Here is a 57671-nt window from a genome sequence, read left to right on the forward strand (position 1 = left end):
GCGGTCCTTCGAACAGGCGTAGACGACGCTGTCCGCGACGACCGGCGACCCGGTGATCTCACCGCCGGTCTCCAGCCGCCAGCGCAGCTGACCGTCCTGGGCGTCGACGGTGTAGAGGCAGTGGTCCTCGGAGCCGAAGTGGACCCGGCCGTCGGCGATCGCGGGCGAGCCGACGATCCCGCCCTGGGCGGCGAACCGCCAGCGCGGCTGCCCGCTGGCCGCGTCCAGGGTGTACAGGGCGCTGCCCGCGCCCAGGTGGACGCCGCCACCCGCCACCGCCACCGGTTCGACGGACTGCCTGGGCTCGGTGGCCACCCGCCACCGTTCGCGCCCGTCGGCGGCGTCGAGGGCGTAGACGGTGCCGAGGTGGTCGACGACGTAGAGGCCGCCGCCCGCGGCCGGCGGGCCGGGCGCGTGGGAGGGCGGCGCGAACATCACGGCGGGCGCTTCGAAGCCCCACCGCGCTGCGCCGGTGCGGACGTCCAGGGCGAGCACCCGGGTGCCGGCGGTCAGGTAGGCGGTACCGGCGGCGAGGAGCGGCCGGGTCACCACCGAACCCGCGGAGCCGGGCTCGCCCACCGGGTAGGTCCACAGGTCGCGACCGGCGGTGTCGACCGCGTGCAGCAGGCCGCCGCCCTGGTAGAAGACCACGCCGTCGGCCAGGTAGGGCCCGGACTGCGGCGACTCGAACTCCGTCTGGGCGCCGCCGCGCTCCCACAGCAGCCTGCCGCCGGCCGCGTCCCACAGCTGGACGCCGCCGCCGCGGGTGCCGGTGACGACGCGGCCGCCCTCGGCCTGCACCGCGTAGACCCACCCGTCGACGGCGGCGCGCCAGCGCTCGGTACCGCCGGCGGCGTCGAGCGCGAACAGGTTGGGGCCGTCGGAGGCGTGGATGCGGCCGTCGACCACCGCCATCGTCCAGGCCACGTCGCGGGACTTGAACTGGCGGCGGCCGCTGGCGACGTCGAGCGCGTGTACCTCGAAGGAGGTGACGTACAGCGACCCGTCCTTGACGACGGGGGGACCCCAGACGTCGTTGGACATCCGGAAGCGCCAGGGCCGCCACTCCCCCGGCGGCACCGGCGCCCGGGAAGACGTCTGAGGGGATGCGGGGGATGTCTGGGGGGACGTCTGGGGTGACATCTGGGCTGACATCTGGGGCTGGACGGGAACGGGGTGCGGCGTGGCCTGGGGGGCGCGGTGCGCACCGCCGCGCTGTCGCACCCATCCGGTGCCGGACGGCGGTACGGCGGCGTTGCGGCGCCCGGCGACCTCGCGGACCCGTACGCCGGGGCCGATGGGCGCGGACCCGGCGAGGCTGACCGGAGCGGCGGACTCGGCCGGCGTTCCGGCCGCGGACGGCTGGGGCACAGCGGCCGGCTGGACAACCGCGGCCTGCTGAACGCCTTCGGCCCGCTCGGCGACCTCGGCCCGCTGCGGCGACGGCGGTGGCGGGGTGCTCGGCGGGGCCGGCACCTGGGGCCCGGTGGCCCGGGCCGTACCGCGGGCGCGGGCCGCCGGCGCCGCGGTGCGGCCGCGGTGCCGCTCCTCGATCAGGGCGACGGCGCTGGGCGGCAGCCAGGCGGAGGCGGTGCCGGTGTCGTCCCCACCGGTGGAGAACAGGTGCGGGGCGAGCTGGGTCTGGAGCTCGGCCGGGGTGGGCCGCTGAAGGGGGTCCATGCGCATGCACCCCTCGATGAGCGGGCGCAGTTCCTCGGGCAGTCCGGCCAGGTCGGGACCCTCGCGCAGCAGCATGAACACCGTGTCGACGGGGCTCGCTCCGTGGTAGGGCGCGTGTCCGGTCGCCGCGAAGACCAGGGTGGAGCCGAGGGAGAAGACGTCGCTGGCACCGCGGACGCTGCGCGAGTCCCGGGCCTGCTCGGGCGACATGTAGGCGGGGGTGCCGACGGCTACGTTGGTCATCGTGAGCCGGGTGTTGGACACCCCGGAGGCGATGCCGAAGTCGATCACCCGGGGACCGTCCTCGACGACGAGCACGTTGGACGGCTTCATGTCGCGGTGGACCAGGCCGGCGGCGTGGATCGACTGCAGGGCCTCGGCGATACCGGCGGCCAGCCACCGCACGGCCTGCGCGGGCAGCGGCCCGCACTCGTTGACGATCTCCTCCAGGGAGGGTGCGGGGACGTAGGCGGTGGCGAGCCAGGGCACGGCGGCGCGCGGGTCGGCGTCCACGACGGCGGCGGTGTAGAAGCCGGACACGGCCCGCGCCGCCTCGACCTCGCGGGTGAAGCGGACCCGGAAGAGCTGGTCCTCGGCGAGTTCGGCCCGGACGGTCTTGATGGCCACTCTTCGGCCGGAGGCCGAACGGGCCAGGTAGACGAGGCCCATGCCGCCTGCCCCGAGACGTCCCAGCACCTCGAACGGACCGATCCGCCTCGGATCGCGCTGCGTCAGCGGCTCCACCACTGCCCTGCCACCTCCCCGTGCCCGCGCTGTCCGCGGCCGTTCCCCGTGCGCTGCGGCCCCCTGCGGCCCTTCGCTGGCTCCGGTGCCAGGGTACGGGCCGATTCTTCCTGGGAAGAGGGCCGGTTGCGAACCCGGGGGCGCGGCGACACGCCCGTGGAGCGAACTCGTTATCATCCCCTTCTTCCGCGCCGTGACGGCGGCGGCGCGCCGTTACGCGGCCCGTGGGAACAGACGCGCGACCCGTCGGCACCGCGAAGCGGGCGCCTGGGCCGTCGCCGACCCGGCATGCGGCGCGCGAAGCACCTCGTTCCGCCGGTCGGACATCACCGTATGCGAAGGGCCGCATCACACCACGGAGTGACATTCGAACAGATGGTCAATTCCTGTGGCGTCACGGATCGGGTGGCAAATGTAGACAAACACGGCCCCCGAGGGAGGGCGCGGCTGGGGCCAGTGGGGCAGAAGAAACCCCCGTTGAACAGGTCGTTCGTCAAACGGAACGAGGGGTTCCCCGTTTGCACGCCGCCAAATCGCGCGCTGATCACCCAAAGGTAAACTGACGGCATGACAGGACAAGTTCGTACCGTCGACGGCCGTGTGGCAGGCCGCCGCGGGCAGGCGACGCGGCAGAAGCTGCTCGACTGCCTCGGCGAGATGCTCAGCACGTCGCCGTACCGGGACGTCAAGGTTATTGACGTCGCCCGGATGGCGGGCACCTCCCCCGCAACGTTCTACCAGTACTTCCCCGACGTCGAGGGCGCCGTCCTGGAGCTCGCCGACGAGATCGCCAAGGAGGGGGCGAGCCTGAACGAGTTGGTCGCGGGCCGCTCCTGGGTCGGCAAGTCCGGCGTGCAGGCCGCGGACGAACTCGTCGACGGCTTCTTCTCGTTCTGGCGCCGGAACGACGCCATCCTGCGGGTCATCGACCTCGGGGCGGCCGAAGGGGACAAACGCTTCAACCGAATCCGCACCCGGGTGCTGAGTTCGGTCTCCGGCTCCCTGGCCGAGTCCATCAAGGACCTCCAGAGCAAGGGCAAGGTCGACAAGCAGGTCAGCGCGCCGGCGGTGGCCGGGTCGCTGGTGGCGATGCTCGCCGCCGTCGCCGCCCACCAGAAAGGTTTCACCGGCACGGGCGTCAAGCAGTCCGAGCTGAAGCCGAACCTGGCCCTGCTGGTCCACCTCGGCGTGACGGGCCGCAAGCCGCCCAAGTAGTCCGCGTGGTCCGCCCGCCGCCCCGTGCGCGGTCGGCCGTTCCACGCACGGCGGCGCGCCCTGCGACGGACCGCGAGCAGCCGTGCTCCGGGGCCGCCCCGCGCGCCCGCTTCACCTCAGCGTGTCCTGCCAGAACAGCAGCACTTCGCCCCGCTGCGGGCGCCCACGGTCTCGGGGGAGGCCGCGGGCGTCCGCGCCACCACGCCCGGGCCCCTCGACGGCCCGCTTCGGCGCCCACCGGACGCCCCGCCTCCGCGCGCCCGCCCGGTGCTCCTCACGCCGCGCGCCCGCCCGGTGCTCCCCATGCCGCGCGCCCGCCCGGTGCTCCCCATGCCGCGCGCCCGCCCCTGGTCCCTCCTCCCGCCTGCCGGGCTTCCTCCCAGGCGGACCTTCCGTCCGCCCGCGCGCCCCAATCGTGCGACCGCGCGCCCGCCCGAAGGCTGTCCGCGAACGTCCACGCCCCCGCGTGCACCAGCGCGTACCGGCTGCCGCACCCGCCGCCCGTGGACACCATGGCGACGGGCACTACGCTCGCAGGCGCAAAGGGTTACCGCCCGACACCACACGGCACGCCGCACCTTCGCGCCTGCCGTTCCGCCGCACCGCCTCCGCCTCCGCTTCAGCTCCGGCTCGGCCCAGTCGCGGTTCCGCGCCGCCGTCTCGATCCCTCTGACCGCCCGCGCGGCCGCCCAGAGCCGCCTCCAGCCGCCTCTCCACACCGCGCCCGAACCCGGCACCGACCGGCTCAGGTCCCAGGAGTCCCCCGCATGGCAAACCCCACCAACGTCGCCCCGAGAGGGGCGATATCCGCCGCCGCACCCGACGCGCTCGTCATCGGAGCCGGACCCGGCGGGCTGGCCGCGGCGGCGGCGCTGCGCCACTACGGACTGCGTCCGCTGGTGCTGGAACGCGCCCAGCGGCTCGGGGCGTCCTGGCACGGCCACTACGACCGGCTGCACCTCCACACCACACGCCGGCTTTCGGCCCTGCCCGGGCTGCCGATCCCCCGCCGGTTCGGGCGCTGGGTGTCCCGCGACGACGTGGTCCGCTACCTGGAGCTCTACGCAGACCACCACGCTCTCGACATCGCCACAGGCATCGAGGTCGAACGTGTGGAGCGGGCCGCGGGCACGGACTCGGACTCGGCGGCGGGTGCCGGCTGGTCTCTGCCGGCGACGGGCGGCAGGGTCCTCACCGCCCCGGTGGTCGTGGTGGCGACCGGCCACAACCACACTCCGCACATACCCGCGTGGAACGGCGTGGACACGTTCACCGGGGATCTTCTCCACGCTTCCGCCTACCGCAACGCGACCCCCTACCGCGGGAAGGACGTGCTGATCGCGGGGGCGGGAAACACCGGCGCGGAGATCGCGGTGGATCTGGCGGAGGGCGGCGCGGCGCGGGTACGGCTGGCGGTGCGCACCCCGCCGCACATCCTGCGCCGTTCCACGGCGGGCTGGCCGGCCCAGGCCAGTGGCATCCTGTGCCGGCGGCTGCCGGTGGGGGTGGTGGACCGCGTCGCGACCCGCGTCGAACGGCTCTCCGTCCCCGACCTGGCCGCCTACGGCCTGCCGCGGCCGGCCGACGGGCTGTACTCGCGGGTCAGGCAGGGCGCGATCCCCGTCCAGGACGTGGGGCTGATCGCCGCGGTGCGAGCCCGGAAGGTCGAGCCGGTCGCCGCGGTCGCGGAGTTCGAAGGCGGCACGGTACGGCTGGCCGACGGCGCCGAGACGGCGCCGGAGGTGGTGGTGGCGGCCACCGGTTACCGGCGCGGCCTCGAACCGCTGGTGGGGCACCTGGGGGTGCTGGACGAGCGCGGCCGGCCGGTCGTCCACGGGCGCCGCACACCACCCGGAGCACCCGGGCTCTACTTCACCGGCTTCACCAACCCCATTAGCGGGATGTTCCGTGAGATGGCGATCGACGCGCGGCGCATCGCACGGGCCGTGGCCCGAGGCCGCTGACCTGCGCCCGCCGTGACCGATTGCCCGCGGCTCAGTGCGCGAGCGCCGGCCTGGAAGCTCGGGGAGCCGGCCGCCGCCGCACCACCAGGGACATCAGCGCGGCAACGGCGCACAGCGCGCCTGAGCTGTACCAGACGACGTCGTACGAGCCGAGCGCGTCCCGGGCCACCCCGCTCAGGTAGGCGACCAGGGCCGCGCCGATCTGGTGGGCGGCGAGCACCCAGCCGAAGACGATCGCGCTGCCCTCGCCGTAGTGCTCTCGGCACAGGGCGATGGTCGGTGGCACCGTCGCCACCCAGTCGAGGCCGTAGAAGACGATGAACAGGACCATCGACGGGTGGATGGAGCCGGAGAAGAGCATCGGGAGGAACATCAGCGACAGGCCGCGCAGCCCGTAGTAGACGGCCAGGAGGCGCCGCGGGGAGATCCTGTCGGTGAACCAGCCGGAGGCCACCGTGCCGGCGATGTCGAAGACGCCGATCACGGCGAGCAGGGACGCGGCTGTGGTCACGGGCAGTCCGTGGTCGTGGGCGGCCGGCACGAAGTCCGTCTTGACCAGGCCGTTGGTGGAGGCGCCGCAGATCGCGAAGCTGCAGGCCAGCAGCCAGAAGGTGCCACCGCGAGCGGCCTGGCCCAGAGCCCGCACCGCCCGCACCGCGGCTCCGGTCACCGGAGCGGGCTTGGGGGTCGGCTCCGTCGCGCCGTAGGCGGCGAGGCCGAGGTCCGCGGGATGGTCGCGCAGCAGCAGCCACACCAGCGGCACGACGGCGAGCGCCGTGGCCGCCACCGTCACGGCGGCGGGCCGCCAGCCGTGGTGCTCGGTGATCCACGACAGCAGCGGCAGGAACACCAGTTGGCCCGCGGCACCGCCGGCCGTCAGCATGCCGATGACCAGGCCGCGGTGGGTGACGAACCAGCGGTTGGCGACGGTGGCGGCGAACGCCAGCGCCATGGACCCGCTGCCCAGGCCGACCAGCACGCCCCAGCACAGCACCAGTTGCCAACTGCGGGTCATGAACACGGTCAACCCGGCGCCGAGCGAGATGGTCGACAGGGCCACCGCCACGACGACGCGTATGCCGAAGCGGTCCATCAGCGCGGCGGCGAACGGTGCCGTGAGGCCGTACAGCGCCAGGTTGATCGAGACGGCGAAGCCGATCATCCCGCGCGACCATCCGAACTCGCTGTGCAGCGGGTCGATCAGCAGCCCGGGCAGCGAGGCGAAGGCGGCCGCACCGACGATCGTCACGAACGTGACGGCCGCGACGGCCCAGGCGCGGTGCGGGCGGTGGAGCCGCCGCGGTCCTTTCGGCCCGGCGGCCGGGGCGGCGAGCTGGACGGGGACGGGGGCTCCGCCACCGGAGGTTGTCTGCGTCACGCCGACGAGTCTGCGGGCACCGGGGTCACACGGACGAGTGACCCGAGAGCCATGCTGTGCAAGGATCGGGCCATGGCGGCTGCGGGCGACGAAGGTGCTGGAAACGAGCCGGAGCGGGGCGCGAGCGCCGGCGCCTTCGGTGGCAGTCGGCACAAGGTGGCGGTGCTGGCCCTGGACGGGGTGATTCCGTTCGAACTCGGCATCCCGGCCCGGATCCTCGGCACCGCGCGGCACCCGGTGGACGGTTCGGCTCTGTACGAGGTGGTGACGTGCGGCCTGCACGCCGGCCCGGTGCGGACGAACGCCGACTTCCCCATCCTGGCCGGGCACGGAATCGAGGTGCTGTCCCAGGCGGACACCGTGGTGGTGCCCGCCTCATACGAACTCGGGCCGGTCTACGCCGAGGGCCGGATCACTCCCGAACTGGCGGCGGCCTTCTCGGGGATCAGGCCGGGCACCCGGATGGTGTCCATCTGCACGGGCTCCTTCATCCTCGCGGCGGCCGGGCTGCTCGACGGGCGGCCGGCGACCACCCACTGGAGCAGCGCCGACCATTTCCAGCGGCTCTTCCCCCGGGTCCGAGTCGATCCTGACGTGCTGTACGTGGACGACGGGGACGTGCTCACCTCGGCCGGCGTGGCGGCCGGGATCGACCTGTGCCTGCACATCGTGCGCCGCGACTTCGGCGCGGCGGTGGCGAACGCCGTGGCCCGGCGCACGGTGGTTCCGCCCCATCGGGACGGCGGCCAGGCGCAGTTCGTACAGCGGCCGCTGCCCGAACCGGGGTCGGCCGGCACCAGCGCGGCCCGGATGTGGGCGCTGGAGCGGCTGGAGCAACCACTGACGCTGCGGCAACTCGCGGCTCAGGAGGCGGTGAGCGTGCGGACCTTCACCCGGAGGTTCCGCGAGGAGGTCGGCCTCAGCCCCGGGCAATGGCTCACCCGGCAGCGGGTGGAGCGGGCGCGCCAGTTGCTGGAGTCCACCGACCTCGGCATCGACCGGATCGCTCGCGACTGCGGTTTCGGCTCCGGCACGTCACTGCGGCAGCATCTGCACGCGGCTCTCGGAGTGTCCCCCTCGGCCTACCGCAGAACCTTCCAGAGCGCCCCCGGCCGTTGAGCAGCAGGCCCTCGGCGCACGGGATCAGGTCAGCGCCGCCGCGCGGTCGACTTCGCACCAGATCCGCTTGCCGTGCCCCTCGGGCTGCCAGCCCCAGCGGTCGGCCAGGCCGTCCACCAGCTCCAGCCCGCGGCCGCCCGTCTCCTCCCGGCCGGCATGGCGCGGCAGCGGCGGCGTGACGCTGTTGTCCGCGACCTCCACTCGGACAGGGGCGGCCGGAGCGCTCGGGAAGAGCATCCGCAGCACCGCCGGACAGCCGGTGTGCACCACGGCGTTGGTGACCAGCTCGGAGATGAGCAGCAGCAGGGTCTCGGCCACCGACTCGTCGACCCCTATGCCGGAACCGATCAGCCGGGAGCGGGCCCACCTGCGGGCGCGGCCGACTTCAGCCGGATCTGCCCCGACCTCCATCTGCATCTGAAGTACCTGCACTGCTCACACCATCCGAACCGGCGGACTCGGCGCCTTACCCGCACACGCGGTCACCCTGCGTGAGTTCGCATTCCCATAGCATTCCCGAACGGCGGCATCCGCACCCGAGCCTCCGGGCACGCTCCGAAGCAGCGGGGTCCGTGCGCCATACCCCGCGACACCTGCCGGCTGACGAGCCAAGCCCCCTGGTAGAGCGCCACTTCGGGGTGACCGGGCAGCGCCCCGAAGGGGCCAGGAACGTACACGCACCCGATGGAGACTACCCGAGGTCAAGGCCAACTCGACGGCACGCCAGATCACACCTCGGACACGACGTAAAGCGGACGCTCCGCAATCAACCAGCCACCCATTTTCCGCCTTTCATCTGACTTTTATTCGATGCCGACAAAAGTCTCGTACGCGACGTCATCGAAGAGCACGAAACGGACCTCGTCGACAGCGGTTTCCACCTCTCTGACCGTCCGGACGGCGATCCGGGCGCCGTCGTCCAATGGCCATCCATAGACCCCGGTGGAGATGGCGGGGAAAGCGACGGTGGCAGCCCCGAGGCCGTCAGCAACCCGGAGGGACTCGCGGTAGCAGGAAGCCAGCAGTGCGGAACGGTCCTCATCGGGCTGCCATACAGGGCCGACTGTGTGGATGACCCAGCGCGCGGGAAGCCGCCCGGCGGTGGTCGCGACCGCCTGGCCCGTGGGCAGTCCGCGACCGTAGCGGGAGGCGCGAAGCTCCCGGCACCCGGCGAGGATCTCCGGACCGCCTTTGCGGTGGATCGCGCCATCGACACCGCCGCCGCCCAGTAGAGACGAGTTGGCGGCGTTGACCACCGCGTCGACCCGCTCTTCGGTGATGTCGCCCCGTACAAAGGTGATGAGAGCCATGGCGTCATGATGGATCGCCCTTCGCCCCCTGGATAGGCGCTGATCGAGGGCAGACGCGCCACCGATGAGCGATCAGGGCGCCACGGAGGCCATCGTCGACCGCGCGCCGAACGCATCAGCCCGGACAGTCCGGACAGTCCGGACGGCAGGGGCACCAGAGGCGGCGGAGGCGACTCAAACGCCCTGGGCGGCCCGAGCGCCCCGGACGTCCCGGCTCGACCCTGCGGACCGAACGGCAAGTGCACCGCTCCGCGCCCGATACTCGCGCGGGTCGCAGCCGCACTCGTGACGGCATCCCCGGCATTGCGCGCCCGCGCAGCGGAAGCAAGGACGGCGGCACCCTCGGCCGGTTCGAAGCCCAGGCAGGCACGGATGCCCCTCAGTCGCGAGGCCATGGCAGTTCTCCTCACCATTCTCGACACCAGAGCGTTTCTGGCACTGACATAACTTTAGGTCGAGCCAATCAACGCGGCAAGGATTTCCTTAGGTCCGTCACACTAAAGTGGGACTCATGGCCCAACTGCGCGAGGCGAAGAAACAGCGGACCCGGCGGGCGATCACGGATGTGGCGGCGACCCTGTTCCTCGAACGGGGCTTCGACGAGACGACGATCGCCGATGTCGCCGAGGCCGCCGGCGTCGCCAAGATGACCGTGACGAACTACTTCCCGAGGAAGGAGGACCTGTTCTTCGACATGCACGACGAGGTGATCCTCGGCCCTGCGCGGGCGTTCGCCGACCGGCCGGACGGCGTCTCCGTGCTCGACGCCGTGCGCGCCTACTACCTGCGGGCTGCGGCCGACCGCGACCGGATGCTCGGCCTCACCGACGCCGCCACAAGCCGGCTGATCGACCGCAGCCCGGTGCTGCGGGCGCGGCTTCGGGAGATCTTCGACCACCAGGAGCAGGCCCTTGCGGTGGTTCTCGCCGAGGCGGTGGGAGAGTCGCCCGACGCCTTCACACCGCGCCTGGTGGCGGCGCAGCTGACCTCGGTGCTTCGGCTGCTGTGGGGTGAGGCGCAGCGGCAGGTGCGGGCGGGCACGGCGGAGGCGGAGCTGCCAGCGACACTGGAGCGCACCGCGCGCGCGGCCTTCGCGCGACTGGAGCCGTCACTGGACGGATACGGCGTGCGGCACACCTGACGGCGCGTGCCGAGGCAGCGGTCCCGTCCCGCCCAGCGCCTCCGGCGCGGGTGAACAGCCTGCTGCCGGCCTCCTGCCGGGGCATCGCCGCAGACCGGTTCGGTCAGGCCGAGAGCGGCCTCGCGTCGTCGTCGGTGGCCGCGTCGAGATCGGCGTACACGTCGAAGAGCCGGCGTACGCCGAGCGCGGCGAGCACCCGGTTGACGTGCGAGCCGCCGTTGTAGGGCCCGTCGTCCCGGGTGGAGCGCCCTCCGTGCGCCAGGCCGGCGTCACGGTACGGGGCGCCCGGGGAGGGCTCGTGGCCGCCTGAGCGCGTGCGGGCGGTGCTCGTCGAGGCCGCCGCGCCCTGCTCGGGCAGGACGATGCGCAGCCGCCCCGCGCACGAGCGCATCAGCCGGCGCGCCCCGATCAGCACACCGACCCCGCTGGAGTCGCAGAACCGCACGTCGGCGAGGTCGAGGACGAGGCTGCGCCGTCCGTCGGCGACCACCTCGTGCACTTTCTGCCGGACCGCGGAAGAGGAGAGCAGGTCCAGCTCCCCTGTGACCGTGACCACGGCCCAGCCGCTCTGCTCGGCCTGGGTCACCTGCACCGGTCCCACCTCGCTCGGCGTCGACTGCGAATGACGTGCCCCGAGCCTATGCCCACTCTCGGTCAGATCGACGCCACATAGTGGTCACGCACGGATAACAGAGAGACAAAAGTGATCACATGTGGTGTCAGGTTGGTGCAAAGGCCCGTGCCGTCAACCCTTTGCCGGGTACCGTCGGGGAAAGCACGGACAGGCTGTACCGCACCGGCGGGCGGCTTGCCCGCGCGGCGTACACGGCGCGCCGCGTACGGGAGGCGGCGGTTGACCGGCGCACTGCCCGGAACACGGAGCGCCGATGGGCGCCGGCACGCCGAGGCCGCAGGCAGTCGACGCACATGGACACCGAAGAGCGCAAAGACGAGCAGCACAGGGCACGGACCGCACCAGGACCGCACCAGGACGGCACGAGGCAGCAAAGGGGCCGGGCATGGCAACACCCGCACCACCGCGCTGGGACCGCAAGATGCAGCAGCGGCTGGCGCGTGGCGAGGAAGCCGCTCTCGGCGAACTGTACGACCGCTACGCGTCGCTGGTGCGCAGCCTGGCGTACCGCGTCATGGACGACGACGAGGCAGCCGACGAGGTCACCCGCGAGGTGTTCGGCTACGTCTGGGAGAACCCGGACGCCTATGAGCCCAGGTATGGTTCGCTGCGCTCCTGGATCGCCGACCTGACCCAGCACCAGGCCGTACACCGCCTAAAGCAGTACGAGGACGAGGACCGCACCGACCCGCAGGTAGTGGAGGCACGGGTGCGCGAGGCCAACACGGCGGCGAGGGCCGACTTCATCGTGACCTCGATGCCCGCCCCGTTGCGGGCTGCCCTGGAACTGGCCTATCACGAACGCCTCGACTACCGGGCGGCAGCCGCCGACCTGGGTGTCAGCGAGGACGAGGCCCGTCGGCGGCTCCGACTCGGCCTGCAGCTGCTGTCCACGGCCGTCGAGCCGTCCGAGGACCCACCCGGGCCGCACGACCAGCACGCACAGCCCGACCAGCCCGTGCATCCGGACGGGCACGACCTGTCCGAGCCGCACGGCCGGCACGAAAGCCGCGAGGGCGCCCGGTGAGCGGCACCGCGTTCCCGGGCGGCGGCCCGACCGACGGCGGAAGCGGCCGCCCGCGCATCCCCGCCCAGCGTGAGCAGTACGGCGCACCTGACGACCTGCCCTTCGACCTGCCTCCTCAGACACCCGCACCGTCCGGCGGCGCCGGCCCGGAGGCCGGAACGCGGGAGCGGAACGACACGACGGCCGAGACCGACGGACCGTCCGAACGTCCCGGACCGCCGGACCGGACTCCGCCGGCCGCGCCGCAAGGACGTGTGGGCGGCGTCGATCGGGTCGCGCGGACGGGGCTCGCGGGTCTGTCCGGCCGTCCTCATCAGTACGAGCACGCCACCCTCAAGTCGCTGCTGGGCGCGTGGGCCCTGGCAGCCTGCGCGTCGGAGGAGACACAGGCCGTCGAGGCCCACCTGGCGGACTGCCAGAGCTGCGCGGAAGAGGCGCGCCGACTGCGCCACGCCGTCACACTGCTGCACCAGGAGGACTCCCTCGACCTGGACCCCATGCTGCGCGCACGGGTCCTGGATGCCTGCCTGGGCCGGCGGCCGGCCCGTATCCCGGTGCCGGAATGGGCAGGGGCCTACGACGCCGAGACCGCGCGCCTGGACGCGCTGCTGCGCGACCTGGGCGACTCCTACTGGTCGGCACCGGTGCGACTCCAGTGGTTCGACGGCGTGCCGGTGCGCCAGCAGTGCACCGTCGGGCAGGTCATCGCCCACCTCACCGCTGTCGACGGCCTGGTGGGCCGTGCGCTGGGTCTGCCGTCGAGCAGCCGGGGCCTGGGCGGACCGCAGGACACGGAGGGCGGCGGCCCGGCGGTCCGGGCGTACCACTCCCGGATTCCCGAGGACGAGGAACTGCCCCTCGACCCCTGGGAGCGCACGGCCGCCGACTGGGACGCGCGCGGCCATCTGCCGGGTGCCACGCTGCGCTCGATGTGGCGTGAGCAGAGCCACCAGCTGGTGCGGACCGTGGCGTTCGCGGGCCACGGCGTGGCCGACCTCGGTGTGGACTACGGTCACTTCGAGCTGCCGTTCAGGGACGCGTTCCTTGACCGAGCCTTCGAGTGCTGGGTGCACGCCGCCGACATCGCCGAGGCTGTGGACTATCCGTACGAACCGCCGGCCCCCGGGCATCTGGCCGGGCTGGTCGACCTGGCGCCACGCATGCTGCCGACGGCGCTCGCCCAGCGGCGCAGGGCCGGGCTGACCACCTCGGCGGGCCGGCTGGCGACCGCGGGGGCGCCGGGTCGTTCGCTGCGCCTGGAGATCGAGGGCGATGGCGGCGGCGAGTGGTACCTGCCCCTGGACTCGCCCAGCGCGCAGGCGTCCCAGGAGGGGATGGTGGCGCACGTCGCGATGGACAGCCTGGAGTTCTGCCAGTTGGCGGCCGGGCACGTCGAGCCCGAGCGCACGGCGGCAGGGCAGGTGGGCGACCGGGCCGCCATCCGCGACGTGCTCTTCGCCACGGCCTCGCTGTCCCGGATGTGACAGCCCGGGGGCGGGCGCCGCGTGCGGAGCCCGCCCCCAGAAAAGGCTGAGGAGAGGGAGCCCAGGTCCTGTCCGCCGAACGGAGCCCGGGTCCGGTCTGGCAGTAGATCGTCGCCTGCCCACAGGGCGGAGGTGGCGGTGTCTGGCGGGTGCGATCGCGCGGCGGAGGGTGGGGGTGCCTCCCGGGCCAACAGGCCCAGGGGGAGAGCGCGGCGGGCTGCGCCGACGACCGACAACGCGGCGGGTCGGGTACCCCCGTGCGCGGCCGTGGGGGAGCCGGCCCCCGCCGGCCGGGCGAGCTCTGTCAGACGGTGTTAGACCGACCTAGGCGAAGACCACCGTGCGGCGGCCGTTGAGCAGCACCCGGTGCTCGCTGTGCCACTTCACCGCCCGGGCAAGAGCCTGGCACTCCACGTCTCGGCCGACGGCCACCAGTTGCTCGGGCGTGACGTCGTGGCCGACCCGTTCGACCTCCTGCTCGATGATCGGGCCTTCGTCGAGGTCGGCCGTCACGTAGTGGGCGGTCGCGCCGATGACCTTGACGCCCCGGTCGTGCGCCTGGTGGTACGGCTTGGCGCCCTTGAAGCTCGGCAGGAAGGAGTGGTGGATGTTGATGATCCGCCCGGACAGCTCCCGGCACAGGTCGTCGGAGAGCACCTGCATGTAGCGGGCGAGGACCACCAGTTCGACCTGTTCCTCCGCGACGATCTGCAGCAGGCGTGCCTCCGCCTCGGCCTTGTCCTGCCGGGTGACCGGGATGTGGTGGAACGGCACGCCGTACGAGGCGGCGAGGTCGCGGAAGTCGGTGTGGTTGGAGACCACGCCGACCACGTCGACCGGCAGCGCGTCGATGCTGGCCCGGAAGAGCAGATCGTTGAGGCAGTGCCCGAAGCGGCTCACCATGAGCAGGATCCGCATCCGCTCCTGCGAGGGGTGGATGCGCCAGTCCATGTGGTAGGCGTCGCCGACGGCGGCGAAGCTCGCCCGCAGTTTGTCCGCCGTCACCCCGGGGTCGGCCGAGAAGTGCACCCGCATGAAGAACAGGCCGGTGCCCCGGTCGCCGAACTGCTGGCTGTCGATGATGTTGCAGTCGGTCATGAAGAGGTAGCTGGAGACGGCGTGCACGATGCCCTGTTTGTCGGGGCAGGACAAGGTGAGGACGTATTGCGTCGTCTGCGCCGCCGCGGGGGTGGCCGATGCCGGTGACTGCTGCTCGTTCACCCCCTCAGCCTGGCACACCGGGGTGCCGCACGGGAGCTTTGTCCGTCACGCGGACCGGTTGTAGATCGCCAGGATCTCCAGGGTGCGCGGGGGCGCCTCGGGGTCGTCGCCGTCGGCGGCGGCCATCCTCAGGTGCGCCTCGCGGGCGGCGTGCACGGCTCCGGGCCAGTCCGGGTGGTCGAGGTAGGCCACGGACGGGGCGTCCGCACCGACCTGGTGCAGGATCTTCAGCACCCGCAGCACCGCGGCGTCGACGAGGGCGGCTTCCTGGGAGTCGCGGAAGATGGTGCCCACGTACTTCTCAGCGGACCAGTTGTCGAGCCAGGTGTCCTCGACGAGGCGGTAGACGGCGTCCGTGACGTCGCCGTACCCGTCGCGTCCGGTACGCCAGACCTCCATCTGGAAGACCGGGTCGCCGATCATGTGCAGCGCCGAGCGCACGTTGCTGCGCCAGCGCCACCACGGCATGTCATTGAGCGGCATACCCCCCATCGTGGAGGAGCGTCGGCCGCGACGGGAAGAGTTCACCGAACTTTGCACAGCTCACGATCGTACGCAACGCTCCGGCCGACCCGATAATTCACCCGAAAGTGACGACAGGATGACGTTTGGCCACTCCCTGTGCGCAGTACTGCCACGGGCGGCCTCCGCGCCGGGAGCGGTAGGGCCTGGAAGGGCGCCCGGGGGCCGCCGGCGCGGCCAGATGCGCCGGGGACGGGCCGCGACCGGGGGCGATCAGAGTTCGCTGTACTGGCGCTTGGTGAGGCCGTACTGGTCGGCGATGGAGTTCCAGAGCTTGACGGCCTTCTTCTTCTCCGTCGTGGCGGTGCCGCTCTCCTTGTCGCCGGCCTGGGTCTCGGCGGTACCCCGCGCGTGGCCCCCGTGGCAGAGCTTGTGGTTGCCCTTGGCCTGGTTGGCCCAGTTCGCGTAGTGGGTGTCGGCCGCGGAGGACGCCTGCCACGCCTTGGTGAGGGCGTCGGTGAGGGCGGCGTGGTTGGGCAGCTTGTCCACCGGGAGCGTGGACAGCTTGCTGACCAGGTCCTTGCGCTGCCCCGCCGCGGTGCTGAGATCGGACGCGGCACCGGCGAGGTCACCGCAGCTCTTGATCGACTCCACCGCGCTCACCACCGAACTGCGGCTGGCACCACTGGTGCTGAGCAGGGTGTTCAGCGCGTCGGCCTGCTGCTTGGCCGCATCGGCCGCGGCGTCCGGACCGGAGGTGCCGCTGGCGGAGGCGCTGGGGGCCGAGGCGGAGGGGGTGTCCGCGGCCGTGCCGGAGCCTGAGCCGCCGCTGTTGAGCAGGGCGCCGACGACCAGGCCGGCCACCACGCAGCCGGCGACCACGATGCCGATGACCACCTTGGGGGACATCCGGCGGCGGCCGCCGTTGCCGTCCTGGCGGCCGTAGCCCTGGTCCGGGCCGTAGCCGGGCTCGTGTCCACCCGGTGCGCCCGGAGCGGCGGGACCGCCTCCGTAGGGCGAGCCGGTCTGGGCGTAGGGCTGGGCGGGCTGCTGCCGGTTGGGCGGCTGGATGATGCGCGGTCGCACCGGCTCGGGGGCGGGGACGTCGTTGCGGAAGAGGTGGTCGTAGTCGCTGTCGTGGCCCGGGTTGGAGGCGGCCGGCTGCTCGTAGCCGGGGTTGGGCGCGGACTCCTGCTCGTAACCGGGGCCGGGGACAGCCTGCTGCGGGTAGCCGTACCCGGACGCGTAGGGCTCCTGCCCGTTGTGAGTGCCGCCCTGGTAGGGCTGCTCGGCGCCGTACTGGCTGTAGCCGCCGGGCTGTTCGTACCCCTGGCCGTAGCCCTGCTGCGGCTCCTGGAAACGCGGCATCGCCTGGGTGGCCTCGGCGGGCTCCTGGGGAGCCGCCGAGGCGGGTATGTACTGGGTCGGCGCCAGCGGGGGCAGAGGTCCGCCGGACTGGTCGGCCACGGGGTCCGCCGCGGGGTAGGGCGGCAGCATCTGGGTGGCCTCCGCGGGCGGCGGCCCCGGGAGCGGCTGCGGCACCACGACCGGCGCGGGGCCGAAGGCGTCGGCGGGGTGGCCCGGGTCGGCCGCCGGGTAGGGCGGCAGCATCTGGGTGGCGTCAGCGGGCTCCACGGCGCCCTGGGGCGCCTGCTGCCCCGCGGGGGAGCCCCAGGGGGCGCCGCCGGCCGGCTGGACATGGTCGCCGTACGGCAGCGGTGGCTGGGCTGACGGGAGAACGACGCCCCGGTACGCTTCCTGCGATTCCTCGCCGCGACCGCTGCTGTTCATCGCCGTCCACTCCCGCCTGCTGACCGTTGCAAACCGTCGGCCAACGCTACCGGGTTGGTGGTGGAGCGGGTAACGCGAGCCGGTCGATGAGCGCGGACTCACAGGCGGGGCAGGTGTCCGCCGTCCTTGCGGACGGCGGATTCAGCGGGCCTGCCCAGGTGTTTGACGGACCCGAGCGAACCTGGTGTCGGTCCGGTAACGATTCGGTGTGCGGCCGCGGACTTCCCTCCTGATCTCCCGTTATGCCTCATTGGCCGCACGCTCCGTCCCCCTTCAGGCGGCTTCCGGTTCCTCCACCCTGGCGTTGAACTCGCGGACCACGGGCTCGGAGGCGTAGGGCTCGAGACGGCGGCGGAAGTCCTCCAGGTACTCCTCGCCGCGGTTCGAACGCAGGCCGGAGAGAAGGGCGACCGCCTGAGTGCCCGAGTCGCACGCCGCCTCGACGTCACGCTGCTGGACCTGTGCGTCCGCCAGCAGCAGCAGGTCGATGGCGCGGCGACGGGTCCGGGTGACCGGGTGCGCGGCCAGCGCCTCCCTGGCGCGGCGGGCGGCGGGTTCGGCCTGGCCGAGGTCCCGGTGGCAGTGGGCGAGTTCGTCCGCGAGGTAGGCGTGGTCGAAGTGGGCGATCCACTGCGGGTCGTCGTCGGGCCGGGCGCGCTCCATCGCGTCCAGGGCCTGCGCGGCGGCGGCGGCGAAGGTGCGGGCGTCGCCGAGCAGGGCGTGGCCGCGTGCTTCGGCGGCGTGGAACATCGCCTCGGCGGTACCGGTGACGTGGCCGCGGGCTCCCTCCTGCGCGGCGCGGGCGAGTTGGGCGATCTCCCGCGGGTTGCCGAGGGAGGCGGCGAGGTGGCTCATGCTGGCGGCCAGGATGTAGCCGCCGTAGGCGCGGTCGCCCGCGGCCTGGGCCAGTCGCAGCGCCTGGATGTAGTACCGCTGGGCCAAACCCGGTTGGCCGGTGTCGACCGCCATGTAGCCGGCGAGCTCCGTCAGCCGGGCGACGGCGGAGAAGAGTTCGCGGCCCACGGCCTCCCGGTAGCTCCCGGCCAGCAGCCCCGAGACGACGCTGTTGAGGTAGTGCACCACCACCGGGCGCACGTGGCCGCTGCCGAACCGGTGGTCGAGTTCGGTGAGGGCCTGGGTGGTGGCCTTGACCGCCTCGACATCCGACATGCCCACCCGCGCGCCGCCGTTGCGCGCCACCCCCTGATCGGGGCGGGTGATCAGCCAGTCCCTGCTGGGCTCGACCAGCGCGGACGCGGCGACGGTCGAACCGCTGAGGAAGTCGCGCCGGCCCACGTCGCTGCGCCACAACTCGCAGACCTGCTCGATCGCTCCCAGGACGGTGGGGGCGAAGTGCAGGCCGATTCCGGTGGCGAGGCTGCGGCCGTCGGCCATGCCGATCTCCTCAAGCGTCACCGCCCGCCCGAGTTTGCGGCCCAACGCCTCCGCGACGATGCCAGGGGCGCGCCCGCGCGGCTGCTGCCCGCGCAGCCAGCGGGCCACCGAGGTCTTGTCGTACCGCAGGTCGAGCCCGTGCTCGGCCCCGCACATGTTGACCCGCCGGGCCAGGCCGGCGTTGGAGCAGCCCGCCTCCTGGATCAGCGACTGGAGCCTTTCGTTGGGCTGCCGCGCCACGAGTGGTCGTGCGGCCATCTTTCCCCCCTCATCGTTCATTCGAGAGATGTTCTTCCCGCCTGCCGCCGAACAAACGCAGCATCAGCGTCAATTCACTCGTAACGGGCATCTTCTGGCGATCCTGGTCCCGGCCGCAGCCGGGTGCGGCTCTCGGCCGGAGCCCCACGAGTGCTTACCCGCATCTCGGTCGGGGTGCTCGCACGCGCCCCGCAATTGCCCCCATGCGCTGGGGTGTGAGCCGCACGCGCGGCCCGTAACCCGGACAGTTGGGGACAGTTGTGCACCACATGGACAACACCATCGCGGTTCCGAAGCGACTCGGTGGCGGCGGCCGGCTTCTCGACGAGGCGGTCCGCTACGCGGAAGAGCAGCACTGGGAGGTGCTCGCCGGGGCGTGGCTCGAACCGGGACCCGAGGGCACGTCCGCCTGCTCATGCGCCTCACCCGCGTGCCCGGCCCCGGGCGCCCACCCCGCCGGTCCCGAGTGGGCCGCCGAGGTGTGCTGCGGCACGGCGGCGGTACGGCGGGCGTGGGGGCGCCATCCGCGGGCGTCGCTGCTGCTTCCCACGGGGCGCACCTTCGACGCGATCGAGGTGCCGGAGAGCGCGGGCTTCCACGCGCTGGCCCGCCTGGAGCGCATGGGGCTGCCGACAAGTCCGGCGATCTCCTCCCCGGCCCGGCGCATGGCGTTCCTCGTCCTGCTCGGGGCCGGCGCGAAGACGGCCGCGCTGCTGGACAGGATGGGCTGGCCGACCGCCTCACTGGGCCTGACGGTTCGCGGTCCGGGCGAGTGGGTGGTGGCACCGCCGACCCGCGTCCAGGGCGGCTGCGCGCAGTGGGCCAGGCACCCGTGCTCCACCGACCCGTGGCTGCCGGACTGCGAGGAGGTGCTGGGGCCACTGGCGTACGCGTGCGGGCGGGAGGCGTCCGACGCGCGATCCGCGTCCGCGGGCCACCGCCCGAAAGCGGCGGGCAGTCGTGAGCGCACCGTGGCGCGAGCGGGGGCGGGGAAGACCGTGGGGGCGGGGACAGCGGTGGGGGCGGGGACGGCCGGGCGGGTGAGGACGGCCGCCGGCTGACCGGACGGCCGCGCGAAGAGCGTGCCCGGCGGCGAGCGGCCAGGGGCGAGAAGCTGCGGCCGGGGCCTCTCACCCGGGCACGCTCGCTGTCGGCTCTCGCGTTTCCCACCTGCTGCTGCTTCACGCGCGCGGGTAGCACGGGCGCAGGGCTCGCAGCGGTTTTCCACAGGCTTGATCCGCCTGGGATTCGGTTATCCACAGGCTGTTCGCAACACGTCGTGACTGTCCATCACCTTCCGTATCGTGGCAGTGCGCGGATGCACCGCGCGGGGAACGGGGAGAGGTGTGGGCGCCATGAGGAGTGCGCACGAGGAGACCGGTGGAAGTGAGGCGCGCGGCGAGTGCGGCCGTACGACGGCGCGCGCGGCGCGGGCCGGGGCCGGGCAGGGCAGGCCGCGCGCGGTGCGGGTGATCAGGTCGCGGAAGTGGTTCGGCGGGCGGGCGGCCGCCTCCGGGATCGGCCTGGAGCCGCCCGCCGTCGGCTTCGCCGGGCTGGCCGGGCCCGGCGGCGCGGAGAGGAGTACCGGAATCTCGATGCTCTCCGGCCTGCTGCGGCCCGAAGACGGCAGGGTCCGGGTCGTCGGTGGGGACGCGTGGCCGGACCCGGTCGGGACGAAGCCGAGGATCGGGGTGCTGCCGGAGGCGCTGCGGCTGTGCGCGTGGATACCCGGGCGTGAACCGCCCGCGCCCATCGGCAGGTTGGGGGACCTCCCGCCCGGCGGGGTGGAGCCGCGTGCCGCGCGGTTCGGCGCTCCGCCTGCCCTTACCAGGACTGGACGTGGCCCTGAACGAGGCCGGCGTGCCCGGCCCGCCGCGGCTGGAGCTGTCCGTGGACAGCCTGTTCGGTGGGCTGGCCTCGGTGGGGCGGCGGGGTTCACTGCCCCGGGCTCCGGGAGCGGCTGCTTGCCGGAGATCCGGGTGAAGGTCGCCCGTTCCTGAGCCGGAGGACGGGCAGCGGAGCGCGGTTGGTGACGTCGGTGGCCGGGGGCGGCCGATGCGTACGGTCCTGGAAACGGGGCGGCCCCGCGTGGGACGCGGGGCCGCCGGGTGGAAGGAGGTGTGGGGCAGGGCCTTTCGGGCTCTGGGTTCTGCCGCTCAGTGGCAGTAGCGGTGTCTGTTGTGGTGGCGGTGTCCGTAGCGGTGGTGCCGATGTGGCGGCGGTGGGGATCAGTTGGCGACGGAGCCGCGCCAGGAAGGGAGGAGTTCGTCGAGAAGGGCCTCGACCCGGGGTGGCAGGCCGCGACCGGGCGCGCTGGCGGAGCTGGCGCGCTCGATGAGGGAGTGGGCGGCAGCTTCGAGCCGGGCCGGGTCGCCGATGGCGTGGTTGGCCCGCAGGTAGGCGAGCCACAGGCGCTCGTCGTCGGGGGCGACGGCCATGGCGGTCTCGATCGCGGCGACCGCGGCCTTGGGCTTGCGGGCCTCCAGGTGGAGCCCGGAGAGCGCGAGGGCGATCTCCGCCACGATTACGGGGTGCTGCGCATCGACGATCTCGTGGTTGAGCCAGCCGTAGCGTCCGGGGGCGCGGTCCTCCAGGAGGCGGCCTCGGGCCAGCGACAGGGCGTCGGTGAGGAGCCTGCGCCGCACCGCGGGGTCTCCGGCCGCCTCTCCCTCGCTGGCCTCGTGGTGGAGGGTCTGGAGCACGTCCCAGTCCGAGACCACGGACGAGGCCAGCACGATCCGTCCGGCCGGGTCGAGCTGGAGCCGCTCGCCCCCGTCGGGGTCGGTGCCGATCCAGGTGCGCAGCCGGGCGATCAGCGCCTCGCGCACGTCCTCGGTGACACCGCGGGGCCAGAGCGCGGAGGCCAGTACCCGGGGGTGCACGCCCTCGCGGTGCAGGAGGAGCAGGGCCAGTGCCTCGTGGAGCAGTTGGCTGCGCTCGGCCTCGGGCTCCTCGACACCGACGACCTCGAACCGTCCCAGCATGCGGGCGTACACGCCGGGGCGGCCCTGGTCGGAGAGGTCCACCAGGAAGGGCGGCGCGTCCGGGCCCGGGCCGTCACCGCCGGCTGCCTCGGCGAACAGTCCGAGGACGGCCTCGTACTGGGCGCGGGGCAGTAGTTGGGCCTTCATCTCCAAGCCCAGCAGCGGCGCGAGCAACCGGCCGTCGGGGGTGATCTCCAGCTCCCAGGCGGCGCCGGGCAGGTCGCCGCGGCCGACGGCGGCCAGGTAGCCGATGCCGAGCCGCCCGGCGTCGGCGGCGAGTTCGGCCAGCCGCTGCGCCTCGGCCTCGGCGGGTTCGGCGGCCAGCAGCACCAGGTGCGGCGTCCACTGGGTGTGCTGGGCCTGGCCGGTGCGCCCGGTCAGGACGCTGTCCTGGCCGGCGGCACGCAGCGCGGCGGCGCGCTGCGCGGTCTCAGCGGCCATCGTCTCGACGGCCTCGGCGACCGAGGCGATGTGGCGGACGCGGTCGGGGGCGAGCGCGGTCAGGTCCTCGGCGAAGCCGACGAGGGTGACGGTCATCCGGTCGGACCAGCCGTTGGTGGCGAGTTCGGCGGCGACCGAGGAGAGGACCGCCTCACGGTCGGCCGCGCCGCCTGCCAGGGACACGATCCCGGGCACGGCTTCGAGGTTGATCAGCAGCCGTGCCTCGTCCAGGGTGCCGAGGACGACCAGGCCGGGGAAGGGCGCTGCGGTGGTGGTGTCGGCGTCCTGGGGCAGGTCGCGCCGTTCCAGCTGCCAGAAGGCCTCGTCCTGCCCGGGAGTCCACGGCGCCGGGGGCTGCCCTTCCGGCCAGGCCAGTTGGAGGTGCAGGGTGCTGTCCGTGAGCCAGGCGGCGTAGACGGTGGGCAGGTGCCGGCCGTCGGCGGCGAGCTTGGCGGAGAGCGAGCGCAGTGCCCGGTCGAGGAAGGCGACGGCGTCCTGGTCGGCGCCGATGCGCAGCGCGTCCACGACCTCGGCCTGCGGACCGGTCGGCGTCCGGGGCGTGCGCAGCGCCCCCGCGGACAGCGACTGCCACAGCGCGGCGCGGCGCCGCCGTCCCAGGGCGGCGAGCAGTCCGGCCGCGAGCAGCGGCGCGGCGATCAGCGCCTCGGACAGGTCGAAGCCATGGGAGGAGCCCTGGGAGGCGGAGTGGACCTGCTCGGTGGCGGCCCCGCCGCCCTGCTGTCCCCCGCCCTGCTGTCCCCCGCCCTGCTGTCCGCCGCCCGAACCGCCGGCCTGGCCCGAGCCGCCGCCCCGCTGTTCCACGGCGGGCGTCGCGGTGGCCGCGTGGGCGCCCTCGTGCGCGGTGTCCTTGGCGCCGCCGTGCTGGGCGTAGTGCTCGATGTCCGGGGCGGTGTGCGGGGAGGCGACCGGCATCTCGACGAGTTCGCCGCCGTGCGCGTCGGCCGGCATCTCCATCACCCACCCGGGACGGATGAGGCTGGCCTGGGAGAGTCGTGAACCGTCGGGCTGGACGCGGTCCTTGTTGAGTTCGTAGATCTCCTTGTAGCGGCGGCCGTCGCCGAGGTGCCGCTGCGCTATCTCCCAGAGCGAGTCGTGGTGCCGCCCCTCGGGCGGGCTGATCCGGTAGAACTTGGTCGCCTGCTGGGTGGTGCGGGCAGCGGCGCTGTGCGCGGTGGACGTCTGCGACGGCCCCTGCTGCCGCGCCGCGGCCTGGCGGACGGGTCCGTGCTGTCCCGGCGTCTGCTGGGCGGTGGCCGCGATCCCGCCCCGGGCCTGGTCCAGCGGCTGGTGGGTCTGGCCGAGCTGGGAGAGTCCGGGGACCAGGCCCGCCGTGCTCACCCCGATCAGCAGCAGTGCGGCGACCAGTTGCCGTGCCAGCATCTGGCTTGGTCCCGACGCCGGCACCCGGGTCGGCATGCCCACGCCGGAGACCGCCGCCTTGGCCTCCACCAGCACGCAAGCGGTGAACTGCGCCCAGGCCAGCCACACCACCACCGCGAGGGTGTTGACGAACGTCTCGGAGGTGATGGGCTGCTGCAGCACGTCGGAGTCGACGTGGTGGGGGAAGGGCGAGCCGATGAAGTGCACCAGCGCCGCCGGCACACCCACCACCAGCACCAGCAGCGCGACGAACGCCGCGAAGGCCCGGAGGATGTCGCCGGGTGTCCGGCGCCGGCGGGGCGGCGTGGATGCCGCGCCGCCCGCCCGCGTGCGGTTGTGTCCCGTGGCGCCGGTGCGTGCCATGGCTGTTTCCCTCTGTCCTCGTGGTGTACCTGTCCTGCCGGCCCTCGGCTGGGCCGGCGCCGGTCAGCCGGCCGGGCCGGTGATCGACTCGGCGGCGGCGGTGCCGTGCACGGTCAACTGCTTCTTGTAGAAGAACCCGGTGAGCGCGGGTGTGTACGTGAGCTGCACGCTGACCTCCACCCGGCGGGCGGTCGCCAGCGTGCAGTGGGAGCCCCGGGTGTCCCGCGCCGAGAGTTTCACCGATCGCGCGAACTGCCGCACCCGCGCGGTGCAGTCCTGGTAGTGGATCTCCGGCTGGGTGCCGGCGGGGGCGTTGCGCAGCGCGTTGACGTCGATGTCCTGGGCCGCGTAACGGGCCGCCTGCTCGGCGATGTCGGCGGCGCGCTCCCGTTTGGCGATCGACAGACCGCCGTCGACGACGAAGGCGGCCAGCGCCATGAAGACGAGGGCGAAGATCAGCACGGCCGCCGCGCCCGAGCCCCGGTCGCCCCGTGCCGCACGCACCCGGCCGGCCACCGCCTCGCCGATCCGCAGGCGCACCCGCGTGCCGTTCCGGCGCAGGGCTCCGTACCGGCGGGGGTCCGCCGCCACGACGTTCTCCATCAGTCCGCCACCGCCCGCCGGAACGGGTCGAGCGGCGAGGTCGCCGTCGACGTGACCGTCTTGGTGATGGGCACGCCCAGCAGGTCCATGCCGCGTACCTTGCAGGTCACCTGGATGCTGAAGAGGGTGTCCGGCTGGAAGCTGGTGTCCCCGACCGCGCGGACGTCGGGGTTGCCCTCGCACTTCCCCGCCAGGTCGGCCCGGGCGGTGTCGACCGCCTGCGCCTCCGCGACGCTGCGGTCCCGCTGGATAGAGCCGGCCCGGGCCGCGTCGCGGGCCGCGCCGTCCACCGCGCCGCGACCGTCGACGAGTTGGCCGAAGGCGACGAGCAGCAGGATGAAGAAGATGATCAGCGGGGCGAGGATGACCACCTCGATCGTCGACACCCCGCCGTCCGCACGCCCCGGGGCGGCCACCGGCTCCGCGCTCCATGGCAGCCACGCGTGGCGGGCACGCCGTACAAGCCGGACGCGCTGTACGTGCCGTACATGGCGTACGTGCGGGACGGGTTGGACACGTGCCACGCGCCGTCCGCGCCGTGGTCCCGCCGCGTCGGCCCGCGACGCCGGTCGTGACGACCCGGCCGCCGCAGCCGGACGGGCGGATCCCGCCGTTCTCACTCGCACTGGCCGACCTTCCCCCCGTCAGGCACGAAGCACTCGATCGGGCCCTCCGACACCTCGTCCACGTGGAACTTCACTCCGGGCAGCGGGAAGACGGACGGCACCCCGGCCCGCACCCGCACCCCCACCGAGTCGGCCCTCCCCTTGGTCCGCGAGGCCGACACCCGGGGCCCGATCAGCAGGTCGGGGCCGAGCTGCTGGATGTAGGACGTGGCGGCGTCGTGCGCGTCACCGGACCAGTCCTGGTTGGTGGCCGCCTCGTCGCGCGCCTTGCGGGCACCTGCCCGAGCCGCGGCCTGCGCGACGTGCTCGGCGAAGTAGAACAGCGAGAACTGCACGGTGGCGAAGATCATGAAGAAGATCACCGGCGTGAGGAACACGAACTCGATCGCCGTCATGCCGCGGTCGCCGCCCGGAATCGCGTCAGCGTGCCCGCGACCGGTCCCGGCCCCGCGGCTGCCCACACCGCTGTCGCCGTGCGCGGCCTCGATCCGGCGCCGCACGGCCCGCCGTAGCGCGGCGCTGGTCCGTCCCATCGTCCTTCTCCCCCGTGCCGGATGTCAGCAGTTGCTGCTGCCGTTCGCGCTGTCGATGCAGCTCTTGACGCTCCCGGCCTTGTCCTTGAGGGCGTTGGTGATGATGAAGCCGACGGCCGCGACGATCGTCACGACGATGGCGGAGATCACCACCCACTCGACGGCCGAGGCGCCGCGGGACAGCTCCTGGCTGCGGGCCCGTTCGACGCGTCCGCGCAGGTAGGCGACGACGAACTGGAGGGTCGGATCGTTGGCCTCGAAGCTCTTCAGACGGTTCATGGTGGTTCAAGTCCTCTCGGTGGACGGTCGGCAATCTGACGGCAGGGCTGCGGTCAGACCTCGAACACGCGCATCGCTGCCGGGTACATAAGGAAGACCAGGAAGCCTGCCGCCAGCAGCAGCTGCGCCACGAGCATGGACTGCGACTGCTCGCCTGCCTCTCCCTCGATCTCGGCGAGTTCACGGTGGCGCATCGTCTCGGCGCGCGAGCCCAGCGAGTCCCGGATCTTGGCGCCGTCGTCGGCCACCAGGCCGAGGGTGACGCCGAGGTCCTGCAACTCCTCGATGCCGAGCTCGTCTCCCAGCCGGCCGAGGGCGACCCACTGGCTGATGCCGGTGATGCGGGCGTCGGCCAGGCAGTTGCGGATGCGCATCAGCGCCCAGCCGTCGCTGACCTCGGCGGCGGCCATCAGCGCCTCGGGCAGGCCGCGTCCTCCGGCGAGGTTCATGGCGACCAGGTCGAGGTAGGCGCCGATGACCCGGCGCAGGTCCTTGCGCTTGCGCGCCGCGTCCCGGCGGACCTCGACGTCGGGCAGCAGGAAGAAGAGTCCGCCGACGACCAGCGCCAGCCAGACCGGGATGATCGGGCTGAGTCCGAAGCCGAGCACGGACACGGCGACGAAGAGGAACGGCCCGAAGACCAGGCCGACCGCGCCCAGCAGCAGCTTGGTCGCGAGGAACCCCTCCCAGCCGCGTTCCAGTACGGCGAGGTCGGCCCGGAGCGAGCGCAGCTCCCAGCCCTGCTGGAGGTAGAACTGCGCCACCCGGCGGCCCAGCCGGTCGCGCCAGCCGTCGGCCTCGCCGGCCTTGCTCGTGGTGCTGGCGGCGGAGGCGGCGCGCAGGGCGTCGATCTCCGCGACGGTGGACAGCGCGCTGCGGCGGCCCGGCGTCAGGGCGCGGATCAGGGCGAAGACGCCGAGTCCCGCGATGCCGCCGACCAGGCAGGCGAAGAGGATGGTGTTCATCGGCCCGCCCCCTGCCCCGGCGTCGCCGGGTAACCCTGAACGTGTTGGCCCGGCACGGCCTGGTGGCCCTGCGCGGTGTAGCCCGGCACGGTCTGCTGCGGGTACGCCGGTCCGGCCGGCCCCGCGGCGTGCCGCCCCGTACCGGAAGCCGTGCCCGGACCCGTGCCCGGACCGGTCGGCCCGGCGCCGAACGCCGCAGCGCCGCTGCGCGCCGCCCGCTCGGGGGCGTGCACCAGGAACCGGTCCGGGGTCTCGATCTTGGACAGCTTGCGCAGCCACCAGAACCCGGCGGCGAAGAGCAGGCACACCACGCCGAGCACGAGTTGCCCGACGGCGGTGCCGTACGGCTTGACGAAGCCGCGGTTGAAGATGGCCAGGCCCAGCACGAACGCGGCGGAGACGACGACCACGATCTGCACGCTGCGCCGGGTGCTGGCGCGCTGGGCGAGCACCCGCTGGCGCATGTCGACCTCCTCGCGGGCCGACTTGGCCAGCGCGCCCAGCACCTCGCGCAGGCCGGGGCCGCGCAGCCGGGCGTTGAGGATGAGCGCGGCCACGATGATGTCGGCGGAGGCGTCGTTGATCTCGTCGGCGAGCATCTGGAGCGCGTCGGGCAGCGTCCAGCGCGCCCGCAGCCGGTCCACCAGGGACTCCAGGTGCCCCCGCAGTGCGGGGGACGCGGCCCGCGCGGAGGCGGGGATGGCCTGTTCGAGGCCGACGGCGCCGGCGATGGTGTCGCGCAGCGACTCCGTCCAGCCGGCCAGTGCCTCCACCCGCTTCATCGCCGCCCGCTCCTCCGCCGCGCCGCCGAAGAGGCGGTCCCAGCAGAAGACCAGCAGCGCGGTGGCCCCGCCGAGCACGACCCAGCGGGTCAGGCCGAGCACCACCAGCCCGACGACGACCGCGAGCGAGCCGCGCTGGGTGAGGAAGCGGGCGAGTTCGGAGGCCCGTTCGCCGGCGGGCTGCCCTGCCTTGGCCGGTTTGGGCGCCCAGCCGCGGATCGCGGCGACCAGCAGCGCGACGCCGCCGCCCGCGGCCACTCCGGCCAGCAGTCCGTACAGCACGGACAGCGAGAAGATCCCGGTCATTACCGCCACACCCCCGTGGGCTGGTAGCCGTGGGCGAGGAGCTCGTCGAGGCAGGCGATGGGCGCGTGCGGAAGCGCCACGCCGTCGCCGGTGTCGGCGAAGATCTCGCTGGAAAGGACGCGGCCGTCCACGCCGTTCACCTCGCGGATGGAGGTGACGTGCCGGCGCAGGGAGCCGCCGCGCTGGTAGTCGTTGCGGCGCTCGACGAAGATGACGAAGTCGACGGCGCCCGCCACCAGCATCTGCGACGCCTCCACCGGCAGCCGTTCCCGGGCCTGGAGGGCGTAGGTGGAGATGCGGTTGAACACCTCCGCGGAGCCGTTGGCGTGGATGGTGGACAGCGAGCCGTCGTTGCCCTGCGACATCGCGTTGAGCATGGTGACGATCTCGTCGCCGAGCACCTCGCCGACGATCACCCGCGAGGGGTTCATACGGAGCGAGCGGCGCACCAGCTCGGCCATGGAGATCGCTCCCAGGCCCTCGGAGTTGGGCAGCCGCTCCTCGAAGGCGACGACGTTGGGGTGCAGTTCGGGGAACTGGTCCAGGCCCAGTTCCAGGGCGCGCTCGACGGTGATCAGCCGCTCGTGCGGCGGGATGACGTTGGCCAGGGCGCGCAGCAGGGTGGTCTTGCCGGCGTTGGTGGCGCCGGCGATCATCATGTTCTTGCGGGCCAGGACGGCGGCTGCCAGGAAGGAGCCGATCTCCGGGGTGACCGTGTAGTTGCCGACCAGGTCGGCGAGGAACACCTTGCCGAGGCGGGCGCGGCGGATCGACAGCGCGGGCCGCCGGGTGACGTCCATGACCGCCGAGAGGCGCGAGCCGTCGGGCAGCCGCAGGTCGAGCTGCGGGTTGGCGGTGTCGAACGGGCGGGAGGACAGGCCGGAGTAGGCGCCGAGCACCTGGATCAGCTCGACGAGTTCCTCGTCGGTCTCCGCCACCGGCTCGCCGGGCACCTCGCGGCCGTCGGAGTAGCCGATGAAGACCTGGTCGCAGCCGTTGATGTCGATGTTCTCGACCTCGGGGTCGTCCAGCAGCGGCTGGAGCCGTCCCACGCCGAAGAGCGCGGCGTGCACCGCGGCGGCGTAGGCCTCCTCGGCCTGCGCGTCCGGCGGGGTGCGGCCGGTGGAGATCTCCGAGCGGGCGTAGTCCTCCAGGATCTGCGCGATGATCGCCCGCGCGAAGTGCCGCTCGTCCTCGGGCGACATCGCCATGCGGTTCTCGACCTGGTCCGACCGCCGCTGCTCGGCGATGCGGTCGCCCGCCTCCTGGCGGAACCGCTTGACCAGCTGGTGGTCCACCTCGCTCATCGCAGGACCCCGTACCGCTGCGGTACGTCGGCGGTGATCTGGCGGGCGGAGCGGATCAGCAGCGACTTGTCCAGCCGGCCGCGGCGCCGGCCGGCGAGCATCTCGGCGCCCGCCGGGTCGTGGGCGAGCGTGCCGACGACGCGGGCGGCGATCTGCGAGGCGACCAGCATGTCGTTGACCTGCGAGCTGATCCGGGAGTTCTGGCCGCTCTCGGCGATCAGCAGGACGCCGATCGGCGGGTAGCCCATGGCGCCGGCGCCGCGCTGCGAGCCGTGCAGCCTGGCCGACAGCGCGCCGGCCCGGTCGCGGACGCGGGCCAGGCCCTCCGGGGAGGTGCGCGCGGCCAGCAGCACCAGGGAGGCGTGCGGCAGCAGTTCGAGAGTCGGTGAGTCCGGGCCGATGCGCCCGCAGTCGGCGATCACGTCGGCGGGCCCGCTGGCCGACTGGGCGAGGGTCGCGAACGCCTGGCCGAGGGCCGGCCACAGCCCGGCCAGCCCCGCGGCCTGCTCGGCGCCGGCCAGGCCGACGAGGACGTCGAGGCCGCCGGTGAGGGGCTGGGCGTGGTCCCACAACTGCTCGGCGGCCAGCCCGTGCCGCGCGGTGGCGGCGAGTGACAGCAGCCCGGAGTTGGGGTTGAGCACGCCGCCGTTCGCGCCGGCGGAACGGTAGACGAGGTCGCCGCCGGACGGGTCGGCCTCGGCGAGCAGCACCCTGCGCGGCCATACGGCGGCGAGTGCCACGGCGGCCGTGGTGACGCCCGGGGAGCCCTTGTCGGCGGCGATTGCGATCAGTGCCATGACGTTGTCGCCGTTCGCTCAGCTCTTGCTCGGGACCAGCACGAGTGCGACGTTCTGCGCCGCCGCGGCGTTGGTCAGCGCACCGGCGTCGGCGTCGTCGGCGACCACGGTGACGTCGAAGTCCCCGCTGTCGCCGATGGAGCCGCCGGTGGAGCCGGCCGACCGGATGGTGAGATGGCTGCTGATCAGGTTGCCGGACGGCCCCGCGGAGCCGGAGGAGTCCGAGGAGTCCTTGCCCTCGTCGCCCACCAGGTAGGCGGCGACGGTCTGACCGGCCCGCAGCCCGTCGGGGTACTGGCCCGCCTTGAGGGAGATGCCCACGAGGGACTTGCCGGCGGGCACCGAGTTGTCCTGGTCGGTGATCATCGACACCACCAGCACCGAACCCACTGTCAGGTTGGTGGCGGCGCGGTAGTGCGACGTGAGGTCGCCGCGCTGGTTCCACCTGATGAAGGACACGCCGCTGTCGTCGGAGACCTCGACCTCGCGCAGGGCGCTGGAGGGGATGCGGTCGCCGGCGGCCACCTCCTTGCCGATCTGCACGACGGAGACCTTGTTGCCGGCCCTCATGACCATCACGGTCGCGCCGAGCGCACCGACCAGGATGAGCAGGACGGCAAGCGCGGCGAGTGCGGGCTTGCGCTCCCGCGGTGCCACCGGAAGCCGCTCCCCGCCGCCCGGCGTGTGGAGGGACGGAGCGGGTGCGGACTGGCGGCCCCCGCCACCGCCCGCGGCGGATCGATCCCTGGTCTTCACGTCACTGCCCCCGAACCGGCGTGTTGCATCAGAGGGTCGTGCGGTGGTGGTCGTCGCTCTCCGGTCCGGCGACGTTCCGCAACGCCCATGTCAAGTCACCGCACGCTATCAGCGCCTCTCAAACACCCTCAAGGCGCAGCGAGCGACAAGGGGTGCGCAGAGCCGAACGGAACGGAACCGGTTGCGACCAGCCCCGGGTGTGCCTGAGCACCCCTGGTACGGGCCGCGGACACGCCGGATCGCGCGGTCCGACCGGGTACCCTTCGGCGCCACTCCCCGAACGCCACTGACGTGACGTCAGACAACCTGCACGTCACCGTGGTTGCGTCGTCATCCTCCCGCCCGGCTCGGACTGGCGGCCGAAAGGCCGACACCCGTACGGCACGGTCCGCCCCGAAAAGGAGCCGTTGCCCCTCGCGGCAAGGTCCGCCCCGCTCGCCGTCCTGGTGCGGGCACTCACCGCCTCGGCCGGAAACCCGAGCAGCCCACCGTGAGGGCCTCCGGCCGCCTGGCGATCGCCCGCACCCGGACACTCGCTACCGGGCACACCGTGCCGACCGCGGCACTAATAGCGGTACTTGTCCATGTTGTACATCTTGGCCTCGCCCGGACTGACGTTCTCCGGAAGCGACTTGATCTTGGCGTCGATGATGGGCTCCAGCTTGCCCAGCAGGATCTTGATGCGCGAGCGGCGGCCGTCGACCTCGGTGGTCCAGGTGTCGGCGGCCTTGCCGACCCACACCTTCTTGCCGCCCATGTCGGAACTGGTCTTCTTGAGCGTGTCGTTGAGAGTGCCCAGCTCGCTGTGCAGTCTCGCCTTGAGGTTCTGCAGGTCGGCGATCGCCGGATTGGGTACCGTCGCGTCCGCCTGTCCCTGGCCGCCCATGTCCACTACCCCCGTAGCGCGTTGTCCTCCGTCGGCGGCGCGCCTGTCGGAGTGCGGCGCCCGGACACCACCCGCCCGAGCGGGTGGTCCGGCTCGCCAAGTCCGCCCCGAGGAGCCGATGCACCCCGGCACACCACGCCCTATGGTAGCCCCAGGCCCCTTCCAGGAGGATCACGTGACCGACAACGCCACCGGCGAGCAGGCGGACGCCGAGCGCACGGCCGACGCGCAGGACGGCGCCATCACCTTCACCCCCATCACCGTCCCCGACGCGGCGGCCCGCGAACGCGGCCGGCGACGCCGCAGGCTCCTGGGCGGGATTGTCGCGGTGGTCGCCGTCGCGGGCGGCATCACCGCGTGGGCCGTCGCCGCCAACAGCGGTGACGGCAAGCCGACGAAGCACACGGCGGTGATCCCGAAGGCGTTCGGCGCGTACACCCAGGCGAAGCCGGCGGACTCCCTGTGGGAGAGCATCGGCGGCGACAACCTCGACTTCTCCAAGGGCGAGGCTCTCGTCACGTACACCGCCGCCGGCGGCAAGGCGGCGAAGATCTCGATCGAGATGGACCCGGCGATCGACCTCGCTCCGGGCAGCGACTCCGACCCCGCCGTCTCGCTGCTCACCGGAAGCGACGTCAAGACAGGGAGCGTCACCTCACATCCGGCCGGAGCCGTCGGCGGCACCATCAAGTGCGTGGACGTCGCCGTGGGCGAGGACCGGGGCTTCACCGAGTGCGCATGGCAGGATAAGGCAGTAGCGGTCACCCTCGTCCCGGTGCTGAACAAGCAGACCGTCATCAGCGCTTCGACCGCCGCCGACCTGCGGGCCTTCCTTGCCGCGCTGAAGGTCGAGCCGAAGAAGGACTGAGCGGGCCGGCGCGACGAGTGCGGACGCCGTCCCGGGCCGGAAGGGCACATCGGGGCGGCGTCCGTGCGGTCCGCTACTCCGTCAGGTGCTGGAACTGCTCCTGCTGGGTGAATCCCCTGGAATCGACGTGGTTGACGACCGCCGGGTCCATCAGCCAGTTTCCATAGGCGGTCCGCTGGCGCGGGGTCATCTTGTCGACGGATATGACCGTGCCGTCGGACTGGATGAAGTTGTCCGCGGGGCTCTTGATGTAGTCCTTGGGGTCGCCGGTGTAGGTGTGCGACGTCCCGTGCCTGGGGTCGATGGTGACCTTCGCGGTCACGTCGCCGCTGAAGCCGCCGCCGACGAGCTCGGAGTTGGCCGCGCTCTGGTAGTTGTGCTGCCAGCTCGTGTCCAGTTCGGAGTCGTTGATCTTCTTGTACTTGTCAGCGAGGCCGGGGGCGTCTTCGGGGTCGACGTGGACAGCGTTCTTGGCGAAGTCGAGCATCAGGTTCTGGGCGGTGCCGCCGAGTTCCTTGGCCTTCTCCGTGCCGAGTTCGGCGACGGCGGTGGAGCCGCCGGTGACGGCCGCCTCGGTGACGCCGCTGACCAGGTCGATCATCGTGTCACGCGCGCTGTTGACGCCGTCGGCCCACCGGTCCGCGTCGCCCTCGATCGAGCCCTTGGCGTACTCGAACGCCTGGCTGTACGCCTTCATCATCAGGCCGCTCTCCATGGAGCGGTAGTCCTGCGCGTGCTCGTCGGTGTCCTTCTTGGCGCTCCCCACCTCGTTGGTGATCTGCGTACGGAAGGAGTCGAAGAGGGCGCTCTCCTGTCCCGCGACCGTGGCGTTCCTGGCCGACTCGTTGAGGAGGGCCTGCCAGAGGGGCGCCCCGACCTCCAGGCCGGGACGGTTGGGGTCCTGGCCGGCGAGGAACGCCTTCTGGTCCCACTGGGACATCTTCTCGGTGAAGCCGCCGGCCGTGGCGTCGGCGCCCCACAGCTGGTTGCCGACCGGTGACGTGATCCCGTAGACCATGTCGCTCCAGTTGGCGGTGACCAGCTGCCCGTAGTAGACGTCGATCGGGTCGTAGGGGTGGATGTCCTTCGCGTCGCCGTTCTGATGGCGGTAGTTGTCCATCATGATGCGGGCGGTGAGCTTCTCGGCGAGCGGCCGGTCGGTGGACTTCAGGTCGATCGTGCCGGCCTTCATCAGCTTCGCGAACGACGCGGCGCGGGAGGGCGGCTGCCCCAGGTCCCACGGGCCGTGCGGGTAGATGAGGGTCTGCATCGTGTCGTAGTTGTGGTCCATCCACTCGCCGGACGCCTCGGGATTGGCGGCGAGGGCGTCGAAGAGCTGCGTGTAGTGGTCGTTCGCGAAAAGGCCCTTGTCGATGCCGTCCGCGGTCATGTACTGGGCGCCGCTGCGCTGCGTGTCCTTCTCGTCGAAGACGCGGTCGCCGAGGGCCACGAGGAAGTCCTTGTCCTGGGAGCCACCGGGCAGCAGGCTGGTGATGTAGTCGGCGCGGAACCCCTGGTGGGGGAACTCGGACGTGTCGAACCACTTGTTCCAGCTCGCCTGCTTCTGCTTGGCGGTCTGCCCCTCGAAGGCCACCTTCGTGTAGGTGCCGAAGGTCTGGGCGACGATGTCCCGGTCGGTCTTCGCCTGGTCCGGGTGGTCGCCGTACCGCCCGTAGAAGTTGTCGTCGGCCATGTCGTTCGTCATCTGCGTCAACCGGCGCGGGCCGAGCTGGTTGTAGAAGGACTTGAGGAAGTCGGCGTCGTCGGCGTGTGCCTTGAGCTCGGCGAACAGGTCCTCGTCCGGGTCGTCGCCGCCGTCGAGCGCCTTGTCGAAGCTGTCGGCGAGCGCCTTGCCGTCCTTCTGCGACTGGGCGGTGGTGCCGACCATGCTCTCGTCGATGGAGATCATGCCCTTGTGGCCCGGGTACGGCTTGTCGGCCGCTATCGCCAGGTGGTAGCGGCGCGTCAGCATCGGCACCTGGTCGTCCATCCACCCGCAGATGCCGACGATCTCCGTCAGCGGGGACGTGTCCAGTCCGTTCCGGGAGAACTCCGATGTGTAGGACGAGGCGCGGTCCCGGAGATGGTCCTTGTCCCCCTTGAAGGAGCCCGTCATCTGCTGGAGTGCCGCTGTGTCTATGCCCGAGAACTCACCCACGCGTCGTTCCTCCCCGTTGCGGACATGGCCGGGCACCGACGGCCCGACCAGGCTGGCAGAGAGGATGCCACACGGAAAAACGATTCCGCTCGGGCGCGGAGAGGTCGGGCGCGGGCTGGGGCGGGCTCGGCCCGCGGAGTTGTCCACAGGCCGCGCCATGGGGGTTACAGACGGTTTCCGGTGGCCGATAGCCTGCTGTGAACAGGTGGACGCGGGGCTCTGAACGGGCCGGACGGGGAGGGGAAACCCATGCGCGTGACCGTGACGGTGGTGCAGCAGGGCGCGGACGCGCAGGATGTGCTGGTGACCGCCGACGACACGGCTACGGCCGGTGACGTCGCGCAGGCCGTGGCCCGCGCGACCGGCGCCGTGCCGGAGCCGGTCGGCGGCGCGGTCGGCGGCTCGGGCGGCGGCGTGGTCGTGCGGTTCCCGGGCCAGTACGCGGGGGCGGGCCGTGACGGACTGCCCGTGGCGGCCGGCGCCGCGGGGGCGCCGGTGCTGTGGGCTGACGGTGTGTCATGCGATCCGCGGACGCCGGCCGCCGGTGTGCTGCGTGACGGCATGCGGGTCACCGTCGACGAGTCGATCGGCCCGTTCATGCGGATGGGTGAGCCGGCGGGCCGCTACGAGGTGCGGGTGTGCGCGGGCCCCGGCGCCGGACGGGTGGCCAGGCTCGGCCTGGGCGGCGCCACCGTCGGCTCGGCGCCGAGCAGCACCGTCTCGGTGCAGGACCCGGCGATGCCGGCCACCGCCTGCCGGGTGTCGGTGGCCTCCGACGGGTCGGTGACGCTCGCGGCCGCCCCCGGGGTGCGGCTGTCGATGGAGAACGAGCCGGTGGAAGGGGAGCGCCCCTGGCCGCTACGCGCCCAGGTCAGGGTCGGCGACTCGGTGCTGGTGCTGGACCAGCCGAGCGCGCCGGACGCGCACCTGTCGCCGATGGGCGAGGGCGGGCTGGCCTACAACCGCCCGCCGCGGCTGTCCGCACTGCCGCCGCGGGTGCGGCTGTACGTGCCCCAGCAGCCGCAGAAGGGCGAAGGCAGCCGCTTCCAGATGCTGACGGCCGTGGTGCCGCTGGTGTTCGGCCTGGGCATGTACTTCATGGTCCACCAGATCTACATGCTGCTGTTCTGCCTGATGAGCCCCGTCATGCTGATCGGCCAGTGGGTCAGCGAGTCCCGCGAGGGCAAGCGCAAGGACCAGCACGAGTCGAAGAACTTCAAGGCCGACTTCGCCCGGCACGAGGCGGAGCTGGAGGCCGCCCGGCTGTCCGACCAGCGTGAGCGCCGGTCCAACTACCCGGACGCCGCCGAGGTGCTGCTCTTCGCGACGGGGCCGCGGCGGCGGCTGTGGGAGCGCCGGATCACCGATCCGGACGCGATGCGGCTGCGGATCGGCGTCGCGGACCTGCCCGCGGACATAGAGCTGCTGCCGCGCGGCCACGTGCCGGACGGCGCGCCGCCGCTGGTGCCGCCGCTGGTGCGGGACGTGCCCGTACCGCTGCCGCTGCCGGAGCTGGGCGTGGTGGGTGTGGCCGGGCCGCGCGAGCGGGCGCTGGCGACCGTCCGCTGGATGGTGGCCCAGGCGGCGGTGCTGCACAGCCCACGCGATCTGTCGATGGTGGTGCTCTCCTCGGCCCCCGACGCCGAGCGGGCCTGGAGCTGGGCACGCTGGCTGCCGCACCTGGCGCCCCAGCAGGGCCAGGACTGCGTCCGCCTGATCGGCACCGACCAGGAGGCCGCCGCCCGCCGGGTGAACGAGTTGCTCCAGGAGCTGGCCCGCCGCAAGGCGGACGCCGTCGCCACGGCCGGCGGCGGCCGGATGCGGCCGGACCCGTACGTGCTGACGGTGCTGGACGGCGCGCGGCTGCTGCGCCGGATGCCCGGAGTGCCGCAGCTGCTCCAGGAGGGGCCGCGGTTCGGCATGTTCGCGCTGTGCCTCGACGAGGACGAGCGGCTGCTGCCCGAGGAGGTGCGGCTCGCGGTGTGCTGGTCGCCGCGGACAGCCAGCCGGCTGCACCTGCGCGGCGGCGGCCTGGAGTCGCTCGGCGAGGTCCTCGCCGACCAGGTGTCCCCGGAGTGGTGTGAGCTGGTGGCCCGTTCGATGGCCCCGGTGCGCGACGTCAGCCGGGACGACGCGGACAGCGCCCTGCCCACGTCAGCCCGGCTGCTGGACCTGCTGGACATGCCCGACCCGGACGGCCCGCGGATCTCCGGGATCTGGCAGGCGGGCGGCTCCAGCACGGCAGCGCCCATCGGTATCGGCGCCGAGGGCGCGTTCGTCCTGGACATCCGCAAGGACGGACCGCACGCGCTGGTCGCCGGCACCACCGGCGCCGGCAAGTCGGAGCTGCTGCAGACGATCATCGCCTCGCTCGCGGTGGCCAACCGGCCGGACGCCCTGAACTTCGTGCTCATCGACTACAAGGGCGGCAGCGCCTTCCAGGACTGCGCCCGGCTGCCGCACACCGTCGGCATGGTCAGCGACCTGGACGCCCACCTGACCGAGCGGGCCCTGGCCTCGCTGGCCGCCGAGCTGCACCACCGCGAGCGCATCCTGTTCGACGCCGGCAGCAAGGACATCGAGGACTACAACGACGCGCGGAAGCTCCGGCCGGAGCTGGAGCCGATGCCGCGACTGGTGCTGATCATCGACGAGTTCGCCTCCCTCGTGGCGGAGCTGCCGGACTTCATCGCCGGCCTGGTCGACATCGCCCGCCGCGGCCGCTCGCTGGGAGTGCACCTGGTCCTGGCCACGCAGCGGCCGGCCGGTGTGGTCAGCGCCGACATCCGCGCCAACACCAACCTGCGGATCGCGCTGCGGGTCACCGACGCCGAGGAGTCCCGGGACGTGATCGACGCGCCGGACTCCGGGGCGATCGCCAAGTCCACGCCGGGCCGGGCCTACGTACGGTCCGGAGCCCAGTCGCTGGTGGGCGTCCAGTCGGCGCGGATCGGCGGCCGCCGCCCGGCGGTGGGCCAGGACCGGGCTCGGGCCGAACTCGTCCCCCTGGGCTGGACGTCGCTGGGCAGGCCGGTGCCGCGGGGCGGCCAGAGCGACGGGGACGACGGCACCATGGTCACCGACCTGGCCGTGCTGGTGGACGCCGTGCGGGGGGCCTCGGAGCTGATGCGCTTCCCGGCGCCGCGCAAGCCGTGGCTGGACCCGCTTCCGGAGCGCATCTCCACCGAGGAGCTGCCGCCGCGGCCGCGGTCCGGGGCGACCGGCGACGTGCCGCCGATCCCGTACGGCCTCACCGACCTGCCCAAGCGGCAGGCCCGCGCGCCGCTGGCGCTGGACCTGGTGCACGGAGAGCACGTGCTGATCGTCGGCGGTCCCCGGTCCGGGCGCTCCACGGCGCTGCGCACGCTGGCGGGCTCGCTGGCCCGGGACACCTCCCCGCAGGACGTGCACATCTACGCGGTGGACTGCGGCGCCAACGCCCTGCTGCCGCTGGTGGCGCTGCCGCACTGCGGCGCGGTCGTCACCCGTGACCAGCCGGAGCGGGTGGCGCGGCTGCTCGACCGGCTGGCCGCCGAGGTCTCCCGGCGGCAGCAGTTGCTGGCGATGAAGGGCGCCTCCAGCGCCGCCGAGCAGCGGGCCATGGCCACCGACCCGCTGGAGCGGCTGCCGTGGATGGTGCTCCTGCTGGACAACTGGGAGGGCTACACCTCCACTTTCGAGTCCTACGACTACGGCAAGCTGCTGGAGGCGGCCAACCGGCTCTTCAGGGAGGGTGGTTCGGCCGGCCTGAAGGTGGTCATGACCTCCGACCGGTCCGGGTTCAGCGGCACGGTCTCCTCGGTCTTCGCGGACAAGCTGATCCTGCGTATGGCCGACCCGAACGACTACAGCAACGGCGGGCTGTCGGCCCGCGAGGTGCCCAAGAACATGCCGTCGGGTCGGGCCCTCCAGCCCACGGACAACGGTGTGCTGGAGAACCAGGTGGCGCTGCTGGCACCCGACCCGGCCGGCCAGGCGCAGGTGGAGGCGCTCCAGCGGATCGGCCGGGAGGCGACCGAGCGGATAGGCCGGGTCAGCCGGCTGCCCCGCCAGGTACGGCCGATGCGGGTGGACGCGCTGCCGTCGCGCATCACGGTGCCCGAGGCGATGGCACTGGATCCGGACTTCCGGCCCGAGCCGCTGTGGGCTCTGTTCGGCGTCGGCGGGGACGAGTTGGCACCGGTCGGAGTGGATCTCCAGGAGTCGGGGCCCGGGTTCGTGATCGCCGGGCCGCCGAAGTCCGGGCGCTCGACGACGCTGATGGCGGCCACCCGGTCGCTGACCGAGCGGGGGGTGCCGGTGGTCCTGGTCACGCCGCGCCGCTCCCCGCTGCGGGAGTGGGCGGATCAGCCGAACGTGCTGGGCCTGCTGACCGGTGACGCGAGCGCCGACGACCTGCGTGAGCTGACCGGGAAGGCGGGCTCCGACCCCTACGTGGTGGTGGTCGACGACGCCGAACTCGTCTACGACACCCCGCTCGACGAGGCGCTGGAGGAGGTCATCAGGAGCGGCCTCGACGGTGACCACGCGGTCATCGCCGCGGGTTCCGCCGACTCGATGGGGTCGCAGTACCGGGGCTTCCTGGTCGAGGCGCGCAAGTCCCGCAACGGTCTGCTGCTGTCGCCGCAGGGGGCGTCGGAGGGCGACCTGTTCAGCGTGCGGCTGCCGCGCGACGCGGGCGGCGGCCCGACCGGTCGCGGTCTGCTGATCCGCGGCGGCGGCATCCTGCAGATCCAGGCGGTCGCGCTGGCCTGACGGTGGGTGGGGAGGGCCCCGGCGGGTCCCCCTGCCCACCCGCGTGGGGGCGCGGAGCTGTCCGGCTGCCGTCCGCGTGGCACCACGGCTATGCCGAAGGGGCCGGGCCGGAAGCTCTTCGCTTCCGGCCCGGCCCCTTCGCCGCGTGTCCCGCACGGGTGCTGCCGCCGTGGGCGCACCCAGGGCGTTACTTGGTGGCGGCCTCGATGTTGTCCGCGTTGGTGTTGGCGGACTTCTGCGCGTCGTGCAGCGTCTGCACGAACTTGTCGAAGGTCGGCTTCAGCTGCGACCACTCGTTGCGGAAGCGGTCGGCGGCCGGCCCCTTCCAGTACGAGTCGCTGCTGGAAGTGGCCGACTGCAGGTGGCCGATGAGCGTGCCGAGGTTGCCCGCCTCGGTCTTGAACTTGTTCGACAGGTCGCGCAGCTGGGTGATATCAGCACCGTGGATCGACATATGCACCCTCCCCGTTATCCGGAAACCATGGGCGGACCGTGTGTCCGCCCCATGGGACGCTAGCGTACGGGGACGCGGTTCGCAGCACCCAGCCGGGAGCCCGGCACCGGTGGTTGCGAAACGCGGACTTCGGCGTGACAGAGTCCCGCCCGCCGCGTCAACTGCTCGGCAGACCGGTGCGGGAGAAGGTGTCGGTGGAGCCGTCGTCCCACTTCACGACGAGGGAGCCGCCGTCCGGGGCCAGTTCGCCTCGGCCCTTGGTGCGCTCCTTGTCGCCGTCCATACAGGTGAGGGCGAGCCGCAGGTCGCTGCCGCCGATGCCGGTGCCGGTGTAGCTGCCGCCGCACAGGTGGGTACTGGTCAACCCTGCTTTGCCCTTGCCCAGGACGAGTTGCACCTTGGCACCGTCGGCGGTGGCCAGCCACACGCCCTCGACGCTTTCGGTGGAGTCCGTCGAGGCACCGCCGGTGCCGGAGGCCGACGCACCGCTGCTGGGCGTGCCCGACGGGGAGGGGGAAGCGGGCGAGGCCGTAGTCGCGGCGGCGCGGCCCGGCTGTCCGGTCGCGGTGGCCTTGGCGGCGGCGGTGGTCACGCCCGTCGCGGGGTGGGCGTCGTCGCCGCCGTCCTTCCCGCACCCGCCGGCCAGGAGGACCACGGCGACGGCCGCGACCAGACCGGCGGCCGGCGGGACCGCTGCGGGACGGCCCGCCGGACGGTGCCGCGGACGGCTGCTCCGGCCCGGACGGCAACGGCGAGTGCGGCTACGCCAACGCACCTTGACTCTCCCCCATTTGCGGCGATGTCCTCGTGGAGTTCCGCAAGCTACCAGCCGCGCCGGGGCCGGAGTTCCGCGCCTGTCCTGTGGAGCTCCGCGGCGAGGTGCGGGCGTGGCCGGACGGAGGCGCAGGCCGCGGCGCTCTGTCCTGTTCGTCCCGCCCGGCATTCGCCCCTCCGGCAGGGGCGTCGGCGCCGGGGGGACCGGTGCGCCGACCGATGCGGGCGGCGGAGAGGCTGAACGGAGATCGGAGGAGTGTCGACGGACGCCGGCGCGGCTGCTCGCCGCACGCCCAGGGCCGCACGTCCGGCAGGGTGAACGCGACCTGGAAATGAACCATCTGACGTCGCGGCAGATCAACTTCGCACGAGCGAGCCTGAAAGGGCCGCGGGAGGCGACACATGGCCGAGCGACGGCAACTGCCCTCGAAAGGACGGCCGGCGGGTCGGGGTTCAGACGGGACAGGGGCCCGGCTGGGGTTCAAGAGCCGTCGTCAGGAATCCTTCGATGGCGTCGCACCATGCCTCCGGGTGCTCCCACGGCGCCAGGTGGCCGGCGTCCGGGATCTCCGCATAGCTGCCGCGGGGCAGCACCCGGACCATCTCCTGCGCCTCGGCCCTGCCGAGCAGGCCCTCGACCCCGCGCACCACGAGGGCCGGGCAGCGCACGTTGGCCAGCTCGTCCCAGTGGGGTTCCGCGATCCACGCGTCCTGCGAGCGCAGGAGGTGTTCGGCGGCGTGCGGAGGGCGCCAGCCGTCCTCCGTCCGGGCCATCATCTGCGCGAAGAACTCGCTGCTCACGGACGGCGGCAGGCCCGGGCACGGCTCCTGGCCGCCGAAGTAGGCGCGGACCTCCCCGAGTGAGGCGAACGGCAGCGGCCAGGACTCGAACCACTGGGCCCAGGAGCGCTGCATGCTCTCCCCCACCGCGGCCGCGCGCATCTCGCAGACCACCACGGCCGCCACCAGGTCGGGACGGCTGGCGGCGCAGGCCCAGGCGGTCAGCGCGCCCGTGCCGTGGCCGACCAGGACGGCGGGTGCCAGGCCGAGCTGTTCGACGGCGGCCAGCGCGTCCTGGACGTAGCTCTCCTCCGTGTAGGAGGCGGGGGAGCACTTCTGGCCGTGGCCGCGCTGGTCCAGGGAGATCACCCGGTAGCGCGGGGAGAGGCGCCGGGCGGTCTCGGTCCAGTGGGAGGTGTGCCCCAGCAGCCCGTGCAGCAGGAGCATGCCGGGGCGTTCGGCGGACGCCTCCGACGGCCCCGCCGAAGGGTCCGCGGCCGGGCTCGGGCCGCCCGGCCCGGACGCGTCACCCGCGCCGCCGAGCCCGCTCGGACCGCGCGACGGCTCCGGCCGCTCCCGGCCCTTCCGCCTGCAGCCGCCGCCCGGTCCGGTGGAGCCGCCCGGCCCGGCGCCACCGCCCCCGCGCCACGGCCGGAGCCGGCCGGACCGCCGACGCGGCCTTCCCCGCCGGGGCCCGCCGGGTGCGGAACGGTCGCCGCTACCGGGCCTGCGGCGTACTCCCACGCCGTCAGCCGCAGGCCGCCCACGCCTGCCACGTCGTACCGCCGTGCCATGTACCGCACCTCCTTCCTGGGATGTTCCTGCCGACGGCTACGCTATCGAATGTCTATTCGAACACGTGCGTGACGCGACCAATACCCTCCTTTCGAGTGACAGTGCTCAAGTGTTGGCCGCCGCTGCCGAAGGGGAGGACTTCTGCGGGACGCGGACGCGGGGGAACGGTCCGCGGGAAGGCTCGGGAAGCTCGGGGTCCCGGGCCCTTCGGGGGCAGCCCTGGGGAGGGGAGAGGGGCAAGCGCCCCGGCGCCGCCAGCGCGGCGCCGGGGCCTTGCCTCGGTTCCCGGGCAGGGACCGCTCCCCGCTTGCGGCCACACCCGCTCGGCCGGGTGTCGGACGGTGCCCGGCGGCGTCGCACCTGCCCGGCCGTCACCCCTGCTGGCGGTTCCCGCCGCTGACCGTTCTCCCGCCGCTGGCTGGTCCCGCCGCTGACCGGTCCGACGGATGGACGGTGCCGCCCCGTCCCGTTCGGCCGCCTGCACCGGCTCCCGGGCACATCCCGTGCCGGGCCCGGGTGGTGCCGTTCCGTCCGGTGCCGGGCCGTGCGGCGGCTCAGTTGCGGAAGAAGATCCGGTCCCGGTGCTCCTCGAAGACGCGGGCGTTCCAGTCGAGGCCGCCGTCCACGTTGCCGGAGCGGATCATCGGCGGGGTCTCCCCGCGCGCCGCCAGCCCGCTCGCCGCCAGCGCCATCACCGCCTGCATCAGCGCGCTGACCACCACCGTCGACGCGGGGCCGAAGGGGGCCGGGATGCACGGGTCGGTGAGCTCCGCGTCGCCCACCGGGATCTTGGAGTCCACCACGAGGTCGCAGTGGTCCTTCAGGAAGGTGCCGTCGGGGTGCCGCGACGCGGTCTGCCCGGCGTAGGCGAGCGAGGTCACCCCGATGACGGTGAGCCCCCGCTCCCGGGCCCCTCGGGCCATCTCGACGGGGAGGACGTTCCGGCCGGAGAGCGAGATGACGAACAGCACGTCGCCGGCCCGCGCCGGGCTGGTCTCCAGTACGGCCGCGGCCAGCCCCCCGACGCGCTCCAGCGCGCTGCCGAGAGTGGCCGGCACCACGTCCACACCGACCGCTCCGGGCACCGCGAGGAGGTTGACCACCGCCAGGCCGCCTGCTCGGTAGACCACGTCCTGGGCGGGCAGCGAGGAGTGGCCGGCCCCGAAGGCGAAGACGCGGCCGCCGGCGGAGAGGGCGTCGGCCACCGCGGCACCGGCCTGTCGCAGCGTGCCGCGCTCCTCGTCCCTGACCCGCCGCAGCAGCGCGGCGGCGGCGTCGAAGTAGCGGTCGGAGAGGTCGTCCGGAGGGGCGGCGGGGCCGGGCCGGCCGTCGGCCGCTGCGCCGGCCGGGTGCTCCTGGGCGTCGCGGAGGTCGCTCATGGCGCTCACCGTGGTGCCCGCCGACACCGGGTGTCAAGGCATGGCGAGGCGCCGTCCGGAGCGTGTTCGGGCGACTCCGGAGCGCCGCCGCACGCCCGCCCCGGAGCCCGCGGGGCCCGGCGCGTGCCGGCCCGGCCGTTCGTGTGCGGCGGCGTGGCCCGGCGCCACGCGTGCCGGGCTCGCACGAGGTCTGCCACGACGACACGGAAGGCACGGACGGCACGGACGGCACGGAAGGCACGCGCGCAGGCCCGCCCCCGCTCCCGTCCGCGGTCCCCCCCCGATCTCGCCCGCAGGTCCGCGAGCCTTCGGGGAGCGCGCCCGGCGACCGGTCCGCCGCTCCATCGGGTCCATCGGGCGCACCTCGCGGGGACTGCTTGTCCCGGCGCGCGGTCCGTTGTCGGTCCGATGCGTCAGAATTGGTGCAGGGCCACGCACGAAAACGTACGAGGGGCGCGCATGTCCGGATTGATCGACACGACGGAGATGTATCTCCGCACCATCCTGGAGCTGGAGGAGGAGGGTGTGGTCCCCATGCGCGCCCGAATCGCCGAACGGCTCGACCAGAGCGGGCCCACGGTCTCCCAGACCGTGGCGCGGATGGAGCGGGACGGGCTGCTGCACGTGGCCGGCGACCGCCACCTGGAGCTGACCGACGAGGGCCGGCGCAGCGCGACGCGGGTGATGCGCAAGCACCGGATCGCGGAGTGCCTGCTGGTCGACGTGATCGGCCTGGAGTGGGAGCAGGTGCACGCCGAGGCGTGCCGCTGGGAGCACGTGATGAGCGAGGCCGTGGAGCGGCGGGTGCTGGAGCTGCTGCGGCATCCCACCGAGTCGCCCTACGGCAACCCCATCCCGGGGCTTGAGGAGCTGGGCGCCTCCGGCGAGGCCGATCCCTTCCTGGAGGAGGGCATGGTCAGCCTCACGGAGCTGACACCGGGCGCCTCGGGGGCCAGCGTGGTGGTGCGCCGCATCGGCGAGCCGATCCAGATGGACGAGCAGGTCATGCACACCCTGCGGCGGGCGGGCGTGCAGCCCGGTTCCGTGGTGAGCGTCACCAGCTCCCCCGGCGGCGTTCTGGTCGGCAGCGGCGGCGAGGCCGCCGAGCTGGACGCGGAGATCGCCTCCCACGTGTTCGTCGCCAAGGTGTAGCGGAGCGGCACGGAGGTCAGCGGGTCGGCGGGCGGGGCGCTCCGGGCGTCGGGGCGGCCCGCCCGCGGACTTCGCGCCCCGCGTCCGCCCGCACCTTCCGTCCGCACCCGCTCCCTGCACCGTGCACCGTGCACCGTGCACCCGCTCTGAACTGCGGAAACGGCGCGCTCAGCCGGGCTTTCCGGGAATCGCGAAAATCACTTGTCCTGGCCGCCGGTTCCTTTTTAGGGTGGCGGTACACATGAAGGGAGGTGGTCTGACGCATGAAGTGCACTCGGACACGTGAGGTGACTGCGGGCTAGCACCGCGCACTCGGCGTGCGAGACGCTCGCCAATCCCACGCAGTACACCCGACCCGCGGGCTCGTCGGACTTGTCCGGCCGGTGCCCGGAGCCACCCGGCTCCGGGAAGCAGCCCGCGGGTTGTCCTTTTCCCAGGTTTTCCAGGGTTTCCCGGATTCCGCGGATTCCCCGGGTCCACCGGGTCCACCGATTCGCCCGGCTTACGCGGTTCTCCCGGACCCGGTTCTCTCCGGATTCCCGGCTCCCCCGGTCCCCGCACTCCCCGCTGTGCCGTCCGGCCGGGCCCGCGGCGCCGGCCCGCCGCACCGCATCCGCATCCGTACCGCGCCCGCGCCCCGCGCTCAGGGAGCCAGCCGCTCCACCCGCCAGCCGTCCCCGTCCGCGGCGAACCGCAGCCGGTCGTGCAGCCGGTTCTCCCGGCCCTGCCAGAACTCGACGGTCCTGGGCCGCACCCGGAAGCCGCCCCACTCCTGGGGCACCGGCACCGGGGTGCCCTCCGGCCAGCGGGCGGCGACCTCCTCGTACCGCTGCTCCAGTTCCTCGCGCGCCGCGACCACGGTGGACTGCGGGCTGGCGTGGGCGCCCAGCTGGGAGCCGTGCGGGCGGCTGTGGAAGTAGTCGGCCGTCTCCCCCTCGGCGATCCGGACCGCGTCGCCGCAGACGATCACTTGGCGGGCGATGGGGTGCCAGGGGAAGAGCAGCGCGACGTGCGGGTTCGCGGCCAGCTCCCGCCCCTTGCGGGAGCGGTAGTTGGTGAAGAAGACGAAGCCGCGCGGGTCGTAGCCCTTGAGCAGCACCGTGCGGGAGCTGGGGACGCCCTCCGCGTCGGCGGTGGAGACGACCATGGCGTTCGGCTCGGCGAGCAGGCCGGCGCCCGTGGCACGGACGGCGTCGGCGAACCAGCGGGCGAACTGCTCGTACGGGTCGGACGCGAGCTCGTTCTCCTCCAGGCCGGCGGAACGGTACTGGCGGCGCATGACGGCGGGGTCGACGTCCTCGACCCTCAGGTCCTCGGCCGGCCGCGCGCCGGCTCCGGCGGCGCCCTGGTCCGGGCCCGGGAGACGCCCGGCCGGCGCCCCCGTGGCACCCCGGCCCCGCCGGGCCAGATGCCCCGGCTCCCGGCCGGGCTCCCAGCCGGTGGGGCGGCCGGCGCGCAGGCCCTCGCCCTCGCCCGTTCCGCGCTCGGACCCGTTCCCCTGCTGGCGTCGCTGCTGTCGTTCGTGCACGTCGCCATCTTGCTCGATGGCGCCGGGTGATGTGAGGGTGCGGCTGTTCGACGTGCGGTGCCGGACCGCTTCGTGTATGCGGGTACGACGGCTTCGTGTACGCGGGTGCGGCGGCCTCCCGAGCGCCTGTCCCGCCCCTCCGGGGAGACCGCACTGCCCCGCCCCGCCCGAACTCCGTTCACTCGCAAGGGGAGTTGGCGAGCCCGGTGCCGGCCCGCCGAACCCGCCTGTCCCAGCTCGCCGTTCCCGGACGCCCCGGCCCCGAACCCGCCTGTCCCGGCCCGCCGTTCCGAACGCCCCGGCCCCGAACCCGCCCGCCCCGGCGCGCCGTTCCGAACGCCCGGCCCGCCGTTCCGGTCCCGTCCGGCGCCCCCGCGCACGCCGGCGCGGCCGCCGGGTGCGCTCTCCGGCACCCCGCCACGCTCTCGCACCGGAGGGTGAATCGTCCGTCTCATCCGATGGGACGCCGGTCGCCATCAGGCCATGACGCACTACGCTTCGTGCGTGGCCGATATTCAGATTCCCGCTGACATCAAGCCCGCCGACGGACGGTTCGGCTCGGGCCCCTCCAAGGTGCGCACCCAGGCGCTGGAAGCCCTGGCCGCCACCGGGACGTCTCTGCTCGGCACCTCCCACCGCCAGGCGCCGGTCAAGAACCTGGTCGGACAGGTCCGCGACGGCGTCAAGGAGCTGTTCTCGCTCCCCGAGGGCTACGAGGTGGTGCTCGGCAACGGCGGCTCGACCGCGTTCTGGGACATCGCCACGCACGGCCTGATCGAGGCCAAGTCGCAGCACCTGTCCTTCGGCGAGTTCTCCTCGAAGTTCGCCAAGGCCGCGCAGCTCGCGCCCTGGCTGGCGGACCCGACGGTCGTGAAGTCCGAGCCGGGCACCCACCCCGAGCCGGTCGCCGAGGCGGGCGTGGACGTCTACGCCCTGACCCACAACGAGACCTCCACCGGCGTGGCCCTGCCGATCCGCCGGGTCGCCGGCGCGGACGACGGCGCGCTGGTGCTGGTGGACGCCACCTCCGGCGCCGGCGGCCTGCCCGTCGACATCTCCGAGACGGACGTCTACTACTTCGCGCCGCAGAAGTCCTTCGCCGCCGACGGCGGCCTGTGGATCGCGGTGTTCTCGCCCGCCGCCCTGGAGCGGGCGGCGGCGGTCGCGGCGTCCGGCCGCCACATCCCGGCGTTCTTCGACCTGCCGACCGCGATCGACAACTCGAAGAAGAACCAGACCTACAACACCCCCGCGCTGAGCACCCTGTTCCTGCTCAAGGAGCAGCTGGAGTGGATCAACGGCCAGGGCGGCCTGGAGTGGGCGGTCAAGCGCACCGCGGACTCCTCCTCGCGGCTGTACGGCTGGGCTGAGAAGTCCTCGTACGCCTCCCCGTTCGTGGCCGACCCGGCGGACCGCTCCCAGGTGGTGGGCACCATCGACTTCGCCGACGGCGTGGACGCCACCGCGGTGGCCAAGGCGCTGCGGGCGAACGGGATCGTGGACACCGAGCCCTACCGCAAGCTGGGCCGCAACCAGCTGCGGGTGGCGATGTTCCCGGCCGTCGAGCCGTCCGACGTCGAGGCCCTGACGGCCAGCGTCGACTACGTGATCGAGCACCTGTAGGGCGCACCCGAGCCTGGCGCCGCAGGGCCGCCGCACCGCGAGGTGCGGCGGCCCTGCGCGTTCTCCCGAGGCACCGCCCGCTCCGCCCGGGCCTGCGGGGACGCGAAGTCCGTTCCCGGGTCGCGGCTCGGCGTCCCCCGCCGTCCGCCCCGCCGTGCGGCGAGCGGGGAACCCGGCGCCGGCAGTCCGGGCCGTACGGGACGCCGGCAGCGTGATCGAGCGGGACGCCGCGGTGCGGATCGTCGAGGAAGGGCTGGAACGCGACGACCGGCGGTGGCTGCCTGCGGGGCTCGACCCGATGCGCGTGGCGGTGTGGCACGTCGAGCGGCGCGAGCTGGTGCGGATCGTCGTCCGGACTTCCGAGGAGTATCCGCGCACCCGGAACCCGGACTTCCCGCTGGCCGGGAACGGGCCGTTCCGTGTCGACCGCCTCGACGGGAACCCGCGTCGGACCGGTGCCGTCTCCGCGTTGACCGTGCGGGGGGAGGCGGACTACCGGGCCCGTGTCCGAGGGCAGGCCGCGCGGACCGCGGTGGACGACCTGCACGACGAGGTCCGGGCGGTGGCGGATGCCCGCGGGGGGTGCCCGCCACGCGCCTCCCGCGCCGGAGACCGCCCGTACTCTCCCCCGCCCGGGCCGTCGAGTACGTGACCGCCTTGCGGCAGGGCGACGCTCCGGCGCACCTCGTGGCGGTCACCTCCGGAGAGCTGGCGCCGCCTGTCGAACCGGCCCTGTCCGTGCGGACCGTCCGCGGAGCGGAGCACCGCCGGGACGTCTGAGCACCGTCCGCTCCCCGACCGCCGGTCGGCCGCCTGGTGTCCGCTGCGGGCTACCCGTTGCGGCGGCCGCGGCGCAGCACCTTGCTGACGTAGAAGCCGCCGAGGCCGAAGACCACCAGCAGGAGGAAACCGAGCGCCTTGCTGCCGGCACTGGCCTTCGGGGCTGTCACGCCGCTGCCCGTGGAGGCGCCGGAGGACGTGCCGGAGGACGTGCCCGGCGCGGTGGTGGTGCTCGGGGTGGCGGACGGCGAGGCGGCGGCGTCGTCGGGCAGGTCGGCGCCGCTGAGGGACTCGCGCCACACCGCGCTGTCCTTGCCCTCGCTGCCGAACATCAGGGCCCGCCCGTCCGGGGTGAAGGCCACCGACTCGCCCTGCGGCTGTACGGGGACGTCGAGTTGGCCCGCCTGGTGGGGCCGGTCGCCGCTCCACCGGTAGTCCGTGGCCCAGAAGTAGCCGCGCAGCACCAGGCGGCTGCCGTCGGGCGAGAACGCCCCGTCGGTGACCCAGGGGACGTCGCCGATGGAGTGGAAGACGTTGACGCCGGAGGCGCTGAGCCGGGCGGGGCCCTCGTAGAGGTGGCCGCCGTCCTCCTTCTTGCTGGCGATGTAGACGCGCCCGGTCCGGGGCTGCACCATCAGCGCCTCGGCGTTGCGCGGCCCGTCGGCGTACTGGACGGTGTAACGCGTGGCGTCGACGGTCTGGTCGGCCAGGGTGCGGGGTTCCGGGAACCGGTAGATCCACACCTCGGACCAGGCGCCGTCGAGGTTGTCGCCGATGTCGCCGAGGTAGAGGTCGCCGTCGGGCCCGATGGAGATGGCCTCGGCGTCGCGCGGGTGCACCCCGCGCAGGGTGAGCGTGGCGACGGTCCTGCCGGTGGCCGCGTCGATCCCGTAGACGTACGGGCCGTCGCCGCTGTCGTTGTGCGTCCAGTACACGCCGGGGTGCAGGCGGCTGGCGACCAGGCCGCTGGACTCGGTGATCCGCGGGTCGCTGATCCGGAAGGCCACGTCGGGCCCGCTGGCGGCGGCGGGCAGGGCGGGCAGGCAGGCCAGGGCAACGGCGGCGCACGCGGCGGCCGTTCGGGGAACCAGGCGCGGGAGCGGGCGGCGGGGCAGGCGCATGGGCCCAGCCTCCCATCCCCCCGTCCCCGCCCGCGCCGAGGGGCGTGGGCCCTCCCGCCTCCCCCGGCCGCGGCGGCGTGCCCGGGAGCCCGGGGCCCGGGAGCCCGGGGCCCGGGGCCCGGGGCCCGGCGCAGCCGTCCACAGGGGCGGGACGGCGGCGCCGGGCGGAGCTCACCCGGGAACGCGACCGGGGCGGGCCGGGTCCGTCACCAGGCGAAGGACTCCGGGGAGGCACCGGGGCCGGGGAAGATCTCGTCGAGCGCCGCGAGGAACTCCTCGCTGAGGTCGAGCGAGACCGCCCGCACCGCGGAGTCGAACTGCTCGCGCAGCCGGGGGCCGACGATCGGGCCGGTCACGCCGGGCCGGGTCAGCAGCCAGGCCAGGCCCACCTCGCCGGGGTCGAGGCCGAACTTGTCGCACAGGTCCTCGTACGCCTGGACGCGGGCGCGCTCGTCGGACGACTTCAGCGCGTCCGCCGAACGGCCGACGGCGGAGCGGTCCCCGCCGCCCTCGCGCTCCTTGCGCAGCGCGCCGCCCAGCAGCCCGCCCTGCAGCGGCGACCACGGGATGACGCCCAGCCCGTAGTGCTGGGCGGCCGGGATGACCTCCATCTCGGCGTCCCGGGCGGCCAGGTTGTACAGGCACTGCTCGCTGACCAGGCCGAGCGAACCGCGCCGGGCGGCGGCCTCGTTGGCCCGCGCGATGTGCCAGCCGGCGAAGTTGCTGGAGCCGGCGTAGAGGATCTTGCCCTGCTGGACCAGGACGTCGACGGCCTGCCAGATCTCCTCCCACGGCGTGTTCCGGTCCACGTGGTGGAACTGGTAGACGTCGATGTGGTCGGTGCGCAGCCGCCGCAGGCTGTCCTCGACGGCGCGGCGGATGTGCAGCGCGGAGAGCAGTCCCTCGTTCGGCCAGGGGGCGTCGTCGGCGGACATGTCGCCGTAGACCTTGGTGGCCAGGACGGTCTTCTCGCGGCGGCCGCCGCCCTGGGCGAACCAGCTGCCGATGATCTCCTCGGTGCGGCCCTTGTACACGGGCCGGCCGTAGACGTTGGCGGTGTCGAAGTAGTTGACGCCGGCTTCGAGGGCCGCGTCCATGATGCCGTGGCTGTCGGCCTCGTCGGTCCGCGGGCCGAAGTTCATGGTGCCGAGGACCAGGCGACTGACCTTCAGGCCGGTGCGGCCGAGCTGTGTGTACTCCATGGCTCCCCACCCAAGCTCTTGGAGTGCGCTCCAATCAACCCCCGCCGGGCGCGCGGCGGCGGCGTCTCGACAGGCGGGCGCCTCGGTCCTTCGGCGGTCGGTCCTTCGGCGGTCGGTCCTTGGGTGTCCCGCTGCCTCGGCGCTTCAGCGCCTGGGTGGCCGGGTGGCCGGGGATGCCCTGAGGGCCGCGGGGACTCCGGACGGCGGGACGAGCTGGGGCGGTGCCGCCCGGGGCCGTGGGCCCGCGCTCGGCGCCGAGACGTCAGGCGCCCGGTGGCCGTCGGGCGCTCAGGGGCTCACTCAGGGGCTCGGGCTCTCAGGCGCTCAGCGGAAGGCTGCGGCGACGATGACGACGGCGAGCATGAGAACGAATGCCGCGGTCATGACGCGCGTGCGGGTCTTGGGGTCCACGGTTCGAGGTTAACCGGCCGCGCGGGGTCCTCCTGCCCCCGGGTCCGCCTCGGCGCTGCCCGGGGCCTCGGCGCCGCCGTCCCCGTACGGGCTGCCGGGGCCCGGCCCGCCCGGGGTGTCCGGCTGCTCCCCGGCGCCCGAGGGGCGGCCGAGCGGCCAGGACGCGGCGACCTCGTACCGGGGCCGCTCCCCCGGCGCCCCGGACCGCGGCGGCACGCTGACGACCAGAGCGGCCTCCCCGACCTCCCACGGCGTGCCCTCGAAAGAGGCCAGCTCCTCGGCGAAGGGGCCCAGCCGGACGGACGCCGAGCGGGCCGTGCGGGCGAGGGTGAGGTGGGAGCGGAAAGGGTGCCCCTCGTCGGCGGGCGCCCCGGCGCGGCGCGCGCCGGCCCGCAGCGAGCGGGCCAGGCCCTCAAGGGCCGCGCGCTCGCCGGCGGCGGCCGTCCACAGGACGTGGTCGCCGAACCGCCCGCCGCCGGCCAGCCGCAGCGTGTGCGGCGGGTGCCGGCGGGCGGCCCGCGCGAGCCGTTCGTCGAGGCCGGGGCGGACGGAGTCGGGCACCTCGCCGAGGAACGCCAGGGTGAGGTGCCAGTCCTCGGGGCGGGTCCAGCGCAGCCGGTCGGCGCCCGGCAGCCGGCGCAGCGGTGCCACGGCGGCGGCCAGTTCACGGACGGCGGCCGGGGGCGGCAGCACCGCGACGAAGAGCCTCACCGCCGTCCGCCCCCGATCGTCAACGGGCCCGGGCGGTCCCGCCGCGCCCGGCGCCCCGACGCTACCGGAGCCGGCCCCGGCGCGGCGGCCGACGCCCCGGCCGTCCGCGCTCCGGCCGCCCACGCCCCGTGTCCGGGGCCCTCAGGCCACCGACGTGACGCGGGCCCCGGAACCAGGCGCGTCGATCCCGCCTGGACCGCCTGGACCTCCCGGGCCGTCCACACCATCCGGACGGTCCGTGTCGTCCGGCCCGACCGGACCGACCCGCCCGTCCCGCCGGTCGTGCGCCCGGCCCTCGGCGAGGCCGTCGGCGGTCCCGCCGTCGGAGTCCGGGCGTGCGGCGGCCTCCGGTGCGGCGTCCGAGCCGCCGCCGCGGGCCTCGGGGACGGCCGGCGCCTCGACGCCGGGGCCTCGGGGGCCGCGGGGACGTCGGAGCCCTCGGGCACCTCGCGCGGAACCAGGGCGACCAGGGGGCCGCCACCGGAGCGCCGCAGGTTCACCCGCAGCCGCAGCCCGCCGGACCGCGCCAGCACCACGCCGACCCCGGCCGCTCCCGCGACGCAGATCAGGCCGCCGCTGAGGAAGCCGACCCGGGCGCCGAAGTTGTCGGTGACCCAGCCCATGACCGGACCGCCGATCGGGGTGCCGCCGACGAAGACCATCATGTACAGGCTCATCACCCGGCCGCGCATGACCGGGTCGGTGGCCAGTTGGACGGTCGCGTTGGCGGTGGTGTTGAAGGTGAGGCCGAACACACCGATCGGCACCAGCAGCGCCGCGAAGATCCAGAACGTGGGGGCCAGCGAGGCCACCACCTCAAGCGTGCCGAAGAACATGGCGGCGGCCACCAGCATCCGCAGCCGGGTGCGGCTGCGCCGGGCGGCGAGCAGCGCGCCGATCAGCGAGCCGGCCGCCATCAGCGTGTTGAACAGGCCGTACGTGCCCGCGCCCGAGGAGAAGACCTTGTTGGCGAAGGCCGACAGCCAGATCGCGAAGTTGAAGCCGAAGGTGCCGATGAAACCGACCAGCACGATCGGCCAGATCAGCTCGGGCTTGCCCGCCACGTACCGCAGGCCCTCCCGCAGCTGCCCCTTGCCGCGCGGGGCGCGCTCGACGCGGTACAGCTCCGAGCTGCGCATCAGCAGCAGCCCGGTGATCGGGGCGATGAAGGACAGCCCGTTGAAGAGGAACGCCCAGCCGCTGCCCACGGCGGTGATCAGCACGCCGGCGACGGCCGGGCCGATCAGCCGGGCGGACTGGAAGTTGGCGGAGTTCAGCGAGACCGCGTTGCGCACCTGCGCCGGCCCGACCATCTCCATCACGAAGGTCTGCCGGGTCGGGTTGTCGAGGACGGTGACCACGCCCAGCAGGAACGCGATGGCGTAGACGTGCCACACCTGGACCACGCCGCTGAGGGTGAGGGTGGCCAGCGCCAGCCCGAGCACGCCGAGGGCGGCCTGGGTGCACAGCAGCAGCCGGCGCTTGGGGTACCGGTCGGCTATGACGCCGCCGTAGAGCCCGAACAGCAGCATCGGCAGGAACTGGAGGGCGGTGGTGATGCCCACCGCGAAGGACGAGCCGGTGATGCTGAGCACCAGCCAGTCCTGGGCGATCCGCGACATCCAGGTGCCGGTGTTGGATATCACCGCACCGGTCGCGAAGAGCCGGTAGTTGCGGATCCTCAACGAGCTGAAGGTGCCCGTCTTCGTCTCCGCGGGACGGTCAGGTTCGGTTGCGGTTTCTGGTCCGGCTGCCGAACTCAATCGGTACTCGCCTCCCCTTCCTCGGGCGTCCCTCCGGGTGATCCCGGCCGGGTCCATCTCGGGTACTGCTCGGTCCTGCTCGGTGCCGGCCTATGCCGCCAGTGCGGCTCGGTCCTGCTCGGTCCTACGGGGTCCTGCTCGGTCCTACGGGGTCGTACGGCGCGCGGTGGTGACCGACGCCGTACGACCGGTCGTGCCGCGGCCCGGCGCACCGGGCGCCGGGCCGCACCGTCACAGGTGCGCCAGCCTCTCCAGGACGGGGGCGGCCTCCCGCAGCACCGCCAGTTCGTCCTCGGTGAGCTTCTCGGCCAGCTCCGCGAGCCACGCGTTGCGTTTCCTGCGGCTCTCGGCGAGCATCGCGCCGGCCTGTTCCGTACGGCTGACCACCACCTGGCGGCGGTCGTCGGGGTGCGGTTCGCGCACCACCAGCTCCTTGGCCTCCAGCATCGCCACGATCCTGGTCATGGAGGGCGGCTGGACGTGCTCCTTGCGGGCGAGTTCGCCGGGTGTGGCGGAGCCGCACCGCTCCAACGTGGCCAGCACCGACATCTCGGTGGGGCTCAGGGTCTCGTCGACGCGCTGGTGGCGCAGTCGGCGGGACAGTCGCATCACGGCGCCGCGCAGCTCGCTCACTGCGGCGCGGTCGGCCTCGGACAGTTCGGTCACGATCTTTAGACTACCTCATTACTTAGACTAAGCACGCACTCCGCACCCGCGCCCGGTGTCCAGGCAGACCGTCGGACCATTTCATCCGTACGAGTGATTTTCGGCGGGAAAACAGCACATGCGCCCACGGTGTGGCACGACCGTGGGCGCATGGCATCGAGAGTGCTCAGCCTCCGGGTGGACGAAGAGCTGTGGGAGCGCATCCGGGCCCACGCCGCCAGGCGGGGGATCAGCCCCCAGGACTACGTGCTCCGGGCCCTCGTCCGGGACGACTTCGACCAGCGGTTCATGGCCTCCGTCGAGGAGACCGACCGCTTCTACGCCGCCGCCGGAGCGCACGACGCCCCGCCCCCGGCGCACGGCGCGGAGCCGTGACCGGAGGCGGGGCGAGGCGGCCTCAGGGGCCGGGACCGGACCGGAGCCGAGGCCGGGACCGGACCGGAGCCGGGCCGATCAGACCAGGCCGAGGGCCGGCATCAGGTAGTAGAAGGCGAAGACCGCGGCCACCAGGTAGAGGGCGACCGGCACCTCGCGCCAGCGGCCGGCGATCACCCGCAGCAGGCAGAAGGTGATGAAGCCGATACCGATGCCGTTGGTGATGGAGTACGTGAACGGCATCATCACCATCGTCAGGAACACCGGGATGGCGATGGTGAAGTCGCTCCAGTCCACCTCGCGGACCGATCCGGAGAGGATCAGGAAGCCGACGGCGACCAGCGCGGGCGTGGCCGCCTGTGCCGGGACCATGGTGGCCAGCGGGGTGAGGAAGAGCGCGGCGACGAACATCAGGCCGGTGACCACGCTGGCCAGGCCGGTGCGGGCACCCTCGCCGGCGCCCGCGGTGGACTCCACGAAGCAGGTGTTCGCCGAGGAGGAGCTGACGCCGCCCGCGGCGGTGGCGATGCCGTCGATCATCAGCACCCGGCTCATGCCGGGCAGGTCGCCCTTCTTGTCCAGCAGCCCGGCCTCGTCGCTGACGCCGAGGATCGTGCCCATGGCGTCGAAGAAGCAGGACAGCAGCACCGTGAAGACGAAGAGGATGCCGGTCAGCACCCCGACCTCGTGGAAGCCGCCGAAGAGGCTGAAGTGGCCGAGCAGCCCGAAGTCGGGGGTGGACACCGGGTTGCCGGGCCACTTGGGCACGGTCAGGCCCCAGCCGGCGGCCGGCACGTTCGCCACCGCGTCGACGATCAGGGCCAGCGCCGTCATCGCCACGATGGAGATGAGGATCGCGCCCGGCACCCGCCGGACGATGAGTCCGAGCGTGAGCAGCGTGCCCAGGATGAAGATGAGCACCGGCCAGCCGTGCAGGTGGCCGTCGGTGCCCAGCTGGAGCGGGACGGTGGTGTGCGCGGCGTCCGGCACGCGGGTGACGAAGCCGGAGTCGACCAGGCCGATCAGCAGGATGAACAGGCCGATGCCGATCGCGATGCCCTTGCGCAGGCCCAGCGGAACCGCGCTCATCACGCGCTCCCGCAGGCCGGTGGCCACCAGCAGCATGATCGCCAGGCCGGCCAGCACCACCATGCCCATCGCGTCCTGCCAGCTCATCCGCGGGGCGAGCTGGAGCGCGACGACGGTGTTGACGCCGAGGCCGGCGGCGAGCGCGATCGGCACGTTGCCGACCACGCCCATGAGCAGCGTGGTGAACGCGGCGGTTATCACGGTGGCCGTGACCAGCTGGCCGCCCTGGAGGTGGTGGCCGTACTTGTCGACGCCCGAGCCGAGGATGATCGGGTTCAGGACGATGATGTAGGCCATCGCGAAGAACGTGGCCAGGCCGCCGCGGATCTCCCGGGGGATGGAGGAGCCGCGTTCGGAGATGTGGAAGAACCGGTCGATCCCGGTGGGCGGCGGACCGCTGGGCCGGGTCGCGGCCGCGGGAGCGGAGGCCGAGGGGGACGGGGACATGGGGTCCTCAGGGTGCTGTGCTCGCCGCGGTTTGGGCGATCATACGAATGGATTTCGTCAACAAGTGACCGTTTCAGTATGAACAAACAGCAAAGCAGACGCTATCTCCGCGCGTAGAGCGTTGGGGGGACAGGGCCCCGGACCCGCCCCGAACCGCGCGGGAGGGTTCGGACGGGTCCCCGAGGGGTGCGAGGACGTCCTCATGGGCCGGCGGCGGGCGCGGGCATACCATGGGCGCCGTGACCGATCAGCCCGCGCCGCAGCCGCCCGAGCGGCCCGAGCCGTCCGCGCCCTCCGGCTCCGCCGGCGCCTCCAGCTCTTCCGGCTCCCCCGCCCCGGCCCCGCCGGCCGGCGGAGACGCGGGCGGCGCCGTCCGCGCCGAGTCCCCTGCCGGGAAGAAGCGCCCGGCGCTGCGCGAGGCCCCCGAGCCCCTGGAGGCCAACGACGTGGCCACCGTCACCGTGGGCACGGTGATCTGGTTCGCGCTCTTCGTGGTGCAGCTGCCGTTCTACGGCTGGTACTCCGACCACGGCCACACCTGGTTCATCTGGACCTGCCTGGCCGGGGGCTGCCTGGGCCTGCTGGGCCTGAAGTACACGCGCGGGCGCCGTGACGCGATCGCCCGCGCCCGGGCCGCCCAGGGCGGCGGGCCGGACGCCCCGGTCGGCGCGGCCTGACGCGGCTTGCCGGGGCCTGACGCGGCCCCGTAGCGGGCTCGGCACCGTCCCGGGTCGGCACCGTCCAGGCCCGGCATTGTCCAGGCCCGGTCCGGCCGCACAGCCCGAAGGATCTACGCGGACCGTCGGAGGATCATCCCGTCAGCCGATCGGACCGCCTGGCAATCGTGAAGCCCGGCAGTCCGACAGCCCGACCATGTGACGGTCGGGCTGTCGGGCTGTCGGGCTTCGTCGTGGGCGGCTACGAACGGTCGCCTCAGTCGAACCAGCGGGCCTGGGCCAGCTCCGCCGTGCGGGTCGGGTCCTCAAGG

At 73.3% G+C, this 57671-nt stretch carries 45 protein-coding genes and 2 pseudogenes (2 of these 47 running past the window's edge); 14 read left to right on the top strand and 33 right to left on the bottom strand.

The window, feature by feature from the left end:
• Positions 1-2427, bottom strand: the 5' portion of a protein-coding gene (locus BS72_RS13125) for a serine/threonine-protein kinase (protein ID WP_198545884.1). 57 nt of this gene lie to the left of the window's left edge; 2427 of the gene's 2484 nt are visible here — the first part of the coding sequence; the start codon lies at positions 2425-2427; the stop codon falls past the left edge of the window.
• A gap of 564 nt (positions 2428-2991) precedes the next feature.
• On the opposite strand from BS72_RS13125, the gene BS72_RS13130 reads away from it, so the two are divergent.
• Positions 2992-3639 (top strand): TetR family transcriptional regulator, encoded by a 648-nt coding sequence (locus BS72_RS13130; RefSeq protein ID WP_037910564.1) that lies wholly within the window; start codon positions 2992-2994, stop codon positions 3637-3639.
• A 767-nt stretch (positions 3640-4406) separates the two neighbouring features.
• On the top strand, positions 4407-5603 hold the full coding sequence (locus BS72_RS13135) for a flavin-containing monooxygenase (protein WP_037910566.1): 1197 nt from the start codon (positions 4407-4409) through the stop codon (positions 5601-5603).
• 31 nt (positions 5604-5634) lie between these two features.
• Here BS72_RS13135 and BS72_RS13140 read toward each other — a convergent pair whose 3' ends face one another.
• The gene (locus tag BS72_RS13140) at positions 5635-6981 is read right to left on the bottom strand and encodes an MFS transporter (protein ID WP_037910569.1); all 1347 of its coding nucleotides are present in this window, start codon (positions 6979-6981) and stop codon (positions 5635-5637) included.
• Positions 6982-7053: 72 nt separating this feature from the next.
• Here BS72_RS13140 and BS72_RS13145 point away from each other — a divergent pair, with 72 nt between their 5' ends.
• A complete protein-coding gene (locus tag BS72_RS13145) occupies positions 7054-8100 on the top strand; it encodes a GlxA family transcriptional regulator (RefSeq protein WP_078901329.1) in 1047 nt (348 codons plus the stop codon).
• A 24-nt stretch (positions 8101-8124) separates the two neighbouring features.
• Here BS72_RS13145 and BS72_RS13150 read toward each other — a convergent pair whose 3' ends face one another.
• Both BS72_RS13150 and BS72_RS13155 read right to left on the bottom strand, forming a co-directional pair.
• Complete coding sequence (locus BS72_RS13150; protein WP_051951064.1) at positions 8125-8532, bottom strand: ATP-binding protein; 408 nt, start codon at positions 8530-8532, stop codon at positions 8125-8127.
• A 371-nt stretch (positions 8533-8903) separates the two neighbouring features.
• Positions 8904-9410, bottom strand: a complete 507-nt coding sequence (locus BS72_RS13155) for an O-acetyl-ADP-ribose deacetylase (protein WP_037910571.1) — start codon at positions 9408-9410, stop codon at positions 8904-8906.
• Positions 9411-9921: 511 nt separating this feature from the next.
• Between BS72_RS13155 and BS72_RS13160 the strand changes: the two genes are divergently transcribed.
• Positions 9922-10551, top strand: a complete 630-nt coding sequence (locus BS72_RS13160; RefSeq protein WP_037910573.1) for a TetR family transcriptional regulator — start codon at positions 9922-9924, stop codon at positions 10549-10551.
• A 103-nt stretch (positions 10552-10654) separates the two neighbouring features.
• On the opposite strand, the gene BS72_RS38200 is transcribed toward BS72_RS13160, so the two are convergent.
• The gene (locus tag BS72_RS38200; RefSeq protein WP_037910576.1) at positions 10655-11143 is read right to left on the bottom strand and encodes an STAS domain-containing protein; all 489 of its coding nucleotides are present in this window, start codon (positions 11141-11143) and stop codon (positions 10655-10657) included.
• A 427-nt stretch (positions 11144-11570) separates the two neighbouring features.
• On the opposite strand from BS72_RS38200, the gene BS72_RS13170 reads away from it, so the two are divergent.
• Together BS72_RS13170 and BS72_RS13175 are read left to right on the top strand one after the other, a co-directional pair.
• Positions 11571-12212, top strand: a complete 642-nt coding sequence (locus tag BS72_RS13170; RefSeq protein WP_078901330.1) for an RNA polymerase sigma factor — start codon at positions 11571-11573, stop codon at positions 12210-12212.
• A gap of 254 nt (positions 12213-12466) precedes the next feature.
• Positions 12467-13696, top strand: coding sequence for a maleylpyruvate isomerase N-terminal domain-containing protein (locus tag BS72_RS13175; RefSeq protein ID WP_232792383.1), 1230 nt, complete (start codon positions 12467-12469; stop codon positions 13694-13696).
• A gap of 324 nt (positions 13697-14020) precedes the next feature.
• Here BS72_RS13175 and purU read toward each other — a convergent pair whose 3' ends face one another.
• The 4 genes from purU to BS72_RS13195 all read right to left on the bottom strand — a co-directional run bounded on the left by purU (position 14021) and on the right by BS72_RS13195 (position 18823).
• Positions 14021-14917, bottom strand: a complete 897-nt coding sequence (gene purU / locus BS72_RS13180; RefSeq protein ID WP_037910580.1) for a formyltetrahydrofolate deformylase — start codon at positions 14915-14917, stop codon at positions 14021-14023.
• A 45-nt stretch (positions 14918-14962) separates the two neighbouring features.
• Positions 14963-15409, bottom strand: a complete 447-nt coding sequence (locus BS72_RS13185) for an SCO4402 family protein (RefSeq protein ID WP_078901331.1) — start codon at positions 15407-15409, stop codon at positions 14963-14965.
• A 243-nt stretch (positions 15410-15652) separates the two neighbouring features.
• Positions 15653-17170 (bottom strand): hypothetical protein, encoded by a 1518-nt coding sequence (locus BS72_RS13190; protein ID WP_051951066.1) that lies wholly within the window; start codon positions 17168-17170, stop codon positions 15653-15655.
• Between the two features lie 273 nt (positions 17171-17443).
• Positions 17444-18823 (bottom strand): hypothetical protein, encoded by a 1380-nt coding sequence (locus BS72_RS13195; RefSeq protein ID WP_037910584.1) that lies wholly within the window; start codon positions 18821-18823, stop codon positions 17444-17446.
• A gap of 269 nt (positions 18824-19092) precedes the next feature.
• Here BS72_RS13195 and BS72_RS13200 point away from each other — a divergent pair, with 269 nt between their 5' ends.
• Entirely contained in the window at positions 19093-19884 is a 792-nt protein-coding gene (locus BS72_RS13200; protein ID WP_063836061.1) for a bifunctional DNA primase/polymerase, read from the top strand.
• Positions 19885-21051: 1167 nt separating this feature from the next.
• Here the strand turns inward: BS72_RS13200 and BS72_RS13210 are convergent.
• The 11 genes from BS72_RS13210 to BS72_RS34030 all read right to left on the bottom strand — a co-directional run bounded on the left by BS72_RS13210 (position 21052) and on the right by BS72_RS34030 (position 31984).
• Complete coding sequence (locus BS72_RS13210; RefSeq protein WP_037910586.1) at positions 21052-24012, bottom strand: BTAD domain-containing putative transcriptional regulator; 2961 nt, start codon at positions 24010-24012, stop codon at positions 21052-21054.
• A 63-nt stretch (positions 24013-24075) separates the two neighbouring features.
• Complete coding sequence (locus tag BS72_RS13215) at positions 24076-24615, bottom strand: pilus assembly protein TadG-related protein (RefSeq protein WP_107498776.1); 540 nt, start codon at positions 24613-24615, stop codon at positions 24076-24078.
• On the bottom strand, positions 24615-25052 hold the full coding sequence (locus BS72_RS13220; protein ID WP_051951910.1) for a TadE/TadG family type IV pilus assembly protein: 438 nt from the start codon (positions 25050-25052) through the stop codon (positions 24615-24617). The genes BS72_RS13215 and BS72_RS13220 overlap by 1 nt, the downstream gene beginning before the upstream one ends.
• Before the next feature lie 179 nt (positions 25053-25231).
• Complete coding sequence (locus tag BS72_RS13225; RefSeq protein WP_078901332.1) at positions 25232-25774, bottom strand: TadE/TadG family type IV pilus assembly protein; 543 nt, start codon at positions 25772-25774, stop codon at positions 25232-25234.
• A gap of 24 nt (positions 25775-25798) precedes the next feature.
• Entirely contained in the window at positions 25799-26053 is a 255-nt protein-coding gene (locus tag BS72_RS13230) for a Flp family type IVb pilin (RefSeq protein ID WP_037910592.1), read from the bottom strand.
• A gap of 53 nt (positions 26054-26106) precedes the next feature.
• Positions 26107-27018, bottom strand: a complete 912-nt coding sequence (locus BS72_RS13235; protein ID WP_037910595.1) for a type II secretion system F family protein — start codon at positions 27016-27018, stop codon at positions 26107-26109.
• Positions 27015-28106: a type II secretion system F family protein gene (locus tag BS72_RS13240; protein WP_078901333.1), complete on the bottom strand. Its 1092-nt coding sequence runs from the start codon at positions 28104-28106 to the stop codon at positions 27015-27017. The genes BS72_RS13235 and BS72_RS13240 overlap by 4 nt, the downstream gene beginning before the upstream one ends.
• Positions 28106-29413: a CpaF family protein gene (locus BS72_RS13245; RefSeq protein WP_037910597.1), complete on the bottom strand. Its 1308-nt coding sequence runs from the start codon at positions 29411-29413 to the stop codon at positions 28106-28108. The genes BS72_RS13240 and BS72_RS13245 overlap by 1 nt, the downstream gene beginning before the upstream one ends.
• Positions 29410-30210 (bottom strand): hypothetical protein, encoded by an 801-nt coding sequence (locus BS72_RS13250; protein WP_037910600.1) that lies wholly within the window; start codon positions 30208-30210, stop codon positions 29410-29412. Before BS72_RS13250 ends, BS72_RS13245 begins: the two co-directional genes overlap by 4 nt.
• Positions 30211-30228: 18 nt before the next feature.
• Positions 30229-30867: a hypothetical protein gene (locus tag BS72_RS13255; protein ID WP_051951068.1), complete on the bottom strand. Its 639-nt coding sequence runs from the start codon at positions 30865-30867 to the stop codon at positions 30229-30231.
• A gap of 664 nt (positions 30868-31531) precedes the next feature.
• Complete coding sequence (locus tag BS72_RS34030; RefSeq protein WP_157856216.1) at positions 31532-31984, bottom strand: hypothetical protein; 453 nt, start codon at positions 31982-31984, stop codon at positions 31532-31534.
• A gap of 43 nt (positions 31985-32027) precedes the next feature.
• On the opposite strand from BS72_RS34030, the gene BS72_RS13265 reads away from it, so the two are divergent.
• Complete coding sequence (locus BS72_RS13265; protein ID WP_037910607.1) at positions 32028-32720, top strand: hypothetical protein; 693 nt, start codon at positions 32028-32030, stop codon at positions 32718-32720.
• A 73-nt stretch (positions 32721-32793) separates the two neighbouring features.
• Here BS72_RS13265 and BS72_RS13270 read toward each other — a convergent pair whose 3' ends face one another.
• Complete coding sequence (locus BS72_RS13270) at positions 32794-34878, bottom strand: hypothetical protein (RefSeq protein WP_051951070.1); 2085 nt, start codon at positions 34876-34878, stop codon at positions 32794-32796.
• A 249-nt stretch (positions 34879-35127) separates the two neighbouring features.
• Here BS72_RS13270 and BS72_RS13275 point away from each other — a divergent pair, with 249 nt between their 5' ends.
• On the top strand, positions 35128-39633 hold the full coding sequence (locus BS72_RS13275; RefSeq protein WP_037910610.1) for an FtsK/SpoIIIE domain-containing protein: 4506 nt from the start codon (positions 35128-35130) through the stop codon (positions 39631-39633).
• A 187-nt stretch (positions 39634-39820) separates the two neighbouring features.
• Here the strand turns inward: BS72_RS13275 and BS72_RS13280 are convergent, their stop codons facing one another.
• From BS72_RS13280 to BS72_RS13295, 4 genes are all read right to left on the bottom strand, one after another.
• A complete protein-coding gene (locus BS72_RS13280) occupies positions 39821-40087 on the bottom strand; it encodes a WXG100 family type VII secretion target (RefSeq protein ID WP_037910612.1) in 267 nt (88 codons plus the stop codon).
• 157 nt (positions 40088-40244) lie between these two features.
• The gene (locus BS72_RS32275; RefSeq protein ID WP_051951071.1) at positions 40245-40742 is read right to left on the bottom strand and encodes a hypothetical protein; all 498 of its coding nucleotides are present in this window, start codon (positions 40740-40742) and stop codon (positions 40245-40247) included.
• Positions 40743-41314: 572 nt separating this feature from the next.
• Complete coding sequence (locus BS72_RS13290; protein WP_078901334.1) at positions 41315-42088, bottom strand: alpha/beta fold hydrolase; 774 nt, start codon at positions 42086-42088, stop codon at positions 41315-41317.
• A gap of 902 nt (positions 42089-42990) precedes the next feature.
• On the bottom strand, positions 42991-43815 hold the full coding sequence (locus BS72_RS13295) for an SIS domain-containing protein (RefSeq protein WP_037915607.1): 825 nt from the start codon (positions 43813-43815) through the stop codon (positions 42991-42993).
• Positions 43816-44274: 459 nt separating this feature from the next.
• On the opposite strand from BS72_RS13295, the gene BS72_RS13300 reads away from it, so the two are divergent.
• Positions 44275-44967 carry a metal-dependent transcriptional regulator gene (locus BS72_RS13300; protein ID WP_037910614.1) on the top strand — a complete coding sequence of 231 codons (693 nt, stop codon included), beginning with the start codon at positions 44275-44277 and terminating at the stop codon, positions 44965-44967.
• A gap of 643 nt (positions 44968-45610) precedes the next feature.
• Here the strand turns inward: BS72_RS13300 and pdxH are convergent.
• The gene (gene pdxH / locus BS72_RS13305; protein ID WP_037915611.1) at positions 45611-46246 is read right to left on the bottom strand and encodes a pyridoxamine 5'-phosphate oxidase; all 636 of its coding nucleotides are present in this window, start codon (positions 46244-46246) and stop codon (positions 45611-45613) included.
• Between the two features lie 753 nt (positions 46247-46999).
• Between pdxH and serC the strand changes: the two genes are divergently transcribed.
• Together serC and BS72_RS13315 are read left to right on the top strand one after the other, a co-directional pair.
• A complete protein-coding gene (gene serC, locus BS72_RS13310) occupies positions 47000-48118 on the top strand; it encodes a phosphoserine transaminase (protein ID WP_037915614.1) in 1119 nt (372 codons plus the stop codon).
• 211 nt (positions 48119-48329) lie between these two features.
• Positions 48330-48770, top strand: a complete 441-nt coding sequence (locus BS72_RS13315; RefSeq protein ID WP_322942228.1) for a YrhB domain-containing protein — start codon at positions 48330-48332, stop codon at positions 48768-48770.
• Between the two features lie 178 nt (positions 48771-48948).
• On the opposite strand, the gene BS72_RS13320 is transcribed toward BS72_RS13315, so the two are convergent.
• The 5 genes and pseudogenes from BS72_RS13320 to BS72_RS13340 all read right to left on the bottom strand — a co-directional run bounded on the left by BS72_RS13320 (position 48949) and on the right by BS72_RS13340 (position 54715).
• Positions 48949-50019, bottom strand: coding sequence for a hypothetical protein (locus BS72_RS13320; RefSeq protein ID WP_051951072.1), 1071 nt, complete (start codon positions 50017-50019; stop codon positions 48949-48951).
• Between the two features lie 206 nt (positions 50020-50225).
• Positions 50226-51221, bottom strand: coding sequence for an aldo/keto reductase (locus tag BS72_RS13325; RefSeq protein ID WP_037910616.1), 996 nt, complete (start codon positions 51219-51221; stop codon positions 50226-50228).
• A 420-nt stretch (positions 51222-51641) separates the two neighbouring features.
• Positions 51642-52343, bottom strand: coding sequence for an RNA 2',3'-cyclic phosphodiesterase (gene thpR, locus BS72_RS13330; RefSeq protein WP_078901800.1), 702 nt, complete (start codon positions 52341-52343; stop codon positions 51642-51644).
• Between the two features lie 437 nt (positions 52344-52780).
• Positions 52781-54163: pseudogene (locus BS72_RS13335) on the bottom strand (MFS transporter); the annotation flags it as partial.
• A 174-nt stretch (positions 54164-54337) separates the two neighbouring features.
• On the bottom strand, positions 54338-54715 hold the full coding sequence (locus BS72_RS13340) for a MarR family winged helix-turn-helix transcriptional regulator (protein ID WP_078901801.1): 378 nt from the start codon (positions 54713-54715) through the stop codon (positions 54338-54340).
• Between the two features lie 207 nt (positions 54716-54922).
• Between BS72_RS13340 and BS72_RS13345 the strand changes: the two genes are divergently transcribed.
• Complete coding sequence (locus BS72_RS13345) at positions 54923-55147, top strand: ribbon-helix-helix protein, CopG family (protein ID WP_078901337.1); 225 nt, start codon at positions 54923-54925, stop codon at positions 55145-55147.
• 78 nt (positions 55148-55225) lie between these two features.
• Here the strand turns inward: BS72_RS13345 and BS72_RS13350 are convergent, their stop codons facing one another.
• Complete coding sequence (locus tag BS72_RS13350; protein WP_037910624.1) at positions 55226-56683, bottom strand: NCS2 family permease; 1458 nt, start codon at positions 56681-56683, stop codon at positions 55226-55228.
• Between the two features lie 239 nt (positions 56684-56922).
• Here BS72_RS13350 and BS72_RS39520 point away from each other — a divergent pair, with 239 nt between their 5' ends.
• Entirely contained in the window at positions 56923-57360 is a 438-nt protein-coding gene (locus BS72_RS39520) for a DUF2530 domain-containing protein (RefSeq protein ID WP_322942230.1), read from the top strand.
• 256 nt (positions 57361-57616) lie between these two features.
• On the opposite strand, the pseudogene BS72_RS13360 reads toward BS72_RS39520, so the two are convergent.
• Positions 57617-57671 (bottom strand): annotated as a pseudogene (locus tag BS72_RS13360) (sacsin N-terminal ATP-binding-like domain-containing protein); it runs 3262 nt beyond the window's last position.

It is taken from the genome of Actinacidiphila yeochonensis CN732, assembly GCF_000745345.1.
GTDB classification, from domain to species: domain Bacteria; phylum Actinomycetota; class Actinomycetes; order Streptomycetales; family Streptomycetaceae; genus Actinacidiphila; species Actinacidiphila yeochonensis.

Excerpts from the sequence above, each read along its gene's own strand:
- BS72_RS13145 (WP_078901329.1), top strand. The coding sequence starts at position 7,054 with ATGGCGGCTGCGGGCGACGAAGGTGCTGGAAACGAGCCGGAGCGGGGC.
- BS72_RS13325 (WP_037910616.1), bottom strand. The coding sequence starts at position 51,221 with ATGGAGTACACACAGCTCGGCCGCACCGGCCTGAAGGTCAGTCGCCTG.
- BS72_RS13170 (WP_078901330.1), top strand. The coding sequence starts at position 11,571 with ATGGCAACACCCGCACCACCGCGCTGGGACCGCAAGATGCAGCAGCGG.
- BS72_RS13230 (WP_037910592.1), bottom strand. The coding sequence starts at position 26,053 with ATGAACCGTCTGAAGAGCTTCGAGGCCAACGATCCGACCCTCCAGTTC.
- BS72_RS13155 (WP_037910571.1), bottom strand. The coding sequence starts at position 9,410 with ATGGCTCTCATCACCTTTGTACGGGGCGACATCACCGAAGAGCGGGTC.
- BS72_RS13135 (WP_037910566.1), top strand. The coding sequence starts at position 4,407 with ATGGCAAACCCCACCAACGTCGCCCCGAGAGGGGCGATATCCGCCGCC.
- BS72_RS13210 (WP_037910586.1), bottom strand. The coding sequence starts at position 24,012 with ATGGCACGCACCGGCGCCACGGGACACAACCGCACGCGGGCGGGCGGC.
- BS72_RS13250 (WP_037910600.1), bottom strand. The coding sequence starts at position 30,210 with ATGGCACTGATCGCAATCGCCGCCGACAAGGGCTCCCCGGGCGTCACC.
- pdxH (WP_037915611.1), bottom strand. The coding sequence starts at position 46,246 with ATGCGCCGCCAGTACCGTTCCGCCGGCCTGGAGGAGAACGAGCTCGCG.
- BS72_RS13185 (WP_078901331.1), bottom strand. The coding sequence starts at position 15,409 with ATGGGGGGTATGCCGCTCAATGACATGCCGTGGTGGCGCTGGCGCAGC.
- BS72_RS13300 (WP_037910614.1), top strand. The coding sequence starts at position 44,275 with ATGTCCGGATTGATCGACACGACGGAGATGTATCTCCGCACCATCCTG.
- BS72_RS13290 (WP_078901334.1), bottom strand. The coding sequence starts at position 42,088 with ATGCTCCTGCTGCACGGGCTGCTGGGGCACACCTCCCACTGGACCGAG.
- BS72_RS13225 (WP_078901332.1), bottom strand. The coding sequence starts at position 25,774 with ATGGGACGGACCAGCGCCGCGCTACGGCGGGCCGTGCGGCGCCGGATC.
- BS72_RS13215 (WP_107498776.1), bottom strand. The coding sequence starts at position 24,615 with ATGGAGAACGTCGTGGCGGCGGACCCCCGCCGGTACGGAGCCCTGCGC.
- BS72_RS13345 (WP_078901337.1), top strand. The coding sequence starts at position 54,923 with ATGGCATCGAGAGTGCTCAGCCTCCGGGTGGACGAAGAGCTGTGGGAG.
- BS72_RS13130 (WP_037910564.1), top strand. The coding sequence starts at position 2,992 with ATGACAGGACAAGTTCGTACCGTCGACGGCCGTGTGGCAGGCCGCCGC.
- BS72_RS13245 (WP_037910597.1), bottom strand. The coding sequence starts at position 29,413 with ATGAGCGAGGTGGACCACCAGCTGGTCAAGCGGTTCCGCCAGGAGGCG.
- BS72_RS13320 (WP_051951072.1), bottom strand. The coding sequence starts at position 50,019 with ATGCGCCTGCCCCGCCGCCCGCTCCCGCGCCTGGTTCCCCGAACGGCC.
- BS72_RS13240 (WP_078901333.1), bottom strand. The coding sequence starts at position 28,106 with ATGACCGGGATCTTCTCGCTGTCCGTGCTGTACGGACTGCTGGCCGGA.
- BS72_RS13190 (WP_051951066.1), bottom strand. The coding sequence starts at position 17,170 with ATGAACAGCAGCGGTCGCGGCGAGGAATCGCAGGAAGCGTACCGGGGC.
- BS72_RS13195 (WP_037910584.1), bottom strand. The coding sequence starts at position 18,823 with ATGGCCGCACGACCACTCGTGGCGCGGCAGCCCAACGAAAGGCTCCAG.
- BS72_RS13160 (WP_037910573.1), top strand. The coding sequence starts at position 9,922 with ATGGCCCAACTGCGCGAGGCGAAGAAACAGCGGACCCGGCGGGCGATC.
- BS72_RS13275 (WP_037910610.1), top strand. The coding sequence starts at position 35,128 with ATGCGCGTGACCGTGACGGTGGTGCAGCAGGGCGCGGACGCGCAGGAT.
- BS72_RS13200 (WP_063836061.1), top strand. The coding sequence starts at position 19,093 with ATGGACAACACCATCGCGGTTCCGAAGCGACTCGGTGGCGGCGGCCGG.
- BS72_RS13235 (WP_037910595.1), bottom strand. The coding sequence starts at position 27,018 with ATGAACACCATCCTCTTCGCCTGCCTGGTCGGCGGCATCGCGGGACTC.
- BS72_RS13295 (WP_037915607.1), bottom strand. The coding sequence starts at position 43,815 with ATGAGCGACCTCCGCGACGCCCAGGAGCACCCGGCCGGCGCAGCGGCC.
- BS72_RS13340 (WP_078901801.1), bottom strand. The coding sequence starts at position 54,715 with ATGCGACTGTCCCGCCGACTGCGCCACCAGCGCGTCGACGAGACCCTG.
- BS72_RS13350 (WP_037910624.1), bottom strand. The coding sequence starts at position 56,683 with ATGTCCCCGTCCCCCTCGGCCTCCGCTCCCGCGGCCGCGACCCGGCCC.
- BS72_RS13280 (WP_037910612.1), bottom strand. The coding sequence starts at position 40,087 with ATGTCGATCCACGGTGCTGATATCACCCAGCTGCGCGACCTGTCGAAC.